The 54,802-nt window shown below is 66.1% G+C and carries 54 protein-coding genes and 1 pseudogene (1 of these 55 cut by a window edge); 15 read left to right on the top strand and 40 right to left on the bottom strand.

Annotation, left to right across the window (positions count from 1 at the left end; genetic code table 11):
* A partial coding sequence (locus ASE28_RS05505; protein WP_157421881.1) for an alcohol dehydrogenase catalytic domain-containing protein occupies positions 1–362 on the bottom strand: 362 nt, incomplete at its 3' end.
* Between the two features lie 54 nt (positions 363–416).
* Positions 417–1,547 carry an alkene reductase gene (locus ASE28_RS05510; protein ID WP_057265315.1) on the bottom strand — a complete coding sequence of 377 codons (1,131 nt, stop codon included), beginning with the start codon at positions 1,545–1,547 and terminating at the stop codon, positions 417–419.
* A 167-nt stretch (positions 1,548–1,714) separates the two neighbouring features.
* Here ASE28_RS05510 and ASE28_RS05515 point away from each other — a divergent pair, with 167 nt between their 5' ends.
* A complete protein-coding gene (locus tag ASE28_RS05515; RefSeq protein ID WP_057265317.1) occupies positions 1,715–2,647 on the top strand; it encodes a LysR family transcriptional regulator in 933 nt (310 codons plus the stop codon).
* A gap of 46 nt (positions 2,648–2,693) precedes the next feature.
* Here the strand turns inward: ASE28_RS05515 and ASE28_RS33490 are convergent, their stop codons facing one another.
* From ASE28_RS33490 to ASE28_RS05550, 7 genes are all read right to left on the bottom strand, one after another.
* Positions 2,694–3,542 (bottom strand): hypothetical protein, encoded by an 849-nt coding sequence (locus ASE28_RS33490; protein WP_369818121.1) that lies wholly within the window; start codon positions 3,540–3,542, stop codon positions 2,694–2,696.
* 141 nt (positions 3,543–3,683) lie between these two features.
* Positions 3,684–5,003 (bottom strand): PAS domain-containing methyl-accepting chemotaxis protein, encoded by a 1,320-nt coding sequence (locus ASE28_RS33420; protein WP_304439359.1) that lies wholly within the window; start codon positions 5,001–5,003, stop codon positions 3,684–3,686.
* 216 nt (positions 5,004–5,219) lie between these two features.
* The gene (locus ASE28_RS05530; RefSeq protein WP_057265322.1) at positions 5,220–7,484 is read right to left on the bottom strand and encodes an EAL domain-containing protein; all 2,265 of its coding nucleotides are present in this window, start codon (positions 7,482–7,484) and stop codon (positions 5,220–5,222) included.
* Positions 7,481–9,724 (bottom strand): ATP-binding protein, encoded by a 2,244-nt coding sequence (locus tag ASE28_RS05535; RefSeq protein WP_057265324.1) that lies wholly within the window; start codon positions 9,722–9,724, stop codon positions 7,481–7,483. The genes ASE28_RS05530 and ASE28_RS05535 overlap by 4 nt, the downstream gene beginning before the upstream one ends.
* A 149-nt stretch (positions 9,725–9,873) precedes the next feature.
* A complete protein-coding gene (locus ASE28_RS05540) occupies positions 9,874–10,641 on the bottom strand; it encodes a hypothetical protein (RefSeq protein WP_057265326.1) in 768 nt (255 codons plus the stop codon).
* 28 nt (positions 10,642–10,669) lie between these two features.
* Positions 10,670–10,900 (bottom strand): hypothetical protein, encoded by a 231-nt coding sequence (locus ASE28_RS05545; protein WP_057265328.1) that lies wholly within the window; start codon positions 10,898–10,900, stop codon positions 10,670–10,672.
* Between the two features lie 14 nt (positions 10,901–10,914).
* Positions 10,915–11,118: a hypothetical protein gene (locus tag ASE28_RS05550; protein WP_157421883.1), complete on the bottom strand. Its 204-nt coding sequence runs from the start codon at positions 11,116–11,118 to the stop codon at positions 10,915–10,917.
* 129 nt (positions 11,119–11,247) lie between these two features.
* Here ASE28_RS05550 and ASE28_RS05555 point away from each other — a divergent pair, with 129 nt between their 5' ends.
* Both ASE28_RS05555 and ASE28_RS31175 read left to right on the top strand, forming a co-directional pair.
* Entirely contained in the window at positions 11,248–12,183 is a 936-nt protein-coding gene (locus ASE28_RS05555) for a hypothetical protein (protein ID WP_157421884.1), read from the top strand.
* Between the two features lie 121 nt (positions 12,184–12,304).
* A complete protein-coding gene (locus tag ASE28_RS31175; protein ID WP_200963907.1) occupies positions 12,305–13,108 on the top strand; it encodes a hypothetical protein in 804 nt (267 codons plus the stop codon).
* Between the two features lie 464 nt (positions 13,109–13,572).
* On the opposite strand, the pseudogene ASE28_RS05560 reads toward ASE28_RS31175, so the two are convergent.
* Positions 13,573–14,432: pseudogene (locus tag ASE28_RS05560) on the bottom strand (LysR family transcriptional regulator).
* Between the two features lie 41 nt (positions 14,433–14,473).
* Positions 14,474–15,091, bottom strand: a complete 618-nt coding sequence (locus tag ASE28_RS05565) for a hypothetical protein (RefSeq protein WP_057265334.1) — start codon at positions 15,089–15,091, stop codon at positions 14,474–14,476.
* A gap of 253 nt (positions 15,092–15,344) precedes the next feature.
* On the opposite strand from ASE28_RS05565, the gene ASE28_RS05570 reads away from it, so the two are divergent.
* Positions 15,345–16,169 (top strand): EAL domain-containing protein, encoded by an 825-nt coding sequence (locus ASE28_RS05570; protein WP_057265336.1) that lies wholly within the window; start codon positions 15,345–15,347, stop codon positions 16,167–16,169.
* Positions 16,170–16,222: 53 nt separating this feature from the next.
* On the opposite strand, the gene gor is transcribed toward ASE28_RS05570, so the two are convergent.
* Both gor and ASE28_RS05580 read right to left on the bottom strand, forming a co-directional pair.
* Complete coding sequence (gene gor, locus ASE28_RS05575; protein ID WP_057265338.1) at positions 16,223–17,617, bottom strand: glutathione-disulfide reductase; 1,395 nt, start codon at positions 17,615–17,617, stop codon at positions 16,223–16,225.
* A gap of 157 nt (positions 17,618–17,774) precedes the next feature.
* Positions 17,775–18,536, bottom strand: coding sequence for a CPBP family intramembrane glutamic endopeptidase (locus ASE28_RS05580; protein WP_057265340.1), 762 nt, complete (start codon positions 18,534–18,536; stop codon positions 17,775–17,777).
* A 130-nt stretch (positions 18,537–18,666) separates the two neighbouring features.
* Here ASE28_RS05580 and ASE28_RS05585 point away from each other — a divergent pair, with 130 nt between their 5' ends.
* Positions 18,667–19,122, top strand: a complete 456-nt coding sequence (locus tag ASE28_RS05585; RefSeq protein ID WP_057265342.1) for a hypothetical protein — start codon at positions 18,667–18,669, stop codon at positions 19,120–19,122.
* A 6-nt stretch (positions 19,123–19,128) separates the two neighbouring features.
* Here ASE28_RS05585 and ASE28_RS05590 read toward each other — a convergent pair whose 3' ends face one another.
* Positions 19,129–19,887, bottom strand: a complete 759-nt coding sequence (locus ASE28_RS05590) for a type II CAAX prenyl endopeptidase Rce1 family protein (protein ID WP_057265344.1) — start codon at positions 19,885–19,887, stop codon at positions 19,129–19,131.
* Between the two features lie 151 nt (positions 19,888–20,038).
* Between ASE28_RS05590 and ASE28_RS05595 the strand changes: the two genes are divergently transcribed.
* Positions 20,039–20,536: a hypothetical protein gene (locus ASE28_RS05595; protein ID WP_057265346.1), complete on the top strand. Its 498-nt coding sequence runs from the start codon at positions 20,039–20,041 to the stop codon at positions 20,534–20,536.
* On the opposite strand, the gene ASE28_RS05600 is transcribed toward ASE28_RS05595, so the two are convergent.
* From ASE28_RS05600 to ASE28_RS05625, 6 genes are all read right to left on the bottom strand, one after another.
* Entirely contained in the window at positions 20,487–21,179 is a 693-nt protein-coding gene (locus ASE28_RS05600) for a response regulator transcription factor (protein ID WP_057265348.1), read from the bottom strand. The two genes, ASE28_RS05595 and ASE28_RS05600, sit on opposite strands and share 50 nt — an antisense overlap.
* On the bottom strand, positions 21,176–22,876 hold the full coding sequence (locus ASE28_RS05605; protein ID WP_057265350.1) for a cell wall metabolism sensor histidine kinase WalK: 1,701 nt from the start codon (positions 22,874–22,876) through the stop codon (positions 21,176–21,178). The genes ASE28_RS05600 and ASE28_RS05605 overlap by 4 nt, the downstream gene beginning before the upstream one ends.
* A 109-nt stretch (positions 22,877–22,985) precedes the next feature.
* On the bottom strand, positions 22,986–23,549 hold the full coding sequence (locus ASE28_RS05610) for a hypothetical protein (RefSeq protein WP_057265352.1): 564 nt from the start codon (positions 23,547–23,549) through the stop codon (positions 22,986–22,988).
* Positions 23,550–23,738: 189 nt separating this feature from the next.
* Complete coding sequence (locus tag ASE28_RS05615; RefSeq protein ID WP_057265354.1) at positions 23,739–24,827, bottom strand: sensor domain-containing diguanylate cyclase; 1,089 nt, start codon at positions 24,825–24,827, stop codon at positions 23,739–23,741.
* A gap of 43 nt (positions 24,828–24,870) precedes the next feature.
* On the bottom strand, positions 24,871–25,371 hold the full coding sequence (locus tag ASE28_RS05620) for a hypothetical protein (RefSeq protein WP_057265356.1): 501 nt from the start codon (positions 25,369–25,371) through the stop codon (positions 24,871–24,873).
* A 98-nt stretch (positions 25,372–25,469) separates the two neighbouring features.
* Positions 25,470–26,933, bottom strand: coding sequence for an MFS transporter (locus tag ASE28_RS05625; protein WP_057265358.1), 1,464 nt, complete (start codon positions 26,931–26,933; stop codon positions 25,470–25,472).
* Between the two features lie 121 nt (positions 26,934–27,054).
* On the opposite strand from ASE28_RS05625, the gene ASE28_RS05630 reads away from it, so the two are divergent.
* On the top strand, positions 27,055–27,945 hold the full coding sequence (locus ASE28_RS05630) for a LysR family transcriptional regulator (RefSeq protein WP_057265360.1): 891 nt from the start codon (positions 27,055–27,057) through the stop codon (positions 27,943–27,945).
* Between the two features lie 19 nt (positions 27,946–27,964).
* Here ASE28_RS05630 and ASE28_RS05635 read toward each other — a convergent pair whose 3' ends face one another.
* Positions 27,965–29,077 (bottom strand): aldo/keto reductase, encoded by a 1,113-nt coding sequence (locus ASE28_RS05635; RefSeq protein WP_057265362.1) that lies wholly within the window; start codon positions 29,075–29,077, stop codon positions 27,965–27,967.
* A gap of 77 nt (positions 29,078–29,154) precedes the next feature.
* Between ASE28_RS05635 and ASE28_RS05640 the strand changes: the two genes are divergently transcribed.
* Positions 29,155–29,793, top strand: a complete 639-nt coding sequence (locus tag ASE28_RS05640) for a TetR/AcrR family transcriptional regulator (RefSeq protein WP_057265364.1) — start codon at positions 29,155–29,157, stop codon at positions 29,791–29,793.
* Positions 29,794–30,105: 312 nt separating this feature from the next.
* On the opposite strand, the gene ASE28_RS05645 is transcribed toward ASE28_RS05640, so the two are convergent.
* From ASE28_RS05645 to ASE28_RS05690, 10 genes are all read right to left on the bottom strand, one after another.
* Positions 30,106–30,489, bottom strand: a complete 384-nt coding sequence (locus ASE28_RS05645) for a RidA family protein (protein WP_057265366.1) — start codon at positions 30,487–30,489, stop codon at positions 30,106–30,108.
* A gap of 62 nt (positions 30,490–30,551) precedes the next feature.
* Positions 30,552–31,034 carry a GreA/GreB family elongation factor gene (locus ASE28_RS05650; RefSeq protein ID WP_057265369.1) on the bottom strand — a complete coding sequence of 161 codons (483 nt, stop codon included), beginning with the start codon at positions 31,032–31,034 and terminating at the stop codon, positions 30,552–30,554.
* Positions 31,035–31,703: 669 nt separating this feature from the next.
* Positions 31,704–33,263, bottom strand: a complete 1,560-nt coding sequence (locus ASE28_RS05660) for a cryptochrome/photolyase family protein (RefSeq protein ID WP_057265374.1) — start codon at positions 33,261–33,263, stop codon at positions 31,704–31,706.
* On the bottom strand, positions 33,260–34,612 hold the full coding sequence (locus ASE28_RS05665; protein ID WP_057265375.1) for a DASH family cryptochrome: 1,353 nt from the start codon (positions 34,610–34,612) through the stop codon (positions 33,260–33,262). The genes ASE28_RS05660 and ASE28_RS05665 overlap by 4 nt, the downstream gene beginning before the upstream one ends.
* Positions 34,609–34,782 (bottom strand): DUF2256 domain-containing protein, encoded by a 174-nt coding sequence (locus ASE28_RS33495; RefSeq protein WP_082607929.1) that lies wholly within the window; start codon positions 34,780–34,782, stop codon positions 34,609–34,611. Before ASE28_RS33495 ends, ASE28_RS05665 begins: the two co-directional genes overlap by 4 nt.
* A gap of 28 nt (positions 34,783–34,810) precedes the next feature.
* Complete coding sequence (locus ASE28_RS05670) at positions 34,811–35,833, bottom strand: NAD(P)/FAD-dependent oxidoreductase (protein ID WP_057265378.1); 1,023 nt, start codon at positions 35,831–35,833, stop codon at positions 34,811–34,813.
* The gene (locus ASE28_RS05675) at positions 35,830–36,411 is read right to left on the bottom strand and encodes a lipocalin family protein (RefSeq protein WP_057265380.1); all 582 of its coding nucleotides are present in this window, start codon (positions 36,409–36,411) and stop codon (positions 35,830–35,832) included. Before ASE28_RS05675 ends, ASE28_RS05670 begins: the two co-directional genes overlap by 4 nt.
* Before the next feature lie 85 nt (positions 36,412–36,496).
* Complete coding sequence (locus tag ASE28_RS05680) at positions 36,497–37,435, bottom strand: fasciclin domain-containing protein (RefSeq protein ID WP_057265382.1); 939 nt, start codon at positions 37,433–37,435, stop codon at positions 36,497–36,499.
* 119 nt (positions 37,436–37,554) lie between these two features.
* The gene (locus tag ASE28_RS05685; protein WP_057265383.1) at positions 37,555–38,010 is read right to left on the bottom strand and encodes a fasciclin domain-containing protein; all 456 of its coding nucleotides are present in this window, start codon (positions 38,008–38,010) and stop codon (positions 37,555–37,557) included.
* Positions 38,011–38,145: 135 nt separating this feature from the next.
* Positions 38,146–39,039 carry an NAD(P)/FAD-dependent oxidoreductase gene (locus ASE28_RS05690; protein ID WP_057265386.1) on the bottom strand — a complete coding sequence of 298 codons (894 nt, stop codon included), beginning with the start codon at positions 39,037–39,039 and terminating at the stop codon, positions 38,146–38,148.
* Between the two features lie 225 nt (positions 39,040–39,264).
* Here ASE28_RS05690 and ASE28_RS05695 point away from each other — a divergent pair, with 225 nt between their 5' ends.
* A complete protein-coding gene (locus ASE28_RS05695) occupies positions 39,265–39,723 on the top strand; it encodes an Rrf2 family transcriptional regulator (RefSeq protein WP_057265388.1) in 459 nt (152 codons plus the stop codon).
* A gap of 137 nt (positions 39,724–39,860) precedes the next feature.
* Here the strand turns inward: ASE28_RS05695 and ASE28_RS05700 are convergent, their stop codons facing one another.
* Positions 39,861–40,523, bottom strand: a complete 663-nt coding sequence (locus ASE28_RS05700) for a hypothetical protein (RefSeq protein WP_235516047.1) — start codon at positions 40,521–40,523, stop codon at positions 39,861–39,863.
* 124 nt (positions 40,524–40,647) lie between these two features.
* Between ASE28_RS05700 and ASE28_RS05705 the strand changes: the two genes are divergently transcribed.
* The 3 genes from ASE28_RS05705 (at position 40,648) to ASE28_RS31885 (ending at position 44,300) form a co-directional block, all read left to right on the top strand.
* Complete coding sequence (locus ASE28_RS05705) at positions 40,648–41,781, top strand: hypothetical protein (protein ID WP_235516048.1); 1,134 nt, start codon at positions 40,648–40,650, stop codon at positions 41,779–41,781.
* 257 nt (positions 41,782–42,038) lie between these two features.
* The gene (locus ASE28_RS05710; protein ID WP_057265395.1) at positions 42,039–42,407 is read left to right on the top strand and encodes a DUF1428 domain-containing protein; all 369 of its coding nucleotides are present in this window, start codon (positions 42,039–42,041) and stop codon (positions 42,405–42,407) included.
* Between the two features lie 1,365 nt (positions 42,408–43,772).
* A complete protein-coding gene (locus ASE28_RS31885; protein WP_157412638.1) occupies positions 43,773–44,300 on the top strand; it encodes a hypothetical protein in 528 nt (175 codons plus the stop codon).
* Between the two features lie 157 nt (positions 44,301–44,457).
* Here the strand turns inward: ASE28_RS31885 and ASE28_RS05715 are convergent, their stop codons facing one another.
* The 5 genes from ASE28_RS05715 to ASE28_RS05735 form a co-directional block, all read right to left on the bottom strand.
* The gene (locus ASE28_RS05715) at positions 44,458–46,140 is read right to left on the bottom strand and encodes a hypothetical protein (RefSeq protein WP_057265397.1); all 1,683 of its coding nucleotides are present in this window, start codon (positions 46,138–46,140) and stop codon (positions 44,458–44,460) included.
* 368 nt (positions 46,141–46,508) lie between these two features.
* On the bottom strand, positions 46,509–47,309 hold the full coding sequence (locus tag ASE28_RS05720) for an amino acid ABC transporter permease (protein WP_057265399.1): 801 nt from the start codon (positions 47,307–47,309) through the stop codon (positions 46,509–46,511).
* On the bottom strand, positions 47,306–47,968 hold the full coding sequence (locus tag ASE28_RS05725) for an amino acid ABC transporter permease (protein ID WP_057265401.1): 663 nt from the start codon (positions 47,966–47,968) through the stop codon (positions 47,306–47,308). Before ASE28_RS05725 ends, ASE28_RS05720 begins: the two co-directional genes overlap by 4 nt.
* A gap of 3 nt (positions 47,969–47,971) precedes the next feature.
* Positions 47,972–48,874, bottom strand: a complete 903-nt coding sequence (locus ASE28_RS05730) for a glutamate ABC transporter substrate-binding protein (protein ID WP_057265403.1) — start codon at positions 48,872–48,874, stop codon at positions 47,972–47,974.
* Positions 48,875–49,311: 437 nt separating this feature from the next.
* Positions 49,312–50,217: a LysR family transcriptional regulator gene (locus tag ASE28_RS05735; RefSeq protein ID WP_057265405.1), complete on the bottom strand. Its 906-nt coding sequence runs from the start codon at positions 50,215–50,217 to the stop codon at positions 49,312–49,314.
* Positions 50,218–50,332: 115 nt separating this feature from the next.
* Here ASE28_RS05735 and ASE28_RS05740 point away from each other — a divergent pair, with 115 nt between their 5' ends.
* Positions 50,333–50,725: a RidA family protein gene (locus ASE28_RS05740; protein ID WP_057204482.1), complete on the top strand. Its 393-nt coding sequence runs from the start codon at positions 50,333–50,335 to the stop codon at positions 50,723–50,725.
* Positions 50,726–50,818: 93 nt separating this feature from the next.
* Here ASE28_RS05740 and ASE28_RS05745 read toward each other — a convergent pair whose 3' ends face one another.
* Positions 50,819–51,463, bottom strand: a complete 645-nt coding sequence (locus tag ASE28_RS05745; protein WP_057265407.1) for an NADPH-dependent F420 reductase — start codon at positions 51,461–51,463, stop codon at positions 50,819–50,821.
* A 160-nt stretch (positions 51,464–51,623) separates the two neighbouring features.
* On the bottom strand, positions 51,624–52,070 hold the full coding sequence (locus tag ASE28_RS05750; protein ID WP_057265409.1) for an Rrf2 family transcriptional regulator: 447 nt from the start codon (positions 52,068–52,070) through the stop codon (positions 51,624–51,626).
* A gap of 445 nt (positions 52,071–52,515) precedes the next feature.
* Here ASE28_RS05750 and ASE28_RS05755 point away from each other — a divergent pair, with 445 nt between their 5' ends.
* Both ASE28_RS05755 and ASE28_RS05760 read left to right on the top strand, forming a co-directional pair.
* Positions 52,516–53,484, top strand: a complete 969-nt coding sequence (locus ASE28_RS05755; RefSeq protein ID WP_057265411.1) for a porin — start codon at positions 52,516–52,518, stop codon at positions 53,482–53,484.
* 180 nt (positions 53,485–53,664) lie between these two features.
* Entirely contained in the window at positions 53,665–54,207 is a 543-nt protein-coding gene (locus ASE28_RS05760) for a M48 family metallopeptidase (protein ID WP_057204475.1), read from the top strand.
* A 139-nt stretch (positions 54,208–54,346) separates the two neighbouring features.
* Here ASE28_RS05760 and ASE28_RS05765 read toward each other — a convergent pair whose 3' ends face one another.
* Positions 54,347–54,802, bottom strand: partial view of a LysR family transcriptional regulator gene (locus ASE28_RS05765; RefSeq protein ID WP_057204473.1) — the final stretch only. It continues 477 nt past the right edge of the window; 456 of the gene's 933 nt are visible here — the last part of the coding sequence; its start codon lies beyond the right edge, outside the window — the gene reads right to left on this strand; the stop codon is at positions 54,347–54,349.

The following is a 54,802-nucleotide window of genomic DNA, read 5'->3' on the forward strand; positions in this document are numbered from 1 at the left end:
AGCGTCTTGGGCGCATGGCCCACGATGCGCTCGTCCACCAGGTGCAGCTCGGCATTCGTGCCGGGGCGGGCGATGGAGCCGGCGTACCACACGCGGTCGCCGGGCTGGAACAGGGTGACCTCGGGGCCCACGGCCTTCACGATGCCGCTGGCGTCCCAGCCCAGCACCTTGTAGTCCTGCCCTTCGACCGGGGCGCTGCGCGAGCTGCTGCCGCGCACCTTGGTGTCCACGGGATTCACGGAGACGGCCTTGACCTCCACCAACAGGTCGTGGCCGGTGGCCACGGGTTCGGGCAGGGTGATGTCGAGCAGCGCATCGGGGTGGCTGATGGGCTGGGATTGCTGGTAACCAACGGCTTTCATGGGAAGGATCCTTTCAGGAGATAGCGTAAGCAAAAAAGAAGACAGTTGAACGGGTCAGGCGATTTCCAGGTCGGCGGCAGTTGCCTCGTACGCCGCGTAGTCGCTGTAGCCCGATGCATCGCCGCCGAACAGCGCCTTGGCATCGAACGCGGCCAGGGGCAGGCCACCCGCCAAGCGCCGGGGCAGGTCGGGGTTGGCGATGAAGGGTCGGCCAAACGCCACCAGGTCGGCAAAGCCATCGCTCAGCACCTGGCTGGCGCGTGCAGCGTCGTAGCCGCCGGCCACAATCACGCGGCCCTGGTAGGCTTGGCGCAGCACGGTGCGAAAGGCGTCGGGGATCTGCGGCGCATCGGCCCAGTCGGCCTCCACCAGGTGCAGGTAGGCCAGGCCCGTGGCGTCGAGCTGGCGCGCCAGGTGCAGGATGGTGGGGATGATCTCGGGGCAGTCCATGCCGCGCTGGGTGATGAAGGGCGCCAGCCGCATGCCGGTGCGCTCGGCCCCGGCCTCGCTGGCCACGGCGGTGGCGACTTCCAGCGCAAAGCGCGTGCGCCCTTCCAAGGTGGCGCCGGTGTAGGCATCGGTGCGCTGGTTCGAGGTGGTGCGCAGGAACTGGTCGATCAGGTAGCCATTGGCGCCATGGATCTCCACGCCATCGAAGTCGGCGCGCATGGCATTGGCCGCCGCGCGGCGGAAGTCGCCCACCACGGCCTGGATGTCCGCCGTCGTCAGCGCACGCGGCACGGGGCTGTCGACCATGCGACCCACGCCATCATCGCCCGCCACCCACACCTGGGCCTGCGGCGCAATGGCCGAGGGCGCCACGGGCAAGCCGTCGGCATGAAAGCTGGCGTGCGACATGCGCCCCACATGCCACAGCTGCAGCACCATGCGCCCGCCCTCGGCATGCACCGCATCGGTCACGCGGCGCCAACCGTCCACCTGCGCGTCGCTGTAGATGCCGGGCGTGAAGCTGTAGCCCTGGCCCTGGGTCGAGATCTGCGTGGCCTCGCTCACGATCAGGCCGGCGCTGGCGCGCTGGGCGTAGTACTGCGCCATCAGCGCATTGGGCACATCGCCTGGCTGGCTGCTGCGGGCGCGCGTCATGGGCGCCATCACGATGCGGCTGGGCAGCGCCAGCGGGCCCAGTTGCAGGGGGCGGAACAGGGGGGATGCAGTGGCGGTCATGGGCTTGGACTCCGATGGCTGGTGAGGGTGGGACGGCGGCAGTGCCGTTTGCATGCCGCAATGGTCTTCCTTTGCAGCCAATTGAAAAACCACCCACGCATTGAAGCCACCTTCAATAAAATATTGAAAATACAGCCAAGGCCCAAGCAATTACCCTGCCCCACACCATGAAAGCCCTGCAAGACCTCGACATCTTCGTGCGCACCGTGGACAACGGCAGTCTCTCGGCTACCGCCCGCGCGCTCGACCTCACGCCCGCCGCCACCAGCGCAGCCTTGAAGCGCCTGGAGGCTGAGCTGGGCGTGCAGCTCTTCGTGCGCTCCACGCGCAGTCTGCGGCTCACGCAACAGGGCGAATTGTTTCTGGAGCAGTGCCGCCCTGCCCTCGCAGCGCTGCAGCAAGCCGGCCAGCAACTGGCGGCTGGCGAGCAGGCGCTGCGCGGGGTGCTGCAGCTGTCGGCCCCGTCGGACCTGGGGCGCAACGTGCTGCTGCCCTGGCTGCACGAGTTCCAGGAGCAGCACCCGCAGGTAGACATCCGCCTGCAGCTGTCAGACCGCGTGGCCAATGTCTACAGCGACCCGGTGGACGCGGCCTTTCGCTACGGCAAGCCGCCGGACTCGGGCCTGGTCGCCCTGCCCCTGGCACCCGGCGTGCGCCGCGTGCTGTGCGCGTCACCCGCCTACATCGCCCAACACGGCGCACCCGCCACCCCGCACGAACTCACCGGGCACGACTGCCTGTGCTTCATGCTCGGCGACGAGGTGCACGACCGCTGGCGCTTCACCCCCGGTGACGGGGCCCCCGAGGTGACCGTGCGGGTGCGCAGCGTCAACGTGTCGAACGACGGCGACGCCGTGCGCCGCTGGGCCCTGCTGGGCAAGGGCATTGCCTACAAGGCCGGGCTCGATGTGGCGGCGGACCTGGCCGCAGGGCGGCTGCAGGCGCTCTGCCCGGAGTGGGCCACGGAGCCCACGCCGCTGTTCCTGGTGGTGCCCAGCCGCCGGCAGCTGACGCCGCTGGTGCGACTGCTCAGGGACTTCGTGGCGGGCAAGACGGCGGGGTTTGCCGCGCCGCTGCACCAGCAGCAGCCTCAGCGCTGAGGTGCATGGCCAGGCCTTGAATAAAGACCGAGGGCCTGCCCAGGCTTCAGACCTTCAGCGAGCGCTCGATATCGGTCAGCTTGTAGCGTGCCAGTGCCAGGTTTCCCTTGTTGCGGTCCAGCACGAGGTACAAGAACAGGCCCTCGGCGTTTGGGACCAGGCGGATCAGGTGGTACTGGTCGGCCAGCGTGATCAGAATGTCCTCGATGCCACGGCGTATGCCCAGTGTCTCCATGGTCTGGAGTTTGGCCTTGACCACTTGAGTGTTGCCGGCGGCCGCCAAGTCCAGGTTCATGCCACCGCCGGCCTGCGCCAGGCACATGCCGCTGCGGTGGTCCACCAATGCCACTGCCAGCGCGCCGTCGATGGTCATGGCAGCGTCCATGGACGTCTTTAGATTCGAGCTCATGTCTTCTGCACTTCTTTCTTCGTTGAAATAATCACTGACCTTCTGCACCTTGCCGAGCTGCTCCATCAGCACGAACCACAGTGTTTGCGGGTCGCTGTTGGGCAGCTGGTACTTGTGCACGCCGGCACGCTGCTGCGTGCGCAGAAACTTGGCGATCTCCATCTCCTCCATCACCGCATTGGGCAAGAGGAAGAACCACACCGCCGGTGCCGTGCGCACCGTCTCGTGCGCCAGCACGGCGGGCAGCATGGCAAAGATGCCCGGCCCCACCAGGATGGCCACGGCTTCCGGCCGGGGCGGCAGGCTGGCCAGGTCAGCTGCGCCAGCTGGCCGGTACCAGCTGATCAGCGGGGCCCCTGCCATGCCGCCCAGCGGCATCTTTTCCCAGGCGCCGGGGCCCGTGGTGCCTGACACACCCAGTTGGGCCAGAGCATGGCCGCCTATGCGGGAAGTGAGGTCCAGAACAGCGATTTCAGGTGCGTGCATCAACGGTGGTTTCCTGGAGTGGGTTTCGGGGTCTGCCCACGCGCAAAGGCGCAACAGGACACAGCCGTGCCTGCCTGCCTGGCAGGCGAGGTATCGGGGTAAGGTTGGCGGGTTGCCAGGAGTGTTGGCAAAAAGGCGCGGTCAGCCGCTGACGACGCTGCTCTCCAGCCGCGCAATGGCCTGGTGCACACGGCCCAGATTGGCCCGCTGCACGCGGGACGCCTGGGTGATGCCATCCATCGCCCCGCTGGCGGCATGGGCCGCCTGTTTCATCTGCAGCATCATGCGGCCCGACTCCTGCACGCGGTCAGAGCCGCGCTGCACGCTGTCGGACGAAGACCCGATCACGGTCTTGATCTCCTTGGCCGCTTCGGAACTGCGGTGCGCCAGGCTTCGCACCTCATTGGCCACCACGGCAAAGCCACGCCCGTGCTCGCCCGCGCGGGCCGCCTCCACGGCGGCGTTCAGCGCCAGCAGATTGGTCTGGAAGGCGATGCCCTCGATCAGGCCCACCATCTCGCCGATGCGGCCAGAGTTGGCCCGTATGCCCTGCATGGCGTCTATGGCGCCCTGGACCGAATGCTCGCCCTCGCTGGCCATGGCCACCACCACGCCCGACTGCTGCTGGGCCTCGTCAGCACGCGCCGCGCTCTCCTGCACCAGCTGCTGCAACTGCTCGAAAGCGGCCTGCACCAGCCGCGTGGCCTCAAACCGGGCGGTGATATCGGTCGCGTACTTCACCACCTTGAACGGCTGCCCTTTCTGGTCGAACACCGGGTTGTAGTTCGCCTCGATCCAGACATCCTTGCCCGACCTGTCCAGCCGCCGAAACTGGCCACGGTGGTATTGCCCCTGCGCCAGGCTCTTCCAGAACAGTGCGTATTCGGGACTGCGCGCCTCTGCGGGATCAACGAACATGGAATGGTGCTGGCCCGCCAGTTCCTCTTCGCTGGCATAGCCCATGGTGGTCAGGAAATTGTGGTTGGCACGCAGCACCCTGCCATCGAGCGTGAACTCGATCACCGCCTGGGCACGGCTCACGGCCGCCAGCTGGCTTTGGGCCTCGGCCTCGCTGCGCACCTGGTCGGTGATGTCCATGGCGTATTTCACGATCTTGCGCACCCGGCCCCGGTGGTCCAGCACCGGGCTGTAATTGGCCTGCAGCCACACCGCTTCTCCGGTGTGCTTGATACGCTTGCAGCGCCCGACAAAGGCCTTGCCGGCGTTCAAATGCTCCCAGAACGCACGGTACTGGGCTTCATCGTGCTCCTGCATGTCAAGGAACATGCGGTGGTGCATGCCCACCAGTTCATCACGGCGGTACTCCATCAACCGCACGAAATGGGTGTTGGCATAGAGGATCCTGCCTGCAGCATCGAACTCGATCACGGCCTGGTTGCGGTAAAGGGCCTTCAGCTGGCGGCCTACCGTCGCAAGGTACCAACGCTTCAAAACAGACATCATCCCCACCTGCAGCCTTTCAGACATTCCAGCGCAGCGACAGGCTGAGCAAGCCACCATCAAGGGTTTACCCTAGGCGTGGTTTATTGTATGCATACGTATCAAAAGATTACGCACGGTTCAATTTGTTTAACAATCCGTAGGGGAATAGCACCGGTCCAATGCATTGGTCCCAGGCAAGCTGTACATCCACCGCCTCTTGCCAGAAGCACGGGCTCACCAGGGCGTGCCTGCCAGCGCTCCGAAGACGCTGGGCGTGTGCTCGCGGTCGCGCATCCAGCCCGGCACGTCCGCCGCCGGCATGGGTGAGGCTATGTGAAACCCCTGCACCAGGTCGCAGCCCTGCCCGGTCAGCACCTGCAGTTGCTCGGGCGTTTCCACGCCTTCGGCCACCACCTCCATGCCCAGCCCGTGCGCAAGCTGTATCACCGCCTGCACCACATGGCGCGCCTGTTCGCTGCTGGCCAGGTCGGTGACGAAGCTGCGGTCGATCTTGAGCTGCTGTGCGGGAATGTGGCGCAGGTGCGCCAGTGACGAGTAGCCGGTGCCGAAGTCGTCGATGGACAGCCGCACCCCCAGGGCCGCGATGCGTTCGAGCGTGGCGCGCTCCTGCACCGAGTGCTCCATCATGGTCGATTCGGTGATCTCGCACACCAGTTGCGAGGGGCGCAGCCGGTGCGCCCCCAGCGCCTGGCCGATGCGTTCCACCAAATCGGGCTGGCGCAACTGGTGGGGTGACAGGTTGATGGCAATGTGGCACCGCAGCCCCTGCGCCTGCCAATGCGCCAGCTGCGCGCAGGCCGTGTCGATCACCCAGTTGCCAATGGCGCCGATGAGGCCATAGCGCTCGGCCAGCGGGATGAAGATCTCGGGGCTGACCTGCCCGAACTTCTCGTGCTCCCAGCGCAGCAGGGCCTCCAGGCCATGCACCTGGCCCTGGGTGCAGTCCACCTTGGGCTGGTAGTGCAGCGCCAGGTCGCCGCGCTCCAGCGACTCGCGCAGCGCCTGGCGCATCAGCACCTCTTCGGTGCCCTCGTCGGACATGGACTTTTCGTACAGCACGCAACTGCCGCCGCCGGCACGCTTGGCCTCGTACATCGCCGCATCGGCGCAGGCCAGCAAACGGTCGCCCGAGGGCTCCTGACCGGGGTGCAGCACCACGCCGATGGAGCACGACAGCGAGACCCTGTGCCGGCCCACCGGGTACGGGCGCCGCAGCACTTCGATGATGCGGCCGCCCACGCGCATGGCGTCCTCGTCGGCCGTGGGCGATTCGATCAGCGCCACGAACTCGTCCCCACCCAGCCGGGCCAGCAGGTCGGCGCCCCGCACCACGGACTGCAGGCGCCGCGCCACCTCCTTGAGCACCCCATCGCCCGCAGCGTGGCCGAAGGTGTCGTTGATGGGCTTGAAGCCGTCGAGGTCGATGAACATCACGCCCAGCGCGCAGGGCAGCCCTGCGTCCGTGGCCGCGCCCTGCGCGGCAATGCGTTGCACGGCCTGGTCCAGCCGCTCGTGGAACATGGCGCGGTTGGGCAGGCCGGTGAGCGGGTCCTCAAACGCCTGGCGCTGCAGTTGGTCGTTGGCGCACCGCAGGTCGGCATTGGCCTGGCGCAGCGAGTCGGCCAGGTCGGAGATGCGGCGCTCGGCGTGCTTGCGCGCGGTGACGTCGCGCGACAGGGCGATGAAGGTGGGCCCCTCCTGCCCGCCTTGTCCTTCTTGCCCCTCTTGCAGGCCATCGGCCGGCTTGCGCGCCACCGACAGCTCGAACCAGCGCTCTCCGGCGGGCAGGTGCAGGCGGTAGGTGCGCGGGCTGGCATGCCCCAGGGTGTGCGCCTCGGCGGCGGCGGCCATGGCCAGCTCGCGCAGCTTGGGCGAGAGGGCCTCGTTGACCGTGCGGCCCAACAGTGCGCGGTAGTGCGTGGCCAGTTCTTCGTTGGCGGGCACATTGCACTGGATGAAGCGGCCCTGGGCATCGAGCTCGAACAGCAGGTCGGGCAGCGCATCGAGGATGGCCGCGTTGCGCGCCTGCGCAAGCTGCAGGTCGCGCTGGATGCCGAAGTTCTTGAGCAGGTGCCGCAGCCGGTGGCCCAGGATGGACCAGTTCACGGGCTTGGAGATGAAGTCCGTCGCGCCGGCCGCATATGCGTTCTCGACGGACGCCACATCGTCATTGCCCGTGACCAGCACGATGGGCACGAATGGGCCAGCCTCGCCGCGCAATATGCTGCACAGCTCGTAGCCGTTGAGGCCCGGCATCTCCACGTCCAGCAGCACCAGCGAGCAGGCCGATTGGCGGAACGCGATCAGCGCAGAGGCCCCGTCCTCGGCCAGCACGGGCTCGAAGCCGAGCTTGCGCACGGCGGCCCGCAGCATGGCGCGCATGCCGGGGTCGTCGTCGGCGATCAGCACGCGGGTGGCGGCCACCAGCGCCGATTCAGGCGGCTGCCCATCCAGCAAGGCCAGCGCCTCCTTGCTCATGGGTGCGCCTCCAGCACAGCCTGCAGGCCGGCCACAGTGCGGCTGTGGGCAGCGTGCATGCGCGCCAGCCCCTGGCGCACCGCCGGGGCGTCGCCCGCGAGCGCATGGCGCTCCACGCTGCGCAGGCCCTCGGCCAGCTCCAGCGCGCCGGCATGGGCGGCCGAGGACTTGAGGCCGTGGGCGATGCGCGCTGCATCGGCCAGCCGGCCATCGGCCAGCGCCTGCTCCATGCCCGCCAGGCCTTGCGCGGCGGCATCGAGGAAGCCCGTCACCACCTCGCGCAGCAGCCCCGTGCCGCCGTGCTCGTCCAGGTACAGCAGGGTCTCGACCGCGCGCGCGTCGATGGCCGCGTGGTCATCGAACGGCGCCACGGTAGCTTCCGGCATGCCCACAGGCAGGACACTCCGGGCCTGCAGCCAGGGCGCAAGGGCTGCGGCCAGGGTGCCCATGCCGTAGGGCTTGGCGATGAAGCCGTCCATCCCGCTGGCCCGGCACCGGGCCGCGTCGTCGGCACCGGCGTTGGCCGTGAGGGCGATGATGGGCAGGCTGGCCCCGCGTCCATCCGGCAGGCCGCGTATCGCCCGGGTGGCGGCATAGCCATCCACCACGGGCATCTGGCAGTCCATGAGCACGGCGTCGAAATCGTGCTGGCGCACCTGCTCGATGGCCTGCGCGCCGTCGTGCGCCTCGCGCCAGGCCAGGCCCAGCTTGCGCAGCATGCCCGCCGCCACGGCGCGGTTGACCGGGTGGTCCTCCACCAGCAGCACCGTACCTTGCAGCCGGGGAACAGCGTCCACAGCCGCCCCTGCAGCACCTTCCTCGCGGTCGATACGGGCTGGCACCGGGCCGGCCAAGGGCAGCTCCAGTTGCACCGCAAAGCGCGACCCGGCCCCCGGCTGGCTCTGCACCGCAATATCACCCCCCATGGCCCGCGCCAGGTCGCGGCAGATCGCCAGGCCCAGACCTGTGCCGCCGAATCGGCGTGTGGTCGACCCGTCGGCCTGGGCAAAGCGCTCGAAGATGCGTTCCCGCGCCTCGGCCGGTATCCCAATGCCCGAGTCCTGCACCACGATGTCCACCTGGGCGCGCCCGGCCACCTGCGCTGGCGCCACCCACACCTGCACACCCACCCTGCCCTGCTCCGTGAACTTGATCGCGTTGCCGATGAGGTTGGCCACGATCTGCCGCAGGCGCAGCGGGTCGCCCACCAGCTGGCACTCGGGCATCTGCCACTTCACCTGCGCCTGCAGGTCCAGGCCCTTGGCCAGCGCGGGCTGCACGAACATGGCCTGCGCCTCATCGATCTCGCGCCGCAGGTCGAAGTCGACCCGCTCCAGCCGCAGTTGCCCGGCCTCGATCTTGGAGACATCCAGCACGTCGTCGATCAGCGCCAGCAGGTGCCGGCCCGAGGCCTGCACCGCACCGGCCCACCCGCGCTGCTCGCTGCTCAGGCCGCTGCCGAGCAGCAGCTCGTTCATGCCCAGCACGCCATTGAGCGGCGTGCGGATCTCGTGGCTGATGGTGGCCAGAAACTCGCTCTTGACCAGGGCCAGTTGCTCGGCCGCCAGGCGCGCGCGCTCCAGCGCCCACTGGGCCGCATAGTCCTTGCGCACGATGAACTCGCGCCACCAGCCCACCCCCACCGCCAGCAAAAACAGCGTGAGCACGTGGTAGGACCAGTAGGCCGCCTCGGCCGCCGACTGGCCGGGGTGCCACCACAGCGTGGCACAGAAGACCGCGAGGATGGACAGGCCCGCCATCAGCGCCCAGCGGAACTGCAGGCCCAGCACGATGAAGCAGTAGAACTCCAGGAAGGTGAAGTTCAGGATGCCGACCCACGAGGTCAGCCCCTCGCCCCCGGCCGCATCAATGCGCAGCAATATCCAGAACAGGCACAGCGACAGCGCAACGATGAAGCCGGCCAGCACCGGCTGCCAATGCCGGCGCGTCTGCGGCAAAAAGGTGTACGCCAGGCCCAGCAGCAAAATGGGCACGGCCACCTGCAGCCGCAGCGCGTTGCCCGCCACCGTGGGGTAGGCCAGCCAGTCGACCAGGAAGTCGCCCAGCACCAGCAGCACGCCCAACACCAGCGCGCCCTGGGCGTAGCGGTGGTAGAACGACAGGTAGTGCTCGCCAAACGCATGCTCGACCTGCGCCGATTCAAAGCGCAGCAGCACCCTCAGCCGCAGGGTGGGCGCGGCGTCCTCAAAGGTGCGGGGGGGCCCGCTGGCGGTGCCCATGGCGGGAATTGAATCGGTGGAGTCGGGTGGTTTGGGGATATCCTATAACGAATTGTTACTTTCGCGCAGCGGAGATTGGTGATGGCCCCGCAGGTCACTCGACGCCGCACGCTGGCGTGGGGGTAGCTACCACCACATCAGGCCATGGGCTATGCAGGCCCCGCCTGCGGCAAGGTGAAGCTGAGCGCGATCCGCTCCCGCCCCGGAACCACCGTCCTCATCGCACCAGGGATGTCGATGTAAGGGCGGCCCCTCAACAGCCGGTCCGGCTGCATGAAGCCCGCAAACACCTCGATGGTGATGCCCCCGCTGTCTTCCACCGCAACGTCCTGCGGGCGGATGCCATCGAAGTCGGGCCAGGCGTAGCCCAGCAACTGCTCGGTGGCAGCCTTGCGCGCGCCCGCCTTGCCGCGCACCACCAGCCGAGCCAGGTCGAGCGACCCATCCCACTCCAGCCACAGCGCCAATGAGCCGCCGTCGTGCTTCACCGTGGCCAGTTTCACTGCATGGTAAAAACCCTCGGCCGCCAAAGCCTGCAAGGCCGGCAGGTAGGCACTGCGGTCCACGCCGCAGGCATCCAGCACTATCTGCAAGCCAGCCAAAAACGCGGCATGGGCCGCCAGCGCGCGCTCGGGGGCAGGCAACAGGGCAATGGCATTCCAGTCGGCCGCGACCTCCACCTCGGTGCAGCCATCGAACACCTCGCCGGTCCAGGCGGCGGGATGTTCCACCCCGTAGATATTGACCTTGGCGATGTCCCTGCCCGTGCGCAGCCCAAGCTTGCGCAGCGTCTTGTGCAACTGGTACTCGATGGGCCCGAGCAGCCACAGCTCGGGCAAGAACCCGGGCACACCGCTGCTGCGCGAGTGCCGCGCCAGGTCGCGCAGGGCCCGGCCCGGCGTTGCCGGGGGTGTCATGGCATCGCCCTGCCCTTCGCCACCTCGATCAATTGGGCCGCTTCATGATGACCTGGCGCAGCTCTTCGTACTCGCTGCGCGTCACGGCCTGGGCGTCGTAGGCCTTCACCAGGTCATCGAGCTCGCGGCCCTTGGAGAACTTGACTCCCTCCTGCACGGTCACGCGCGAAGTGCTGCTGCTGACGCAGCCGGCCAGCGACGCCAGGCATGCGCAGACGATGGTGATGGTGGCAATCCGATGGTTGTTGTGCTTGTTCATGGCGCTGATCTCACTCACTTCACGCTGTCGATCAGCCGGCGGCGCTGGCTGTCGTACTCACGGCTGCTCAATGCGCCGTTGTTGAAGGCGCTCTTCAGGTCGATCAACTGCTGGCCGATGGTGGCCTCCACCGGCGCGCGCACGACGTCGGTTGAACTGCATGCCGGCAGGGCCAGCACGGCCGCCACTGCCAGGAACGCCATGGTTGGGAATTTCATGCACCCTCCTCCTTTGATTTCAGACGCTGAATCCTAGCCCACTTCCAGGAGGCAGAAGGCATGGAAGTGACTTTGGCGCCCCCTCTCCTTTTCGTCTGCGCCCTTGCTTTCATCTATGCTCACATCGCCATGCACCTCATCACACCAACCCCTCTGCAGGACCTGCTGCTCGACCCCGCGACTCACCCGCGTGGCCAGCCGCACCTGAGCGCCGCCAGCGGCCTGGTGCGGTCCGGTGCATGGCTCTACCTGGTGGCGGACGATGAGCACCACCTGGGCCTGCTGCCTGCCGGCGCAGCCGTGCTGCAGCACTTGCCACAGGCACCGCTGGTGCAGTTGCACCGCATCCTGCCAGGCGACCTGCCAGCCGAGCCGAAGGCTCGCAAAAAGCGCAAGCCCGATCTGGAAGCGCTGGCCCTGCTGCCCGCGTCGCCCGCACACCCGAGCGGGGCGCTGCTGGCCCTCGGGTCCGGGTCCAAGCCCAATCGGCAGCGGGGCGTTGTCATCGCGCTCGATGCCACCGGGCGTCCCGATGGTGCTGCGCAGGTGGTGGACCTGTCTGCGCTCTACGCGCCCCTGCGCTCGGAGTTTGCGGACTTGAATATCGAAGGCGCATTCATCGGAAATGACTGTCTGCACCTGCTACAGCGCGGCAACAAGGGCGATGCGCGCAATGCCTGCATCAGCTACCCACTGGCCCCATTGCTGGCTTGGCTCGCTGGCACGCGCACGGAGCCACCGGCGCCGCTGCGCACCACCCAGTTCGACCTGGGCACGGTGGATGGCGTGCCACTGGGCTTTACCGACGGCGCGGCCCTGCCCAATGGCGAGGGCTGGCTGTTCAGCGCCGTGGCCGAGAACACCGACGACAGCTATGCGGACGGCGAATGCGTGGCATCGGCCATCGGCTGGGTGGGTGCGGATGGGGTGCTGGAACGCATGGCGCCGCTGCAGGGGGCGCCCAAGGTCGAAGGTATTGCGCTGGCGGGTGATCGGCTGCTGATGGTCACGGATGCGGACGATCCGGAGCGTGCGTCGCGGTTGCTGTTGATCGCGCTCGCTTGAACTGGGGCGGCCTCGCTGCCCCAGCCAACAATGCACACCTCAATGCTTGGCTGGTGTCACTCAGCGTCCGACCCGATGGGCGGCGGCACCGCGAGCCACGAATTTTGGTCCAGTGTTCGCCATGCACATCCTCGTTCACAACCGGGGTGATATGGGTTGGGTACAAGGCATCCCGTCCATCCTTGCGCGGGCCGGAGATCGAGTAGCGATCACCTGTTCATGCAGCCCCGGCATCGTACCAATGACGGAATTTCGCAAAAGCGACTACATTATAAAAATCAACGAGCAGCCCAATCATAAAATGACTTTGCAACCGAAATTCGCGACTGATGCTCTCGATAGACTTGCAGAACGTGTTGACTATGAAGAATGGTTTCTTGAGGCGATACATTCTATCGCGGAGCAAGATTTATTTCCATCGTGGCCTGATGCAGTAATTTACCCTATAAACCAACCAAAGCCCATATACTACACCTTTGGTCGCGGCAATGTTATTCTCGGCGACTGGCGACCTGGATTCTTGGCAGCCGGAGCACCTTTAATTTTTATTTGCACATTCAAGATACTGGATATGCTTATAGAATGGATCCTAAATGAGAATGGACTTCCATCATCTTTTCGATTTCAAGAAAAACTGAAAAATCTAAAGAACTCTCCCAAATTCCCGCCAGTTATAGAATGTCGTCCATGGCTGCAAGAAAGACTCATCGGTTTATATGCCGAACTTGAACCACTTCGCGGAACAGTAATTCATGATAAACATTTCACGTCGACAGGCGGTGGAATTGAGGTATCCAGTTCAAAGAAGGGTGCAGTTGGACCACCCCTCAGCGTTTGCGCCGATAGCCTGAGAAAGCTTGGTTTAACAATTGTGAGCATCCTGAAGTATGTCAAAGGCACTTGGCTGATTGACGATTTTCGCTAAAAGTTACTCCGTCACCACCTAGATGAACTCTCCATCATTCACAAGCTTCCTTCACTTGGGCAAAAACATCCTTTTCATACTCAAGTGCGCTTTTACACCCATGAATCAAATTTATCTTCCGTTGATCCGAAGAATATCACGAAAAACCTTTGCGAAAGGTATACAGATCATGATTGCTCATTCGATCTACGCGTACTGGTCGTAGAAAATCACAAAATAATGGACGCTTACTTCTTTCCATGGCAAATTCTCACGAGCCAGAATTCATTTTGGCAACAAGAAATTGACATAAAAAACTTCAAAACAGAAATACCAAATGATATAAAATCAGAGCACTTAGGCTGAAGCGCCATCTAATGAAAAATCGATTAAAACATTAGTTATATAATATTTTTAGAGCATGAATTGCTAAATATTTGACAACTACAGTTCATCGTCCGAGGGGAGAAGTATCAGCGTTTTAGTCATGCAAATGCCCCCTTGAACGCCGCCCCCAACACCCTCACAGCCTTTCTCCCCCGTCCACCCCGCACCCGCGAATGCAACACCACCGGCAGCTGCGGCAACGTCGGCAGCCCAGCCGCGCGCCTACCTGCACCGCCCCCAGCGGCACCATGCGCGGCGCGAGGGCGGCTATGCCCAGCCCCGCAATCACAGCCGCAGACACAGCCGCCACCCCGCCCCCCCCCACAAACGCCTCGCGCCAGGGCACACCAGCCTCGTCGAGCAACTGGCTGGCCATCACCCGCACGCCGCAAGGCTCAGCCAGCGTGACGATGGGCAGTGGCTCGCCCGCGCAATGCTGCCAGGTGGGCGCAGCAAACCAGCCAAAGGGCTCTTCGGCCAGCACCTGCCCATCGCTGCGGTCGGCGTGAAAGCGCACGATGGCCACATCGAGTTCGCGCCGGTCATAGGCCTGCAGCAGGCCGCCAGAGGAGCCGATGCGGATCTCGATCACCAGGCCCGGGTCGTGTGCGTTCATGCGGGCGATGAGGGCGGGCAGGTCGGGCCCGGCCACGTGGTCGCTGATGCCGATGGCAATGCGCTCGCGGTCGCGTTGCTCGGCAAAGGTGGCCAGGGTGCGCTGGTGTACGGCGAGCAGTTCGCGTGCGGGTGCCAGAAAGGCCGCGCCGCGTGCCGACAGCTCCACATGGCGCGGGGTGCGTTCGATAAGGCGGCAGCCGAGGCGGTCTTCCAGGCGCTTGAGTTTCAGGCTCACTGCGGCCTGGGTGGTCTGCATGACCTCGGCCGCGCGGGTAAAATGCCCAGCATCGCCAATTTCAGCAGTCGATCGCCACGATGCACACCTGGCACTATCTGACAGTGCCCACGTCCGCGGCCCCCCGAACGTTGGCCAGCAGTGGGTCAGTAGGTTGCCACCAGCTTGGCCGCCAATGCCTTGGCACCCGCTCGCCAAGAGGCTTCTCTGGCAGCAGCGTTGGTTCTGATCACATCTGCGGCCAATGGCTCCACCGGGCCGCCCAGAACCGACAGATAGTCTCTTGCAGTCCAGAGCACGCGCCCCCCGCTGTCCTTCAGCTCCAAACGCATGCGCAATGTGGGCACCAGGTTGGAGCTGAATCCGTTGGGGATGCTGAAGCCATAACCTTCCACCAATATGTGCAACGTCGCGCTCCCTGCGTCCCGGGTGTCCCTCAGCGGGAACTTGCCCGACTGGCGCAACTGGGCGAGCGTCTCTTCGTAAGCGATCTGATCGATGGTGGCCCCAGAGGAGACCTCTTTCTGGAACGCGTCGCGCGTGGCATCCCTGCTGGACTGCGTTGCCAAGGCGCCCACGACGCCAAACACCATGTGCGTTGCGCCGCCGGGCCCCATGTACGTCATCTTTTCAGGTACCGCCACCTCTCGGCTTACTACCACGGACTTGATGGCCGCCCGGTCGGCGCCTGATATCTGCGCGGTGGTTGCGCACCCAGATAGAAATACCGCCATTGCAGCCATTGCCATAATCCTTGCGAACATCGATCATTCCTTGAAAAGTAAGCCGTTCGAAACCTGCCGAGGCGTGCGAGCATAGCGGTGAAACGTGACTGCAGCGACGCTTCAATGGCATGTGCACCGGCACACCTCACGCAGGCATCTTCCCCGGCACAGGTGTGGGTGGGCGCGGCTACCGCGTTGCGTGGAAAGACTACCCAGCATCCAGCAAGGCTGACACGCACTATCGGCAAGCCCTGACAGGCGCCGACCGCCAGGTTGCTGACACAATGTTGGTATGTATACGCAGCATCTGCCCCACGCCAACCCGGCCTTCCCCATGGGCTTCATGCCCCTGGCGGGCACACGGCAGGATTGCGAAGACTGCGCGCGGGGCGAGCGCCTGGGCTTTCAGTTCGAGTATGCGTACCAGCCCATTGTGGACTTACACACCCGCACGGTGTTTGCGCACGAGGCGCTGGTGCGCGGGCCCGCAGGCGAAGGCGCGTTCAGCGTGCTGTCGCAGGTGACCGAGGCCAACCGCTACCGGTTCGATCAGGCCTGCCGGGTCAAGGCCCTCAAGGGGGCGAGCGAGCTGGGCATGGCGGTGCCGGTGTCCATCAACTTCTTGCCCAACGCCATCTACAAGCCCGAGCTGTGCATACGCACCACCTTGGAGGCGGCTCGGGTGCATGGCTTCCTGGTGGAAAACATCATCTTCGAGGTGACCGAGGGCGAGCGCATCAAGGACGGCCCCTGGTTTGCAGAGATCCTGCGCGAGTACCGGCGCCTGGGGTTCAGGACAGCCATCGACGACTTTGGCGCCGGGTACGCGGGCATGAAGCTGCTGGCGGATTTTCAGCCGGACCTGATCAAGATCGACATGGACATCATCCGCAACGTGGACACCAACCGGGCACGCCAGGTCATCGTGCGCAACCTGGTGCGGCTGTGCGAAGACATGGGTATCGACGTGGTAGCCGAGGGCATCGAAACCCCGGCGGAGCGGGATTTTCTGCACGACACCGGCATACGGTTGATGCAGGGCTACCTGTTTGCGCGGCCAGCGTTCCGGGCGATGGCACAAGTCGATGCGGCGGGGTTCGGCGCCGCGCCGGGCTGACGACGGGCGCCTGCGGCTGGCCGTGTTGACCCCCTGCCCTGCCTGCTGCGGGGTCAGGCGCGCTGGCCGTTCTTGATGCGGTAGCTCGGCTGGTACATCGTCACCAGCTCTTCCGACGCCGTGGGATGCACGGCCATGGTGCGGTCGAAATCGTCCTTGGTGACGCCGGCCTTGAGCGAGATGCCCAAGAGTTGCACCATCTCGCCCGCGTCGTGGCCGAGGATGTGGGCGCCCAGCACCTTGCGGCTGCCGGCATCGACGACGAGCTTCATGATCATCTTTTCGGCACGGCCCGAGAGCGTGGCCTTCATGGGGCGGAACTCGGCGCGGTAGACCTCGACCTCGGCGTAGCGTTGGGCGGCATCCTCTTCCGACAGGCCCACGGTGCCGATCTCGGGCTGCGAGAACACGGCGGTGGCGATCAGGTCGTGGTCCGGTACGGTGGGCTTGCCCCGGTACTCGGTCTCGATGAAGCACATGGCTTCGTGGATCGCCACCGGGGTGAGCTGCACGCGGTTGGTCACGTCGCCCAGCGCCCAGATGCTGGGCACGTTGGTGCGCGAGTACGGGTCGACGATGATGGCGCCGCGCTCGTCCATGGCAACACCGGCCGCCTCCAGCCCCAGGCCCCGGGTGTTGGGGTCGCGGCCCAGCGCCAGCATGACGGTGTCGACGGCGATGGTCTCGCCGTTCTTCGTCGTGGCGATGAGGCCGCCGCCGTCACCCTCCACCTTGGCCACGTTCTCGATCACATCGGTGAGCAGGATGCGGATGCCCTTGTCCACCATGGCCTTGTGCAGGCCCTGGCGCATGTCGTGGTCAAAGCGCGAGAGGATTTCCTTGCCGCGGTAGATCAGCGTCACATCCACGCCCAGGCCGTGGAAGATGTTGGCGAACTCGACCGCAATGTAGCCGCCGCCAGCGATCAGGATGGAGCGCGGCAGCTGCGGCAGGTCGAAGGCCTCGTTGGACGAGATGCACAGCTCATGCCCTGGCAGCGCGGCATGCGGGTTGGGCGCACCGCCCGTGGCGATGACGATGCGTTCGGCGGTGACGGTCTTGCCGCTGGCCACCAGGCGCACGGTGTGGGCGTCGACCAGCTCTGCGCGGCTGTCAATGATCTCGGCGCCGTTGGTGTCCAGGCCACGGCGGTACAGGCCTTCGAGCCGGGCGATCTCCTTGTCCTTGGCGGCGATGAGCGCCTTCCAGTCGAAGGTGGGCGTGGCGACCTGCCAGCCGTAGCCCGCAGCATCCTCGAAGTGTTCGTGGAACTGCGAGGCATAGACGAACAGCTTCTTGGGCACGCAGCCGCGGATGACGCAGGTGCCGCCAAACCGGTACTCCTCGGCCACGGCCACCCGCTTGCCGAGCGAGGCGGCCACACGGCCGGCCCGCACGCCGCCGGAGCCGCCGCCAATCACAAACAGGTCATAGTCATAGCCGCTCATCGCATTGTTTTCCTTGTCATTGTGTCTTGCAGCCCGGTGCGCGCGCATGCATTGCGCTGCAGGCAATCAGCAGGTCGCATGGGATGGTAAGGCAACGCTGAACAAGAGAGCGCTGCAGGGCCAAAATCGGCCGCACGTCGCGTACCGAGATGGCGGCTCAGGCGCCGACCGCACGACCCAGCACCATGCCCCCGACAAAAAGCAGCCAGTCATTGGCGATGTGGGCCATGGCCGACACCGTGAGGTTCTTGGTGCGCAGGTACGCCAGTGACAGCACCAGCCGCGCCGAGCCAATCACCAGCAGGCACTGCGCCACGTTCCAGCCATAGGTGGGCAGGTGCAGGGCGCCGAAGATCAGCGCCGACACCAGCCAGGCCCCCACGATAGCCTGGCCTCGGCCCAGGCCCAGCGGGCCCGACAACCAGGCGAGCACGGCGAGGAAGGGCAGCACGGTGATGATTTCCTCGCCGATGAGCTGGGGTATGGTGCGCGCAAAAAAGGCCATGCGCTCGCCTGTGTCCATGCGCCCGAGCGCACCGAACGCGGGGTTGGAAGCCTCCTCGCCGAACAGACGGTTGACCAGCAGGGCCACCGACAAGGTCACGGCGATATTGAGCAGCGCCACGCCCAGGGCCAGGCCCAGGTCGCGCCAGCCCACGCGCCGGAACAGCACCTGCCAGTGCGGCCCGGCCACGGCCCGCAGCGCCAGCAAGGGCACCAGCGGGAACAGGATGGCCGGCACCACCGCGCCCCAAGCCCCCCAGGCTGCAGGCATGGGCAGGTACAGCGCGGCAAAGCCCAGCGCCGCGCCCAGCAGTAGCACGCACCAGCGGCCCGCACCCAGGGCGAGCGGCCGGCCGTTGTAGAAGGGGAAGTCGGCGCCGCCAGGCGTGGCTGCGGGGGTCTGCGCAAGGGTCATGAGGATATGTGCAGGGGGGCGGTAAAGCACATTAGAAGGCATTTCGGTGGGCTGACACTTCACACTGGCCTCACAGCCGTGGGCAACACTTGGCAGGCACATGCCCGTGCGCCCGTTGTACCCGCCTCCAATGAACTTCGTACCCCACCCGCTGCGCCGGTTAGCCCAACCCTTCGTCTTCGCCGGAGCCATCGGCCTGGGCATCTGGCTGTGGCTGAAGCTCGGCGACTTCTCACTGGCCCGTTGCCCGCCCGACCTGGTCTGGTACGGCGGCGCCAGCGGCGACAAGAAATGCAGTTGGCCCCTGGTGGTCTACCTGGCCAAGGACATCGTTGGCGCGGCCCTCACGGGCGCCCTGCCCGTGCTGCTGTGCGCCGCTGTGGCGCCCGCGAACAAGGCGGCTACCGCACGCATCGCCGCCATCGGTACCAGCGCCCTGGCGGTGCTGTACATGCTGGTCAGCACGCACAGCCTGCGGCCTGCCGGTCTGGTCATCGCCGTGGGCCTGACCAGCGCCGCCTCGCCCTGGCTAGCGGCCTTGCTCGTGGCGCGTGCGGTGCGGCCATCGCGCAGGGCGCGGTGCTGACCCTGCTCAGCCGATCACGGCCCCGAGCAGCACCACAAAGCCCAGCAGCAACCAGTCATTGAGGATGTGCGCCAGGGCAGCGACCGACAGGTTCCTGGTGCGCAGGTACGCGAGCCACAGCACCGCGCGCGAGGTGCTGATGATGATCAGGCTCTGCGCCACGTTCCAGCCGTAAGTGGGCAGGTGCAGGGCACCGAACAGCACCGACGCCAACACCCAAGCGCCTACGATGGCCCGGCGCCGTGGCCAGCCCAGCGGGCCGGCCAGCCAGGTGAGCAGCGCCAGGAACGGCAGCACGGTGAGGATCTCTTCGCCGATGAGGTGCGGCACAGTGCTGGCCATGAAGACCAGCCTTTCTTTAGTGCCCATGCCGGCCAGCGCCTTGATCACGGGATTGGGCACGGCGCCGAAGAAGTGCGCGACGATGAGGGCGACGGCCACCGTCACGCCGATGCTGAGGAACACCAGGCCCACGGCCAGCCCCAGGTCGCGCCAGCCCATGCGCCTGAACAGCACCTGCCACTGCGGCCCCGCCACCGCCCTGAGTGCCAGCAGCGGCAACAGCGGGAACACGAGGGCCGGGACCGCAGCAGCCCACCCGCCGGACACGCGCCACACCACCATGGCGGGGATGTACAGCGCACCATAGGCCGCCGCCAAGGCCAGCAGGATGAAGCACCACTGGCGCGCACCCAGCGCCACGGGCCGGCCGTTGTAGAAGGGGAAGTCGGCGCCGGGGGGCGCAGTGGTGTGGTCAGGTGTCATGCAAGCCAGGTGGGGTGGTCGGCGAGCCAGGGCGGCCTTGCAGTGGCCGCCAGTGGCGTGTGCTTTGGAGAGCATAGCGCGGACCAGCACTTCATACAGGCCTCACAGAACGGGGCAACACTGGCGCACCGTTTGTTCTCTACAAGAAGCTATGCACTACCTGAAAACCGGGCTTCGCTGGTGCGCCCTGCCCTTCGTGTTCGTTGGCGCGATCCTGGTCGGCTGCTGGATGTGGTGGGTCTTCGCGCACACCACCGTGGCGGCTTGCCCGCCGCCGCTGGCAGGCTACGGCAGTGACCCTGTCAGCGTGAAATGCGGCCTGCTGCTGGCCGCACGCCTGGTGCTGGACATTGGCGGGGCATCGATGCCGGGCCTGATGGCGGTGTTTCTCTGCGCGCTGGTAGCCCCCGCACAGAGACCCGCCGCAGCATGCGCGGCGGCCATCGGGGTCTGCGCGCTGGGGCTGCTGTATTTTCTGGGGACGGTCTCCGTGCGCAGCCCGATCAGGCTGTTGGCCCGGGCCGACCTGGTGGCGCTGGCCGCATCGCCCTGGCTGACGGTCTGGCTCGTTGTCCACCTGAGCCGGAAGCCGCAGGGCCCTAATCGGCCGTGGCGTCCAGCCGGTAGCCAAAGCCCCGCACGGTCTTGATCAGGGCCAGCGCGTGGCCCTCGTCGATCTTGCTGCGCAGGCGGCGCACGTACACGTCGACCACGTTGGTCAGGGGGTCCTCGTTGGTGCCCCAGACGTTGGAGAGGATGCGTTCGCGGCTGTACACGCGGCCCGGCGCGCTCATCAGCAGCTCCAGAAAGGCCAGCTCGCGGGCGGTAAGCGCGATGGGCTGGCCGGCGCGGCTGGCCTGCATGCGCTCCAGGTCCAGCACCAGGTCGGCCACCTGCAGGGTGCTGGCGCGCGGGCGCTGCTCGCGGCCCCGGCGCAGCAGGGCCTCGATGCGGGCCAGCAGTTCCTCAAAGGCAAAGGGCTTGGTCAGGTAGTCGTCCGCACCCAGGCGCAGGCCGTTGACCTTGTCTTCGGTGTTGCTCAGCGCGCTGAGCATCAGCATGGGCATGTGGCGGCCTTCGGCGCGCAGGGTCTGGCACAGCTCCAGTCCGCTCAGGCCGGGCAGCATCAGGTCCAGCAGCAACAACACGCCGGGCTCGGCGCCGCGCGCCAGGGTCAGGCCTTCGGGCCCGGTGCGGGCCAGCTCCACGCGGTAGCCCTCGGCCTTGAGGCCGCGCACCAGAAAGTCGGCCACGCGCGCATCGTCTTCCACCACCAGGATCTGGTTGTTCATGCCAACGCCCTCGGCTGCACGCCTGCGGCCTGCGCGGCGCCGGGTGGTGAGGCCGCCACCAGCGGCAGCACGATGCGCACCACCGTGCCCTGCTGCGGCACGCTGGCAATATCGACGCGGCCCTGGTGCGCCTGCACGATGGCCTGGGCGATGGACAGGCCGATGCCCGTGCCGTCGGCACGGTGGGCGCGCGCCCGGCGCCCGCGCACAAAGCGCTCGAACACGCGGGGCAAATCGTCCGCGTCGATGCCGATGCCCTCGTCGCGCACCACTACCGCAACCTCAACCACCCCACTCGTCCCGGCCATGCCCTGCAGGCCGATGCGCACGGTGGTGCCGCGCGCCGAATAGCGCACCGCGTTGTCGAGCACGATCACCAGCGCCTGGCGCAGGCGGTCGGCGTCGGCCAGCACGGTGAGCAGCCCGGCGGGCAGTGCGCCGCTGCCATCGCCCCCCTCTTCGCGGTCGTCCAGCAGTTGCACCTGCACGCCCTGTGCAGCTCCCAGGGCGGCGCCCTGCTCTGCGGCGTCGCCCAGCAGGGCGCGCAGGTCCACCGGTGCCGGGTGCATCATCAGTTGGTCGGCCTCGGCCTTGGCGATGAGCAGCAGGTCGTGGATGACGCGGGTGAGCTGGTCCACCCCGCCCACGATGCGTGCCAGGGTCTGGCGGTATTCGTCGGCCGGCTTGTCGCCGCCGCGCAGCGCGATCTCGGCCTCGCCGCGGATGGAGGTGGCCGGGGTGCGCAGCTCGTGGCCCAGGTCGGCAAACAGCTGGCGGCGGCGCTGGTCCAGGCGCTGCAGGGTGTCGTGCGCGGCGCCTAGCTCCTGGGTGCGGGCCTGCACGGCGTCTTCGAGCCCGCGGCGCGCGGCGTCGGCGCGCGCGCGGTGCTGCTGCAGCTCGGCCGCCATGGCGTTGAAGTGCTGGGCCACGCGGTCGAATTCGTCGTTGGAGCCGGTGGCCACGCGGTGGTCCAGCGCGCCGGCCTGCAGGGCCTGCGTGCCTTCGAGCAGCCGGTCCAGCGGGCGCTGCAGGCGCCCCTTGAGGTGCAGCGCCAGCACCACGGCCACCACCAGCGTGATGAGGGCCATGCCGATGGCCTGCGCACGCAGCACATCAAGCCCGCGCTCGGTGGCCGCGCGCGCCACGGGCACGGCCGCGCGCTGGTGCGCAATGGCGCCGTTGATCAGCTCGCGCAGGTCGCGCCCGCGCGCCATGTCGAACACCTGGGTGAGCTCGCCCCACAGGGCGGGAAAGTCGGCGCCCTGCTCCAGCGGCACCAGCTGCGCCAGCCGTGCCTCCACCGCCTGGATGTTGTCGCGCAACAGCTCGGTCACACCCACGAGCTGGGGCACCTCGGCGGGCATGCTGACGCCCTCGCGGCGCACCAGCTCGGTCCACAGCGCCAGGTCGCGCCGCACCAGGTCGTCGAGGTTGGCGGCGCTGGCAACCATGCTGGCCACCAGGCGCTCGCGCTGCTCGGGCTGGGCATCGGTGTTCATCAGGCGCTGCATGGCCCACACGCGCAGGCGCTGCTTGTTGGCCGACAGGTCCAGCAGCTCGGCCTGGATGTCGCTGGCCAGCCGGCTGTGCTGGGCGTAGTCGTTGACGCGGTTGGCGCCCCAGTACACAAAGGCGGCCTGGATGCAGACCAGGGCCACCAGGGCGGCCAAGGCCAGGGAGAGTCGTGCGCGGTACATGGGGGCGAAAGGCCTGGTCGGGAGGCTCGGATTATGAAGCCTGGCAGGCGCACCGCCGGTGCGCCTGCCAGGCCGGGCGCGGGGCGGGGGTACCCGGCCCCGCCACCCCTCAGTTGCCGGTGAACGGCAGCGACGAGTGGTGCACTACGATGCGCAGCTTTCCCGCATCGTCCTTGACGAAGGCCCAGGTCTTGTCCACCGTGGTCACCTTGCCGGCCTTGTCGGTGAACATCACGTTGCCCATGGTGTTGGCCGAGTCACCGGTGATGAACACGGCGGCATTGGCAATCTCGCATTGGGTCCAGCCCTTGAGGGCGAAACCCGTGTCCTTGGGGTAGGCCGGGTTGCCGCCCACGAAGTAGGCCAGCGCGCCCTCGCGGGTGGTGCGGAAGGTCTGGGGCGTGGTGGTCAGGGTCGGCTTGAACAGCACGGCGCCCATCTGGTAGCCGTAGGCGGCGTCGATCACCTTCTCGGCCAGCGCCTTGGCCGCCACCGGGCCGCTGGCGGTGTTGGTGGTGCTGATGTCGACCAGCGCCTTGCACCAGGCCTGCTGGGCCGCCAGCAACTCGCTTTCGGAGATGGCGTGGTTGACGACCGGGCCTTTGGCGGCGGCAGGGAGGGCGGCAGCGCCCACCAGGAGGCTGGCGACGGCGATGCAGATGGATGTTTTCATGGTTTTCTCTGGTTGAAATGGTTGGTTCCCCCCAGCTGCCGGATGGCTGCCTGGGAGACCTACAGTTCACCAAAGCGGTATGGACGCGGCCTGAATGCCAGATGACAAGGCCGTGAGCAGAAGATGAACGCGGGATGAACGGCGCGGGCTGCATGGGGCCGCCGTCCGCCTCCCCGGTGACGACTGGCCTTACGCCTGCTGCACCCTATTGCGCCCCGCCTGCTTGGCCGCATACAGCGCGGCATCGGCGCGCCCATAGATGCGCTCTGCATCCTCGCCATCCACCAGCGTGGCAACGCCCACGCTGATGGTCACGGGCATCTCGTCCCATGGGCCGTTTTCCACCGCCTGGCGCATGCGCTCGCCGACCTCGTGGGCGCCGGCCTCGCCAGTACTGGGCAGGATGACGGCGAACTCTTCGCCGCCCACGCGGGCCACCACGTCCACCGTGCGGGCGCAGGCCTTCATGTGGCCGGCAATGGCCTGCAGCACGCGGTCGCCGCCGTCGTGGCCCAGGGTGTCGTTGACGCGCTTGAAGTGGTCCACGTCGAGCATGAGCAGGCTCAGCGGCGCGCCGCGGCGCTGCACGATGGCCAGCTCCTGCGCCATGTGGCTGTCGAAGGCGCGGCGGTTGCGCAGGCCGGTCAGGGGGTCGGTGGTGGCCAGCTCTTCGAGCTTCATGTTCAGCTCGTCCACGCGCTGGATCTGCTCCACCAGCTGCTGGTTGACGGCATCGGCGTGCTGCAGGGCCATGCGCAGGCGGATCTCGCGCAGGGCGGAGTGGGCGAACTCGGTGAGCACGTCCAGGTCCTGCTCGGTCCAGTGCCGGGGGGCAAAGTCGATGGCGCAGAAGGTGCCCAGGGTGTCGCCCTCTTCCGTGAGCAGCGGCACGCCGGCATAGGCGCGCACGCCCATGGCCTTGACACTGGGCACGTCGCGGAACACCGGCAGCAGCGTGGCGTCTTCGATCACCAGGGGCACCTTGGTCACGGCCACATAGTGGCAGAAGGTGCGGCCCATGCGCACGCGGCTGCTGCCGGGTGCCTCTGCAACGGGGCTGACCAGGCTCTTGTGGTAATCGCGCCTCTGGTCCAGCAGCGAGACGAAGACCACCGGCGCCCCCGTGAGCCGCGAGGCCAGGCGGGTGAGGCGGTCGAAGTTCTCCTCGGGCGGGCTGTCGAGCAGGCCGGTGCGCCGCACCGCAGCCAGGCGCCGGGGGTCGGCCAGCGCGGTGAGGATGCTGGCGTCGTCCGGCGGAGGGGAAAGCGCAAGGTCCATGGCGTGCTCTACAAATGAGTGAGTGGCTGGCAGTTGACCTGCATTATTGGCCCACGGAGGGCGTGGCCGCAACGGGAAGACCCTCTGCATAGACGGCGGCCGGTATGCCCAGGAAGCTCGGACCACCGAGCGTGGCCCCCTCCAGCGAGCCGCCCTGGTTGAGCGCATCGTTCACCGTGTTGAGCAAGGCGCTGCGGTCGGTGACCGTCTGGAACACAAGGCGCGGCCCGGTGTGGAACATGGCCTGGGCCGCCAGCACAGCGGCGATGAAGACGGGTTCGCGTGCGAAGGGAAGGCTCACCCATTCGCCTGCAGCATCTTGCACTGCGAATTCGGTAGGCAGTTGCATTGTCTCGGCGCTTTTGATGTGAGAGACCAGCACCAGCCCGAACCCTTCGGGCACCACGTCTATCAGCCGGCGCGCAAGCATGGCGTTTTCGCCCGCCAGGGCCAGCACCTGCGCCTCGATCTCGCCCGTGGACAGTTCAGGCTTGCCCAGGATGGCAATGGTCGATTGAACCAGGGCGGTGATGCGGTCGGTCATGGGGACGGGGGAATCGGCGGCTTGGTGGCAAGCAGCACGGATTGGCTGCACGCAAAAGCATACTGCAAGCCTGCAGGGCCGGCGCCCGCGCGTTGGCTCTACGCAGAGCGCGCAGAGGCTGCCTGGTGCAATCCGCCCGAAACCACCGCAATTCCCAGCGCCACCCCCACCAACACCGCCGCAGCCCCGAACGTGGCCTGCATACCCGCCGCCAACGCAGCGGGCTGCGCAGTGGCGATGCCCTGGCTGCCGGTACCCCACGTGAACACCGCACCCATGGCCGATGCACCGGTGACCAGGCCCAGGTTGCGCGACAGGTTGAGCAGGCCCGAAGTGACGCCGCGCTGCTGCGGCTGCAGCGCCGTGGCCGCCATCACCGCCGTGTTGTTGGCGGCCTGGAACAGTGCGTAGCCAGCGGTGATGACGGCCAGCGCTGCCACATAGCCGAGCACGCCCGAAGCCGGCCACACCGCCGGCATCAGCGCCAGCGCAGCCGAGCCCGCCGCCATGGCGATGAGCCCGGCCACGGTGGTGCGCTGGGTGCCCAGGCGGTCCACCATGCGGCCGGCGGGCACGCCGGCCAGGGCCGACACCAGCGGCCCGCACGACATGGCCAGGCCCACCTGCGCCGCACCCAGCCCCAGCGCGCCCGACAGGTAGAACGGGCCCACCACCAGCGTGGCCATGACCACGGTGGTGACCAGCGCGCCCATGGCAAAGCCGGCGCCCAGTGCAGGGCCCTTGAACAGCGCCAGGGGCACCAGCGGCGCGGCGCCACCTGCGCGGCCCGCTGCCCGGTGCTCCACCCCCACGAACAGGGCCAGGCCTGCGCCAGCGCACACCAGCAGCGCTGCATTCAACGTGCCGAAGCTGCCATGCCCCAGCGTCATGGCCAGCGCATAGGCGGCCAGTGTGGCCGCAAGCAGCACCGTGCCGGCGATGTCGAAGCGCGGGCGCTGTGTGGCGGCCCGCTCGCGGTCCGCCGGCAGGTAGCGGCGTGCCAGCCACATCGCGGCCCCGCCCAGCGGCAGGTTGATGAAGAACAGCGCTGGCCAGCCCCAGCCCGCGATCAGCACCCCGCCCAGTGTGGGCCCCAGCGCCGTGCCCACGGCCGACATGGTGCCCAGCAGGCCCATGGCGCTGCCGGTGCGCGCCTTGGGCACCGCGTCGGCCACCAGGGCCATGGCCAGCGCCATCATCACGGCGGCACCCAGGCCCTGCACGGCGCGCGCGGCGATCAGCAGCCAGAGCGACGGCGCCAGGCCGCACAGCAGCGATGCCCCGGTGAACAAGGCAATGCCCGCCAGCAGCAAGCGCCTGCGGCCCAGCAGGTCGCCCAGGCGCCCCACGCTGACCACCACAGTGGTGATGGCCAGCAGGTAGGCCAGCACCACCCACTGCACCTGCTGAAAGCTGGCGCCAAAGGCCTGCGCCAGCGTGGGCAGACCCACGTTGGCGATGCTGGTGCCCAGCGAGGACAGCAGCATGGACAGCGACAAGCTGGCCAGCACACCGCGTTGCGCGGTGGGGGACGGGGTGCTTGGGGGGATGGTTTGGGTCATGGTGCGGCTGCAGAATTCAGAGGGATGCACCGAGCGTAGGCGCCCATCAGAGATAGCGGAAGGCGCAGCATTTGCATTCAATCAGTGCACCAGACGCCATGCCATCTGGTATGTTCGGTGCGTGCCCCGCCCTGACCTGAACCTGCTCGTCACCCTGGATGTGCTGCTGACCGAAGGCAATGTGGCGCGCGCCGCCAGGCGCCTGCACCTGAGCCCCTCGGCCATGAGCCGGGCGCTGGCGCGCCTGCGCGAGACCACGGGCGACCCACTGCTGGTGCGCGCCGGCCGCGGCCTGGTGCCCACGCCCCGGGCGCTGGAGCTGCGCGAGCGCGTGGGCCAGCTGGTGCACGACACCGAGGCCGTGCTGCGCCCTGCCCAGGCGCCCGACCTGGCGCAGCTCACACGCACCTTCACCCTGCGCACCAGCGATGGCTTTGCCGAGACCTTCGGCCCCGCGCTGATCACCCGCGTGGCGGCCGAGGCGCCGGGCGTGCGCCTGCGCTTTGTGCAAAAGCCCGACAAGGACAGCACCCCGCTGCGCGATGGTGAGGTGGACCTGGAGACCGGCGTGCTCGGCCCCGCCATGGGCCCCGAGGTGCGGGTGCAGGCGCTGCTGCGCGACCGCTTCGTGGGCGTGGTGCGCGCGGGGCACCCGCTGAGCAAAGGCAAGGTGACGACGAAGCGCTACGTGGCCGGCCGGCACATCGCCGTGTCACGCCGCGGGCTGGAGCAAGGGCCCATCGAGCAGGTGATGGGCCCGCTGGGCCTGGCACGCGATATCGCCACCATCGTGAGCGGCTTTGCCACCGCGCTGGCGCTGGCCCGCGCCACCGATTTGATCGCTACCGTGCCCGAGCGCCACACCGCAGGCCTGCGCGCAGGCCTGCACAGCTTTGCCCTGCCCGTGCCGGTGCCCGAGATCACCGTGTCACTGCTGTGGCACCCGCGCCTGCATGCCGACCCGGCGCACCGCTGGCTGCGGGGGCTGGTGCTGCAGGTGTGCGCAGCGTAGCAAGCTGGCGCGCTGCGGCTCAGGCACGCCAGGGCGCGACCGCATCCCCGCCCGACACCAGCTGCTGGCGCGCGGCCGGGGTGAACAGGTTGTAGAGCATGCGCGGCGGCGATGCGCTCACCTCGTCGAGCGCCGCGCGGTGCTCTGGGGACAGCACCACATCCAGCGCAGCAATGTTGTCGGCCACCTGCTCCACCCTGCTCACACCCATGAGGGTAGAGGTGATGCCGGGCCGCCCGGTGACCCAGGCCAGAGCCACGCGCGCGGGGGTCTGCCCGGCTTCGGCGGCCACGCGGCGCAGCACATCGACGATGGCCCAATTGCGCTCGGTGAAGAGGGAATCGCCGAACGGGTTGGCGCCGTCCAGCCGCTTGTCGCCGGCCGGGCGCTCTTGGCCGGCTGCGGCCACTTCGCGCGGCAGGCCGCCTGCGCGGGGTGCGCCGGCCTCCACCGTAGACCGGTCGTACTTGCCTGCCAGAAAGCCGAAGGCCAGCGGGCTCCAGGGCACGATGCCCATGCCGAATTCGCCGGCCAGGGGCACATGCTCGTCTTCGATGTCGCGGTTGGCCAGCGAGTAGAAATACTGCAGGCCGATGGGCCGGGGCAGGCCCCGCACGGCGGCCAGCGTGGCCAGTTGAGCGGCGTACCAGGCTGGCGCGTTGGAGACGCCCCAGTAGCGCACCTTGCCGCTGCGCACCAGGGCGGCCATGGTCTCCAGCAGTTCCTCGGCCGGAGTGGCAGAGTCCCACACATGCACCCAGTACAGGTCCACATGGTCGGTCTGCAGGCGGCGCAGCGAGGCGTGCAGTGCGGCATGCACATGCTTGGCGCCGTTGCCCCCGGCATGCGGCCCCTGCCCTGCCGAGAAGCCCGCCTTGGTGGCGATGACGATGCGCTCGCGCAGGCCGCGCTCGGCGATGAAGCCGCCCAGCATCTCCTCGCTGGCGCCGCTGGAGTACACGTCTGCCGTGTCCACGAAGTTGCCGCCGGCCTCCACATAGGCGTTGAACACAGCGCGCGAAGCGTCTTCGCCCGAGCCCCAGCGGGGCGCGCCAAAGGTCATGGTGCCCAGCGCCAGGGGGCTGACGGCCAGGCCCGAGCGGCCCAGCGTGCGGTAGTCGGTGAGAGACATGGATTAATTTCCTAGTGATTGATAGGAAAATATAGCAGCCCTTGCCAAACGGGGCAATCGATTTCATAGTGCACGCTATGAAAACCAAGGAACCCGCTGCCCACCGCCGCAAAGGCCGCCCCCTGTCGTTCGACCGGGACGTGGCGCTGAACCAGGCCATGCTGCTGTTCTGGCAGCACGGCTACGAGGCCACCTCACTCAACGACCTGACCACCGCGCTGGGGGTCACGCCGTCCAGCATCTACACGGTGTTTGGCGACAAGAAGGGGCTGTTTCTGGCGGCCGTGGGGCACTATGTGTCCGGCGGCCCGGTCACCTCGCAGACCATCATCGACGGCGCGGCCTCGGCGCGCGACGCCGCCTGGGGCCTGCTGCAGGCGGCGGCCATCGGCTCCAGCGGGGCGGACACGCCCGCCGGCTGCCTGCTGGCCAGCTCGGCCATCAGTTGCTCGGACGCAGCCAGCGAGGTCAAGGAAACCCTGGCCGGCCTGCGCCGCGGCATCGAGGCCATGCTGGAGCAGCGCATCGCCCAGGCCATCGCCAGCGGCGAGCTGCCGCCCAGCGCCGACGCCGATGCCCTGGCCGGGCATGTGATGGCGGTGATACAGGGCATATCGACCCTGGCACGCGACGGCGCGCCGCGCGAGAAGCTGCTGCGCGTGGCCACCACGGCAATGCAGGCGTGGCCGGCTCGCGCGGGGGCTGAGGCGCGGTAAATTCAGCCCGCTTTGCTCCGGGTGGGTGAGACAAAATGTCCAGCGCTATGTACCTTCAGGCTTGCTACGATCACTGCAATTAGTATCCAGTGATAGCGAGGAAAAGATGGATTGGGTCCCTGTAGTCTTCATTGTGTTCAAGGTTCTCGTGTTCGGCACGGGCATGTTTTTCGCCATCAAATGGCATTACGACCAAGACAAGAAGAAGAAAAACGAAACCGGCGAACAGTGAGCGTCAGGCCCGTGTTCTGTCCCGCCAAGAGATGCCGATCCCATCGATGCAAGGGCCAGGCGCCATGTGATGCGATGCCCTCAGGCCTTGATCACGGTGGCGTCGATCTCAACCAGTTGTCCCACGTACCCTAGTGCGGCAACACCGAGCAGTGTCGCTGGCGGAACCTGGCCACCAAACCAGCCTGCGACCGCTGACCATGCCGCAGAGAGACTTGCTTGGTCTCCGATCACGTACACGACCAATTGTCGAATGTCCTTGGCTTGAAATTCGTGTACTGCGAGGAGCCGCTCCAGGTTGCGCAAGCACTGCAAGGCTTGTGCGCCCGGGTCCTGTGGGCCTACCAAGTGGCCATGGGAATCGAGAGGCACCTGGCCAGCCACAAACAGACGATCGCCGAGGCGATCCGCGTAGCGGTATTGCGGCGTGGCGCAGAGCCCTGCATTGAGTTCGGCTTCATTCATCGGGTTTGGTCAAGTGGCCTGCGGCGAACAAAAATTCTTCTGGCGTTGTTGGTTAGCCGCTCTCAATAGACCCGCAGCACCTCGAACTGCTGTCGGGTTGGAGCCAACTGTATCGACACCTCATCACCCTCGCATTTGCCCAGCATGGCCCTGCCCAAAGGGGCTTCGCTGCTGATGACCTGAACGGGCTGCGCGCCGCTGAGCAGCTTCATGCTGCCCCCATCCGGGCCGAGAAAGAGCTGTTGCTGCCTGTCGTCGGAATCGACCAGGCAGACCATCGCGCCGAGCTGTATGCCTTGGCTGGCGTCGTAGGGGCGCGGGCGCCATTGGCGCCAATTGGCCATCGCCTGGCGGATGGCTTCGGCACGCCGGGCCTGGCCGGTGGCCAGGTAGGCGGCTTCGAGTCCCAGTGTGTCGTATTTGTTTTCGGCGATGTTTTCTTCGTGGGTCGCCGTTTCATGGGCCGCCCGCATTGCCTGTTCGGCTTGCAGCAGGTCTTGGGCGAGCCGTTGCAGCACCTGCTGCTGCAGCAAGAATTTATCCATGGTGAAAAGTAGGCATCTTTAACAAGCGGATGGCAGGTCTTGATTGTGAAGGGCTTCACCCGCGTTCGACGCTTCGCTCTGCATCTGCACGCGCCTGCTGTTACTGGAGCTCAGCTCCTTGGCGGCAGCGGCCGCGCGTTGGGCGGCTTCTACAGCAGTCGTCTTGTGCGACCCATTCTTGTAGATGGCGGCACCCATCGCCAGCACAAGCGCTGCCAGGACAACCACCAGCACGGCGCTCCTGGACGCCAAGCTCCGCTTACGCCCTGGCCTCAACTCCTGGATTCGAGCGAAGAACGCGGCCGTACACCGATGGAGCAAGCCACAAGGATACGGGCCCCAGGACGGCGAGCGATACCGCCACTGCGCCCAGGTACGAGTCTGTGAGGGTGCCTAGCAGCAGCACAATGGCCAATTCAACTGCGATACAGATGCATGCAGTCTGAAGTGCGGCAAGGATTTTCTCTCGTCTGGCAATGGTCGTCATCGTGCGGTCCTCAATGGTCCAGTATTGCAAACTTGCGGGAGGGGCATGGACACTCGACAGCGCCTGGCCACGATATCCCAGCGCCTCAGTCTAGGCCGAGGGCCGGTGCAATTCAAGAGCGCTGTGCATTCCGTCGGTAAGCAGGCCAGCGCCTGACCAAAACACGCATGGCACGCTGTGCTTTACAGCGCGTCCAGGTCCGCGCGCAGATGGCTGGCATGCCCACGCAATGCCTCCAGCTGTGGGCCCTGCATTTTCTGCAGCTGGCGGTACACCATGCCCAGGCGGAAGTTGCTGCCCAGCGTGGCTTCGTTGCGGGCAAAGAAGTCCCAGTACAGGGCGTTGTAGGGGCAGGCGCGCTCGCCCACCTTCAGCTTCTTGTCGTAGTGGCAGCCCTTGCAGTAGTCGCCCATGCGGTCGATGTAGGCGGCACTGCTGACATAGGGTTTGGTGGCCAGCAGGCCGCCGTCAGCGAACTGGCTCATGCCCAGGGTGTTGGGCAGCTCCACCCACTCGAAGGCATCGATGTAGACCCCCAGGTACCAGCGGTGCACGGCGGCAGGGTCCAGCCCGGCCAGCAGGGCAAAGTTGCCGATGACCATGAGCCGCTGGATGTGGTGGGCGTAGGCACCGTCGAGCGATTGCCCCACGGCATGCTGCAGGCAGCGCATGCGGGTATCACCGCTCCAGAACCACTGCGGCAGCGGCGCGGTGTGGCCCAGGGCGTTGCGCTCGTCGTAGCCAGGCATGTGGGCCCAGTAGATGCCGCGCACGTATTCGCGCCAGCCCAGGATCTGGCGGATGAAGCCCTCTACCGCCGCCAGCGGCGCGGTGCCGGCCTGCCATGCGGCCTGGGCGCGCTGCACCACCTCGCGCGGCTGCAGCATCTTGGTGTTGAGGGCAAACGACAGCAGGGAGTGGAACAGGTGCGGGCTGCGCGTGCTCATGGCGTCTTCGTACTCGCCAAAGTGCGGCAGGGTGGTGGCGATGAAGTGGTCGAGCCCGGCCAGGGCCTCGGCCCGGTTCAGCGGCCAGCGCAGCTGCCCGGCCTGCGGGTTGCCAAAGCTCTGCACCCCGGCGGCCACGATGGTGGCCCACAGGGCGCTGTGGTCGTGCACAGGCCGCGCATCGGGCGGGGTGGCCGGGGTGCCGGGCCAAGGCTTGCGGTTGTCGTGGTCGTAGTTCCACTGGCCGCCCTCGGGCTCGCCGGCCTCGTCGATCAGCACGCCGTGCTGGTGGCGCATGCGGCGGTAGAAGTGCTCCATGAGCCACTGCTTGCGGCCTGCAAACACCTCGGCCACCTCGCTGCGGGTGGTGTAGAAATGTTCGCTGCCCACGGCCTGTGTGGCAAAGGGCTGCTCTGCGCACCAGTGTCGCAACTGTTCGTCGAGCCGCCATTCGTCGGGGTGCTGGTACTCAAACCGCTGCGCGCCGTAGTGCGCCATGAGGGCGGCCAGGTTGCCGGGCACGGACTGGCGGTTGCTGGCGTCGTCGATGGCCACGTAGCGCACGCGGTGCCCGGCGCTGCGCAGGTGCCGCGCCAGGTCGCGCATGGCGGCAAAGATGGCCAGGATCTTCTGCGCATGGTGCAGCACGTAGTCGGTCTCTTGCCGCACCTCCATCAGCACATAGACCACGCCGGCATCGGGTGTTGCAAACCAGCTGTGCCCGGGGTTGAGCTGGTCGCCCAGCACCAGACGCAGGGTGTGGGCCGGCGCGGGCTCGCGGCCAGGGCGTGTCATGCCGTGCCCCACAGGCGGCGGTAGCTGCCGTCGGCGTCGTGGTCTTGCGTCTGCTTGGCGGGGTTGAAGCGGCGCCCGCCACGCGGGTCGGTGCCGCGTCCGGCGATGTAGAGCCAGTTGCCCTGGTTGCTGTACGGGTCGTAGTCCACCAGTTGCGATTCGAACCACGCGGCGCCCGCGCGCCAGTCGCCCTGCAGCTCGTGGATGAGGTAGCTGGCGGCCACCTGGCGCAGGCGGTTGCTGAGGTAGCCGGTGGCGGCCAGCTCGCGCAGGGCAGCGTCCACCAGCGGCTGGCCCGTATCGCCAGCGCACCAGCGCGCAAAGCCAGGTGCGTTGTGGGGCGCCAGCGGCTGGGCCGAGAGGCCGCGCGCACGGTACAGGGTGCGCCCGTGCTGCAGGTGCAGCAGCCGAAAATAGTCGCGCCACAGCAGCTCGAACCAGAGCCAATAGGTGCCCTCGTTGGCGCCATGCGTGGACTCGAACCGGCGCAGCGCGGCCATGGCATGCCGGGCCGAGAGCGCGCCCGTGGCCAGCCAGGGCGAGAACTTGCTGGAGTAACCCAACCCCGTGAGCCCGTTGCGGGTGGCCTTGTAGGTGTGGGCTTGCCCACTGGCCAGGTACTGCTGCACATGGGCCAGCGCGGCGGTTTCGCCCCCATCGCAGGCGGGGGTGCCGTAGGGGAAGGAAGAGCGCACGTCACAGCCGGCACCCTCGCCCACCTCGTCACGGTGCCCGCCCTGCCCTTGCGCCGCACCCACGGCGCCGGCCGTGTGCAGCACCTCTTGCCACACCGCATCGGTCAGCGCTGCGGGCGGTGGCAACAAGGCCGCAGGCGCCGGCAGCGGCTGCGGTGGCTGGATGCCGGCCTGCTCCACCGCCTGCCGAAAGGTGGTGAACACGCCAGCCAGGTCGCCCACGGGCCAGGGCAGATCGCATGGCTGCAGCAGGCTGCTGTGCCACACGGTCTGCACCTGCAGGCCGGCTGCACGCAGGGCGGCCACCTCGGCCTGCTCATGGGGGGCTGCAATCTCTTCACACACCACGGTGGTGGCGCCCATGGCGCTGGCCAGCGCGGGCAGCACGGCGGCGGGCAGGCCCTGGCACTGCAGCAAGGGGTTGCCCAGCCGGGCCATGCCGGTCGCCAGGTCGCGCAGTGCGGCGCCCTCGAAGGCACGCCGGTGCAGGCCCCTGCGGGCAAAGCCCCAGGGCGTGGTCTCGCCGGCGGGGGGCTGGCAGTGCACGGGCACCAGGTGGGTGGTGCCGCTGCCCAGGGCAGCGGCCAGCGCGCCCTGGTCGTGCAGGCGCAGGTCGCGGCGAAACCAGAAGAGCACGGTGCGGTGCGCGGTCATGGTGTGCCCCCGGCGCGCACGTGCCCGGTAGCCTTGCGCTCGTTGCGGCACCGGTCAGAGCAGTATTTGACCTCGTCCCACACCTTCTCCCACTTCTTGCGCCAGGTGAAGGGCAGGCCGCAGTGCAGGCAGGTTTTCTGCGGCAGGTCGTGCTTCTTGCGCATGCGCATGGCGGCCTTGATGGAGGGGGTCTATGGTTCAGGCGGGCTGCAGCATCTGGTGCGCCAGCGCGCGGCCGCTGAGCCATGCGCCTTCGACCTTGCCGCCGTGCAGCCAGTCGCCGCAAACACCCAGGCCCAGGGCGCTGCTCCACCAGCAGCCCTGGTGCAGCGCGGGCTCGGTGTCGGCATAGCGCCAGCGGTGGGCCGTGGCGGCCACGGGCGGCAGCCCGCCCAGTGCGGCAAACGCGGCCAGCAGGGCGGCGGTGACCGACTCGGCGCTGTCTTCGATGTGCGCCTCGCTCCACTCGGGGCTGGCGTGCAGCAGCCAGGTCTCAGGCCCGGTGCGGCCGGGCTTGCTGCTGTCGCGGGCCACCCAGCGCAGCGGGCCGGCGTTGATGAAGGCGCCGTCCCAGGGCAAGGCCACGGGTGCGGCGTAGCGCAGCATCACCGCCCAACTGCCGCGCATGCGGGCGCTGGCGGCCAGGGCAGCGCCATCGGGCGCCACCGGTGCGAGCAAGGCCGCAGCTTGCGGCGCCGGCATGGCCAGCACCACGCGGTCGTACCGCGCCGCATGCAGACCCTGCTCTGCCGAGGTGATGGCCCAGCCCTCGCCAGTGTGCTGCAGCCGCTGCACCGTGGTCTGCCACTGCGTGGCCGCGTGATGACCAAGGCCCTGCACCAGCCAGGCGGCCGGCGCGGTCATGCGCGGTGTGCCCACAAAGCGCTCCAGCGGGGTGTGCGGCGTGGTCCAGGCCGTGCCATCAACGCTGGCCAGGCGCGCAGGCCATGGCGCAGCCACGCCGGCTGACTGCCAGCGCGCCACCTCGGCGCGAAAAGCCGGGTCGCGTGCGGTGAAATACTGGGCGCCATGGTCGCACTGCCAGGCACCAGTGCCCTCGTCTTCGGCCCGCCGCGTGGCCATGCGGCCCGAGGGGCCCCGGCTCTTGTCCAGCAGTTGAACGGCATGGCCGGCCTGCAGCAGTGCCTGCGCGCACGACAGGCCGGCCAGGCCGGCGCCGACCACGGCAAACTGCAGGCGGGTGTGTGCGGCTGCGCTCATGGCTGCGGGTCGGTGCGTTGCTGGGTCACCCAGATCAGCGCCTGGGTGTCGATGCCCAGCGCGCTGGCGCGGGCGATGAGCTGCTCGCGCACACCCGGCGCCAGCTGCTTGCTGCGCGACAGGATCCAGCAGTAGCTGCGGTCGGGCCCCACCACCAGGGCCCAGCCGTAGTCGGCGTCGAGCGCGGCGACGTGGTAGCCGCCGTAGAACGGCCCGAAGAACGACACCTTGAGCGAGGCGGTCTGCGCATCGCCCGTGAACAGTGCCTTGCCCACGGCCTGGCGCCATTCGCCGCCCTGGCTGCCCTTGGTGGTGTCAAAGCCCCGGTTGAGCACGCGCACGCTGCCATCCGCCTGGCGCTGGTACGTGGCGCTCACGTCCGTCATGCCGCGCTCGAAGGAATGGTCGAGCCGCGCCACCTCGTACCAGCGGCCCTCGTAGCGCGCCAGGTCGAACGGCGTGACGGGGGTGATGCCGGGCGGCGGGGCGGTGGATGAGCAGGCGGCCAGGGCCAGTGCCATGGAGGCAAGCCAGGCCAGTGCGGCGCGGCGAAGCCAGGGGGATGCGGTGGTGGACATGGGCGATGAACTCAAAAAATCCGTTGCAGCCCCCAGAAGCCCGGCGGCGTGGTTTCTGGGGTACTGCGCAGAGGGTGCGGCCAGCCTACTTGGGCAAAAGCACCCGGTCCACCGTATGCACCACGCCATTGCTGGCAAACACATCGGTGCCGGTGATGCGGCTGGTGCGAAGGCTCTGGTCGGTGATCACGAGGCTGGGGTTGACCGTGAAGCTCTGGCCCTGCACGGTGGCGATGGCGGTGTTGACGGGCACCTCGGCCTTCAGCACCCGCGCCGGCACCACGTGGTAGGTGAGCACGCGGGTCAGCAAGGCGGTGTCGGCCAGCAGCGCCTCCTTGGTCAGGCCCAGCTCGGCCAGCAGCGCCGCAAAGGCGGCATTGGTGGGCGCGAACACGGTGAACGGGCCGGGGCCTTTCAGCGTGGCCACCAGGCCGGCGGCGGCCACGGCCTCGACGAGGATGCTGAAGTCGGGCACCGCCATGGCGGTGGCCACGATGTCCTTGTCTGCCGGCAGCAGCACGCGGTCCACCAGGTGCACCACGCCGTTGCTGGCCTGGATGTCGGTGCTGGTGATGGTGGTGACGCGGTTGCGGCCATCGGTGATCTTGAGGCCGTTGGCAGACTCGATCTTGAAGAAGCCGCCGGAGACCGGGGTGATGGCCTTGCCCAGAGGTACGTCTGCGCGCACCACCCGGCTACCGAGCACGTGGTAGGTGAGCACAGCGGTGAGCAGGGGCTTGTTGGCCAGCAGCGCCTCTTTGGTCAGGCCCAGCTCGGCCAGCAGCGCGGCGAAGGCCGCGTTGGTGGGGGCAAACACGGTGAGGCTGCCCGTGCTCAGCGTGGGCGCCAGCCCGGCGGCCACCACGGCCTCGACAAGGATGCTCAGCTCCGGGGTGTTCTGCGCCAGTTCGACGATGTTGCGCTGGGGTTCGTCGTCGCTGCCCCCACAGGCCTGGAGCACGGTGGTGCTGGCCCCCAGGGCGGCGGCCAGAAGGACGGTGCGGCGGTTGAATGCAGTGTTCATGGGAATCTCTCCTCGCTGTCAGACAGTGGATGAAAAGAGAGGGGGCCTGCCGGACAGGCCCCCTTGAATCTGCGCCACCCGGCAGCTTTGCACGGGCAGGCGCGCAAACCGTGGGCCGCTTACTTGGGCATCAGCACCGTGTCGATGGCATGGATCACGCCGTTGCTGGCGGCGACGTCGGTGGCGATGACCTTGGACTGGTCGACCATCACGCCCATGTTGGTGGACACGGTGATCTCCTGGCCTTGCACGGTCTTGACCTTGCCGGCCTTGACGTCCTTGGCCATGACCTTGCCGGGCACCACGTGGTAGGTGAGCACCTTGGTGAGCGCCGCCTTGTCCTTGAGCAGGCCGTCGAGCGTGGCCTTGGGGATCTTGGCAAACGCTTCATCGGTGGGCGCGAACACGGTGAACGGGCCGGGGCCCTTGAGCGTGTCCACCAGGCCGGCGGCCTGCACGGCTGCCACCAGGGTCTTGAAGTTACCGGCCTTCACGGCGGTGTCAACGATGTCTTGCGCCATTGCGCTAAAGGTGGCGCCTGCGGTAAGGGCCAGGGCAACCAGGGTCTTCTTCATGATTTCATTCCTCAATATGGGGATGCACTCACACGCCAAGATGGGCGCGGGCCGATTGTATGACCGTTTGGTTTTAATTTCTACCAATTAGTTTTATTAAAACCAATTGGTTTCATCCGGTCACATGACGCGCTTTCAATGCGCGCCAAAGATCAGCGATTGGTGCGTGGCCGCGCCCGCCAGCGTGCCGTCGCCCACCACCAGCGGCAGCGAGCCGCCCTGGCGCGCCGCGTCGCCGCAGGCATACACGCCGGGCACGGTGGTGGCCTTCATGGCGTCGGTCTTGATGGTGCGGCCCAGGGGCCCGTCTTCAAACTCGCAGCCCAGGGCCTGGGCAATGGGGCTGGCCACCTCCACGCGGGTCAGGGTGAACAGGCCGTCTTGCGCAATCACGCGGCCGTCACGCATCACGATGTCCATGGCGCCTTCGATGCGGTCGATGAGCCCGCGCTCCAGCACCACGCCGCGTGCCTGCAGCTGCGCCAGCTGGTCCGCATCGGGCTCGAAGGCACCGTTCAGGAAGAAGGTGGCCTGGCCCCAGTCGGGCAGCATCAACGCGACATGCATGGAAAACGGCGACACGCCCAGGGCGCCGATGCGGCCCTGGTTCAGCTCGTAGCCATGGCAGTACGGGCAGTGAAAGACGTGGCGGCCCCAGCGCTCGGCCAGCCCGGGCACCTCGGGCAGGTGGTCGATGACGCCGGTGGCCAGCACCAGGCGGCGGGCATCGATGGCATCAGGCAAGCCATTCACCTCGACGCGAAAGCCCTGCCCTGCCCGCTCGGCAGCCGTGACCTTGCCCTCGCGCCATTCGACCGTCGGGTAGGCCATGAGCTGCGCGCGCCCCTGGGCTGCGATGTCGGCTGCAGGCGTGCCATCTTGCGTGAGAAAGCCGTGCGAGTGCTCGGCAAAGCGGTTGCGGCGCTGGCCGGCGTCCACCACCAACACACGCCGGCGCGCCCGCGCCAGTTGGGTTGCGGCAGCCAGGCCGGCATAGCTGCCGCCGATCACGATGGCGTCGTAGTGCATGTGGGGTTCCTTTTGATTCACGATACTTTTGAAGTTTCATGATAACGCGCCACCCAATTTCATGCAACTTACAATGATTCAAGAATCACACCCCAGCGGCTCACAACACTCAGCGAAGCGGTTCTAGCTAGGCGCTGTGTCGCAGGCAGTACGAGCAGTACGACAAGACGCAGCAACGACGCCAGAAGAGTGTTTTGAGGCGCTCCATCCAAGGACCAAAACCTCATGCGCAGTGATAGCCGCTTGTCCCGAATGCTCCACGTGCTGTTGCACATGGCGCGGCACGATGCGCCCTTCACCTCCGAGCAGATCGCCGCCATGCTGCAGACCAACCCCGTGGTGGTGCGCCGCACGATGGCGGGCCTGCGCGATGCGGGCTATGTGCGGTCAGAAAAGGGCCATGGCGGTGGCTGGACGATTGCCTGCGACCTGGCGAAGGTGACGCTGCTCGACATCCACAACGCCGTGGGCGGGCCGCACCTGTTTGCCATCGGCAACGGCAGCGACAACCCCGAATGCGCGGTGGAGCGCGTGGTCAACGCCGCCCTGGACGACGCCCTGCGCCAGGCCGAGGCGCTGCTGATCGCGCGGCTGGGCTCGATTGCGCTGGCCGACCTGGCAAAACAGTTCGATGCGGAGTGCGTGGCCAAGGGGTGGGCGGTTCATGGGCCCGCAGGGCATTGACCCGCGTCCATTGGAACCGGAGATACGACTCCGCCAGGGCAAGCCCGTACATTTGGAGGTTTGCGTGCAATACGCCAAGCGGCGCTTGAACGGCCGCTCATGGCTGGGGCAGGCTCTCCCCAGCAGCGAGGCAATCCTCAGAAAGAATAGCGCTCTGTCAACCAGCTTTTCTTGCTGTTCTTGTAGGCACTGAAGAGAAACAGCGCTGCAATCACGCCGCCGACCAACAGCGTGCCCTTGGGGCCCAATGTGCTGGCGATGGAGTACAGCAGCTTTTCCTTGCCGGCATGCTTGCCTGAGGCCTCGACCGATGCATTGCCCATCGACGACACGACGAAGTAGAACAACCCGGTGAGCACCAGCGTGGCAATGGCAAGGAAGATGGATTTTCCCGACCGCTGCAAGAGCCCTGGCCGCAGCTGTTCGGCCTTGCCGCTCTGGCCCATCAGCGCCTGAACGCTGGCCACGATGCGCTTTTGGGCGGCCTCCGACAGGGCATGCACGCCGATGTCGTCGCCCAGGCCCTTCGCGGTAATCACCGTGGTGAACCGTGCATCCTTGGCCGCATGCACCGAAGCCACCTTGTCCTTCTCGATCAACCTGCCGTGCTCGCCCAATTGGGCTTTTTCCTTCTTGCCGAGCGTTGCCAGAGCACGTGGCTCAAGATCTTTTTGCGTGCTGAAAACCACCGCGCGATCCGACACACCCACCACCCCACCGTTGACTTCAATCATTTTTTCCTCCCTGTTGATATTGTTGAGGCTTGAACCATTCAGCAAGGGTTCAAACCGGTTGAGCACTGCAACTGCAGGCGAAAGTCTAGCGCCTGCGGACATGCTGGCACTGGACAAAGTGTCCAGTGCCAGGACCTTGCAGGCGCTTAGGATGCGCATGCACTTAAAAAGTCTCTGCAAGGAATTGAGAATGGGTATCGCGTTTCGCCAGACTGACATCAACATCAAGATTGCCAAGAAACATGCGAAGGAGATTTCCAAGCTCCTGCTGGACAAGGGCTGGATTGCTGAGGACATGCCATTCGATGCCGCGCTGGCGGCGATAGGCTGGCAGGGCAAGGGCCAGAGAAACGTGCTGGAAATCGACGAGATCGATGTCGACAAGATCACCGAGCGGGTATCCCAACGCTTGGAGGCGCTGGCGCCCTTTGTGCGCGATGGGAGCTTTGTCCGCTTCGAGTCCGAGGAGAGCAGCAAGGACTACGCGCTCTGTGTTTTCGAAGGGGGCAAGGCCCATGGATACGGGTGGCTGGGCGCGCCAGCAAAATCATCGACCGCCGCCGCCGTCGGAACCGTGCCGAGCGGTGCCTGGAACGAGTACATCCATGACGAATCCCCCTCGCAGGAGAAGCTGACAGACTACCGCTACTGGGCAGTGGCGGCTTGGAACATGGCGCAGAACATCGGGTTCATTGCCCAGAGTTCCAAGCGCTTCGGTGCCAAGGACGCAGACCAGGCCTACTGGATCATGCGGGCGTGCGAAGAGGCGCGAACGGCCCTTCAAGGGGAGCGCTACCTGATCGTCCAGGACATCCAGATGTACGGAAAAGAGGTGGGCAAAATCCCCCAGACCCTTGCGGACCATGCGCAGGAAGTCAAGCTGCGCTGGCTCAAAGGGCCCCGCAAGAAGCTGGCCGAGCTGCCTTTCGCCATCGAGGCGGATGAGCTCACAGCCCTGCTCCCCTACCGCGAGACGTTTGCGCCCGGGCGGGATATTCTGATTGATGGGCAGGAGGGTGCATTCCAGCCCGAAGTGCTGTCCTTCTTCGAGCACCTGCGCAAGGCATCGTGGTACCGGCAGGTCGGCAGCCTGGAAAAGGACGGCAGTGCCTACCGCGAGGTGATCACGGATTTCAAAGGAATGATGTCCGACGTGACGGAATCCGCCGATTTGAAGGAGAGCCTGCTCTTTCTGCACCGGATGACCTCCGTCAAGGATGGGAGCGATGCCATCACCCCTGGTGTGGACAGAGAAGACGTTCCGGACCGCGCCCCGGGGATCCACAAGGCGATGGCAAGAATCAGCCAACTGACCGCAGCGTAGGCCAACCGGCTGTCACCCCCGTGGGGCCGTGCTCTGGGTGGCGATGGGGTTGCTCGCGGGGACATGGGCACCTTGCCGAGAACGCAACGCGGCGGCCGACGCAACAGGCGTCCTGCAGTGGCATCGCTCCAGTCACTGGTAAAAAAACGTGTCTTTCCAGGCGCCCCATGTCGATTGGGCGTACTGTCGTTCGTCGTGTGATGACGGGGTGCCCACGGGCGGGCGCGCCGCATGGTCAACCCAACAGGAGTCAAGACATGTCTTACATCGACGGTTTCGTGATCGCAGTACCCACCGCCAACAAGCAAAAATTCATCGAGCACGCGCGCAAGCTCGACCCGATCTTCATCGAGCTGGGCGCCATCCGGGTGATCGAGGGCTGGGGCGATGACGTCCCCGACGGCAAAGTCACCGATTTCCGCCGCGCGGTCCAGGCCACGGCCGAGGAAACGGTGGCGTTTTCGTGGGTCGAATGGCCGGACAAGGCCACACGCGACGCAGGCATGAAGAAGATGATGGAAGACCCGCGCATGGACCCGTCCGCCCCCGGCAACCCGCCCATGCCCTTCGACGGCAAACGCATGATCTTCGGCGGCTTCGAACAGGTGGTCGAAGTGAAGGCTTGAGCAGTCCCCAACGTCGCGCAGCGCGCACGCTCCCCGGTGCAACTCGCGGGCTGGCAGTGGCAGGGTCCGGTCGCAGCTCGAACACTGCCAGCCTGCCACGCTGCGCATGTGGTCGAGGGCTTCAGGTGTCGCTGATAAAGTTGCAAGTGCGTATTTCGGTCGCTGCTGGACAGTGGGGACGAACTGAGCTGGACAGCTGGAACGGCGGGAGCTGGACACTCAGTTCGGCGCTCGTGGTCATTTCCAAATCGGGGACGTGAGCATCTGTGCAGCTTTGTCCAGTCGCCTTCTTGGGTGATACAGGGCGCTGGAGCCACCAGCTAGACTTCCGCTATCGGCCGAGGCTGTGTGAAAACGTCGATGGCTGACTTTTGCGGGGGTACTTCAACCATTGCTCGCATCGAGATCGAGCGTTGTAGGCCGTTCTGAGCGGTCGATTTCTGAGAAGACCAGCAGCACCAGGGCATATGGCGCGTTTTTACACAGCCTCGGCCAAGAGTGGACGTTGGAGTCCGGCACTTAGACAAAATGCACCCTTCTTCGATGATCAATCAGCTGCTCGAGGCTGTCTGGATATGTCCGCCAAGGAAGACACATCCTGCTTGGGTAGACCAAACAACAGCGGCTATTGCAACTGACCTTGTCAGATTGACTATCGCCGAATCCCCGACGGTCCAAGTTTCACCATGCGAGGTTTCAATACCAGGTGCCTACCCAGCCCTGGGCATCAAACTGCAGGAAGTGTCGAGTTCGACAAGGATGCCAGCGGGCTGGCCGGAAAACTGGAGGGCGTCCGAGCAAATCGACGCGGTTCGGAAGTATTTACCCGCAGTGATTGCAGAAGTTCGCGTTTGGGACGCCTTGGGCGAAGGCCCTGATTCAGCTATCCAACTTGTCTTCGTAACTGGCCTGGCACTCACTGTAAGGCATCAGTATCCCCCGATGACCTTGGGCGTGGACATAAGTCGTCGAGGCCATCTGTAGGATGCTGCTAAGGTTCACACGGGAAAGCTGTGCCGCTGCTGCGGCGGCATACGGCCGAGGCTGTGTGAAAACGTCGATGGCTGACTTTTGCGGGGGTATTTCAACCATTGCTCGCATCGAGATCGTGCCTTGTAGGCCGTTCTGAGCGGTCGATTTCTGAGAAGACCAGCAGCACCAGGGCGTATGGCGCGTTTTTACACAGCCTCTGCCATAAGCGAACATGTAACGACTGCCTCTTTTCACAGGATTTTTAATGAGGTTAGAGCTTGAAGAGCATGGCAGAAAGCTCAGCAATTTCAACGGTTTACAGCCGAAACGCAAGCCGGCGCTGGGCGCAAGCGCGGCGATAGATAGCGGCGTGAGCCCCATAAGAATTTAGCCATGCAAGCGCGCCGCCTTCGTAATCTATCAAGCATTCGCCAAACCGAGTTGCGGAGTCAGTACCCCTGGCTCAAAACAGTAGTCTGGAACGAAGAGAACCGCTTTGGCATCCCGAGAGGGGTGGCGATCACCGTCTTCGATCATTGGCTTACGCGCGACGAAGCCAATAGACTTTTGGAAAATGTCCCACGAGAGGAGCAGCAAATTCGGAACGCATGTCACGCTGCGTTCTGTGCTTTGCTTGTTGCCGAAACACCTGTCCTGTCCTTTACTTTTCGCAGGCGCGCGCATGACCGCACCACATTTCGCGAGTTCATCTCCCCAGAGGCGCTATCAAATTACTGCACGCCGAATGGTGGCCAAACTCTTAGACACCGTCATTTTCAAGTCGTCCTACCCGAGCTGGACTGCGCATTTTTGGAAAGCTGGGATGACACGCATCACTTCTATTTCAACAATCCCGCGTGCATTGAACCCGTTCGTGAATGGGCCGAGAGATGTGGCCTGTATCTACTTGAGCATCGCTAACCAGTCGCTCGAGCCGACTCAGGTCGGCAGGCCGTCGCTCGCGGCTCAGCTTCACCATTGAACGACTGCTTTGCGGAATCTTGAACTTCCGCTGTGGGCCCAAAGCGGACTTTCGACCAGATTCAACCCAATGCAATTGGACATGGTCAAGTCAAACTCATCGTGCGGAGGCGACGGTCCGCTCCATGCTGGCGATCAAGACCGCATCGACCTCGTCCGGATCCTGCGCCTGCCGTTGCCGGAGGCGTTCAAGCACCGTGCCTGTTGCGGCATGGTCTCGCCACGCTTCGATGGTCCAGTCGCCACGCAGATGGACTACCCAGTTTGTCTCGTTCTTCATGGCGTCGAGCAACTCGCCTTCGGTATCCGGGTTGGCTCCGTGGCTCAACAGCAGCTCGACAAGTGGCAGGCAGATCGAACGCATCTCCGTGCCTCGACCGCACAGGAGCAACGCGACGGCACCGAGAAGAGGGCCGCGCCAATGCAGGCTCTTGTAGCTACCCGCCGCGCCTCTGCCTTTGCTCGACAGCTTTTCCACGCACAGGCGCACCGTCATGTTTGCGTCCAGGCCTCGGGCAAGCAGCCCGCCAATGAAGTTGGCGACCAGGTTGGCATCGCGCTGCGGGACAAAACGGCGCTCGTCGCTTAGCGTGGCATCGGTTATCCAGGCCAGATTATCGGTATCGAAAAGGCCCTTTAGCACCTCGTCCTGAAACGCATCTGGCTCCATCCAGAATGCAGCGCTTGCACCGCTTGCGAGAAGTTCGTTGGCCAGGGTCAGCGGTCTGCATCCCATCGTGGGGTGACGAAACAAGTTGCGCAGCAAGGAGATGGGGCGGTGATCCCACAGCGGTGTGTCCAGGTCCACCCCCGCGGCGACCAGCTCGGCAATGGTGTCGGCGTCGCGTTCCTGAAAGTACATTCGCTCGAGGCGGCGTTGATCACTCATGGTCGGCGGCGGTACGGAGCGCGCCCCCAATGCCTCCAACACGGCCAGTACGCCTGGCCGGTTGTCGAATAGAAATCTGCTGTTGAAGAGCAGACTCCCCTCCAGTTGGCCCTTGTGGGCCCAGCGGATCTGCGCGTTGACGTCAACGCCCTCGCGCGACGCCAGCAAGGCCAATAGCTCAGGATACTCGCAGAGCACAAGCAGCACATTTGCGGAACGCCACAGCGCCGAGGGATCGGCCTGCGGCGCCTCGACGAGCGTGCGCAGCAGTGCGGGTGCCGCCTTGCCGCCGTGGCGCTGAATCGCCCCAGCGATCTCGTCGACCCAAGCAAGGCAAGCGATCACGTCAGCTCCGGCGTTCAACAAGGCCGACACCGCCTTGCCAAGGCTGGCCTTGGCCGCATGTACCAGTAGCGGCGCGCCATCGACGAGCGCGTCCTTAGGTGCGCCCCCCTTGATGGCCTTGGCGAAGGCTGCTTCCTTGCCCTCGAGCAGCAACTCCAGCAGCTGCTCATCCTCGGTCAGCGTCGGCGCCGGGAAGGCCTTGGCCGCAACCTTCTTGCCGCCCTGGTAGTGCAGCGTTCGCGTTTCGCCGACCTGCCCGTACCAGATGCGTACCCGGATGTGCGTCGCGCCAGCGTCGTGCAATGCCTGGATGTGCGCTTTCTCCAGTTCGTCGCCGGATGAGCCGTCGACCACGAAGCGCAGTGTCTCGCCGCGCAGCGACGCACTGGTCAAGAAGGGCTTCTCCCAGTCGTAGAAGCAAACCTGCAGTGGCGCGGGCCACTGGTCAGCAAACTTGCCGACGGCGATCTGAAGGTGATCGTGCAGCGTGGAAAGCTTGAGAGCGTCTGCACCTACGCAAGTAAAAGTCAGGATGTTGGAAGACATGAGGGTGGTGTAGAAAAGCGAAAAGGCGTCTGAGGCGCCATTGTGTCCAGGCGCGGTGCCCGCTGGCTTGACAAATTGTCCACAGACCCATATTCGGTCTTTCCGACCTTCAATCGACGCTGCAAATTCGGTTTTTGGCTTGGCTATCGCAAAAACGCAATGGCCGCTCTTGGCCGATGGCAGCCATCGTATCAGCGGCAGTCTCGGGCCCATTGCCGTCCTCGCCCAGCGAGTCTGAACGAAGGCTGTTCACCGGATACGGCCAGTCGCCCCATGTCTGACTACAGCCCGCGTCGGCCATGACCCGACCCACTTCTCTTTTCTTGCCAGAGCGCCGCGTCGCCGCCCGGTGAGCAGCCTGGCGACGGTCAATGCATCGGCTGCCCGAGCCGCTTGCTGGCCCTGGAGATTGCGTAGTTCACCAGGCAGTAGAGCGCCGCGACAACGAGGTACACGGGCACCAGTGAGTTGTAGTTGGCGATGAGCACCTTGGCGTTCTGCATCAGCTCGCCATAGGTGACGACATAGCCGAACGTGGTGTCCTTGACCACGATGACCAGCTGCGCGACCAGCGCCGGCACGATGTAGCGAAGGGCCTGGGGGAAGACGATGTGCAAAAAGACCTGGGCTTCGGTCAGCCCCAGGCTTCGCGCGGCATCGGTCTGGCCGCGGGGAACGGCGAGCACGCCTGCGCGATAGACCTCGGCCACCACCGCGGCGGTGCTCAGGCCGACGGGCAGGGTCAGCATCCAGTAGGTGGAGAGCTTGATGCCCACCGATGGCAGCGCCAAAAAACACACGTAGATGAGCAGCAGCGTGGGCGTGCCGCGTAGGAACTCGATCACCGCGATGCTCGGCCAGCGTACGAGCCGGGGCTTGGCCAGCCGCCCCAGCAGCAGCACCAGCCCCAACGCCAGCGCGATGGCGGCCGCCATCGCCGCCGATGCCAGCGTGCCGAGCAGGCCTTTGCCCAGGAAGGCCCAGGTCGTCGGCCGGGCGAAGAATTCCCACAGGCGCGGCTCGAGCTGCCCTGCCGAGTGGAAGCGGAACACGACGGCTGCAGCCATCAGCACCAGCACGGCGGCTGCGACCACGCTCACCACGCGCGTCAGCTTGCGGGCCTGCGGGCTGGGCGCGGCGAAAAGGATGTCTTCCAGGGCGCGGCTCATCGCAGGATCCGCACTTTCTTTTCCAGCGTGGCACCGGCCCAGGCGATGAGCAAGCCGCTGGCCACGTACATCGCGGCGGCCACCGCGAATGCGGCCATGCCGGCGGCGGAGTCGGTGGCGATCTTGGACACGAGCGCGGTGAGCTCACGGCCCGGCAGCGGCACCTGCGACGCCAGCGAGGTCGACAGCATCAGCGCAATGAGCAGCGAGGTCATGGGCTGCACCACGGCGCGCAGCGCCTGAGGCAAGACCACCGCAGTGATGACGCGCATCGGGCGCATGCCCAGGCTGAGTGCAGCCTCCGCCTGGCCACCGGCGACGGTGTTGATGCCCGTGCGGACGTAGTCCGCCGTGAATGCAGAACAGACCAGGGTCAGGGTGAGGACCACGCTCGCCTCATAGTCGATGAGGACGTTGAGATCGGGCAGTGCGAACACGATGAAGATCAGCAGCGCCACGCTGGGAATGTTGCGAAAGATCTCGACGTAGACCGTCATGGCCAGGCGCAGCGGCCCAACGGGAAGGAGCCGGAGCACCGCCACCACCATGCCCAGCGCGAAGCCGGCCACGAAGGACAGCGCGGTGAGCTTCCACGTGAGCAAAAGGGCCTGCCCGAAAGCAGGCCCGTAGTCAGCCAGGAGCCGAGAAACCCCGTCCATTGTTTACGGGAGGGCGGGCGGCTTGGGCACGTCGGTGCTGCCGGTGCGCTGGCCGATGGACACGGTCCACAGCTTGGCCCAGGTGCCGTCGGCTTCGATCTTCTTCAAGAAGGCATTGATGAAGGCTACGCCATCCGAGCCCTTGGGCAGGCCGATGCCGTAGGGATCTTGCGCACCGAAGGGGGCGCCCGCCAGCTTCGCGTCGCCGGTGCCCAGGCTCAGGGCGTTGAGCAGCAGCGTGTGGTCGGTCACATAGGCATCCACGCGCCCCTGGCGCAGTGCGTCCAGGGCCTCCTGGTGCGTCTGGAACTCTTGCACCGTGGCCTTGGGCGCGACCTGCGCCAGGATGGCAGGCCCGGTGGAGCCGGCCTGCGTGGCGGTCTTCTTGCCGGCCAGGTCGTTGTACGACTGGATCGCCTTGTTGTTCGACTTGACCAGCACCCCGGCCTGCGAGGTGTAGTAGGGCCCTGCGAACGCAATTTTCTCGGCGCGTGCGGGGGTGATGGAATACGTGGCGAACACCATGTCCACCTGGTCGTTGATGAGCACCTGCTCGCGCGTGGACGAGTTCACCTGGGTGAACTGGTACTTGGCCCCATCGCCCAGGATGTAGCGCGTGACGAGCTGGGCCAGGCCCGCGTCGAAACCGCGAATCTTGCCGTCCTTCTCGTTCAGCAGCGAGAAGAGATTGGAGGTCTGGGTACCGCCCAGGCGCAGCGTGCCGGCCTGCTTCACCTTGGTGGCCCAGGTGCTCGATGCGATGGTCGCCGCATCGGCCACGGGGCCCTGCGCTACCAGCGCGTCAAACGCCGCCGCGTTGATGGGTGTGCCCTGTGCAAGAACAGACCCGCCGGTGGCGAGCACCAGTGCGACAACGGAGAACTTCAGAGTGGATGTGATCGACATGCGGCCTTCTTCTTGGAGGTGTGTGACGTTGTGCAATGTATAGCAATTGTGCAATGCGCCGGTTGCCCATCCCGGTGCCTATGGGTCAGTGGCAACTCGCGAACATTTTGGCGTCGAGTCCGGGTGTCTGAGGTCCGTTTGGACCTGTCGTTCACGGCTTGGCTTTAAACGACAGCTTATGGCCGAGGCTGTGTGAAAACGCGCGTCACGCCCCGGACTTGCCGGCCTGCCAAGAAATCGACCGCTCAGATCGGCCTGCAACGCACGATCTCGATGCGAGCAATGGTTGAAGTACCCCTGCAAAAGTCGTCTATCGACGCTTTCACTCAACCTCGGCTGATACCCGCCATCGTAGCAGCGGCTATAGCGCACCCAAAGCAGTTACCTGAGATTCATGGGTCTCAACAGGTAGCAGACGCACCGCTCTCACATGCCCCCTACCCGCCCCGCGGTGCATGCACCGCCATCAGCTCCACAACCCAGTCGATGAACACCCGCAGCTGCTTGCTCACATAGCGGTTGGGCGGGTAGGCCACATACAGGGGCATGGCATCGATGCGCCAGTCCGTGAACAGCGGCACCAGCGCACCGCTGGCCACGTGTTGCCTGGCCATGTAGTGGGGCAGCCACAGCGCGCCCAGGCCGGACAACCCTGCGGTGAGGTAGGTGTTGCCATCGTCGATGGCCAGCACGTAGCGCCCGCCGACCTTGGCCGTTTCGCGGCCCTTGCGCATGGCATAGGGCAGGTCCCCGTCCCACCGGTAGCGCACGATGCGGTGGCGCGGGTCGCGCAGTTCATCGGGGTGCACGGGCGTGCCCGCCTGCGCCAGGTAGGCCGGCGCGGCATACACACCCAGCTGCAGGTCGCCCACGTGGCGCGCGACCAGCCCTTGGTCCTTGATCTCGCCGCCGCGCACGACGCAATCGACGTTGTCGCCGATCAGGTCGACCTTGCGGTCGCTGGCGCCCATGTCGAGCTGGATGTCGGGGAACCGGGCATGGAAGGCGGGCAGCGCCGGCACCAGAAGGATGTTGGCCAGGGGGCTGGGTACGTCCACGCGCAGCAGGCCGCGCGGAGCGGTGGGGGCGCCGGGGAGATTGCCTTCGATGTCATCGAGCTCCGCCAGCAGGCGCACCACCCGCTCGTAGTAGACGGCGCCATCGGTGGTGACGTTGACCCGGCGGGTCGTGCGGTGCAGCAGCTTGAGCTGCAAGCGCGCCTCCAGCTGTTGCACCAGCTGGGTCACCGTGGTGCGGCTCCAGCCCAGGTTGTCGGCGGCCTTGGTGAAGCTGCCCGACTCGACCACCCGCACAAAAGCCCGCATGCCGTCAAACCTGTCCACAGGATTCTCCCAAAGATTATCCTTATTTTACAAACAGTGATGCAGGAGATAGTGGCTTTATCCAAACAATCGCCAGGGCTACAGTGACTGCACCCACCCACCCATGGAGCCCCCAATGAGCCAAAGCAAAGCCATTTTCCCCGCCGGTCGCCAGGATCTGTATGCCAACCACCGGTATTCGGCAGCCATCCAGTCCGGCGATCTGCTGTTCGTCTCTGGCCAGGTCGGCAGCCGCAGCGACGGCTCGCCCGAGCCCGACTTCGAAGCCCAGGTGCGCCTGGCCTTCGCCAACCTGCAGGCGACGCTGAAGGCAGGCGGCTGCAGCCTCGGCGACATCGTGGATGTGACCACCTTCCATACCGATCCGCAGAACCAGTTCGAGACGGTGCTGGCCGTGAAGAACGATGTCTTCCCCAGCGCGCCCTACCCCAACTGGACGGCGCTCGGGGTCACCTGGCTGGCAGGGTTCGACTTTGAGATCAAGGTCATCGCCCGGATCCCCGGCTGACGGGGCTGTGCGGGCTGCGGCTGGCAGAAATCGCCATGCCAAAGCTGCACAGGGCCTTGAGCAAAACCGCAGCCCGGCGTGCGCCGTGACAGCCTAGATCCTCACGAGGTTGTGCATCGACAGTGCGCCAAAAGGCAGCGAGGCGAGCGGCCCACCGACGTCGAGCGCGCCCAGGTCGATCGGGAAGAAGCCGGTGGCTTCGATGATGCCGCGCACCTCGGCCTTTGCTGCGGCATCGTCGCCCGAGTAGAACAACACACGCTTGCCCCCTGCCACCGCAGGCTGCTGCAGCACGTTGACGTCCAGGTGGTTGAACGCCTTGACGACCCGGGCCCCTGCTGCAAACTGCTGGATGATCTGGCTGGAGTGCTTTCCTCCCAGGTCCACGGCCTTGATGCCATAGGCGGCAAGGGGATTGCTTGGGTCTTTGGCGTCCGGCGATGCCGGGTCGATGAATTCCACCGGGTTGGTGCCATCGATCACGATACGGCCGTTCCAGGCCGGCAAGCCGCCCAGCACTTTCTGCGCGTCGGTCCAGCGCACTGCAACCATCACGATGTCTGCGCTTGCAGCCTCTTGCACGGTGCCTGCCTTGATGGAGGGCCCGATCTCTGCGACCAGCGCTGCCAGCGATTCAGGCCCGCGGCTGTTGGCGATGGTGGCCGAGATGCCGTTTTTGGCGAGAGCGCGGGCGAAGTTGGAGCCCAGGGCGCCGGAGCCGATGATGCCGATAGTCATTTGATTTCCTTTGAAGGTATGCAGGGGGATGAAAAACCGGAGCTGCCCGCCCCTCGCAATCTGGGCAACTCCCTTCGTGGAAACCAGGAAATCCTGGTTTTTAATGAATGTGTGTCACCGTCACTATGACATTTTTGAACAAAAAATAGGCCGTCCGAAGTCACCAGACGAGAGGGATGGAGAACTTGCCGAGCCGGGCCACTTCGCCAGCGACATCTGCAACGGTGGTCTTGGCGAGCTCTTGCTCCAGGGCGCCGCGCGCCCGGGCCAGGGTGGGTTGCAGCGCCTGCAGAATATTGCCGCCCACCGCGCAGTTCTCGCACGGCGGCGTGCGATGGAGCGAAAAAAGCTCGGGGTCTTCGACGGCCTCGTACACATCCAGCAGCCGGATGTCTGCAGCAGCCTTGGCCAACATCGCCCCGCCGCCAGCGCCCAGTTGCGAACGGGTGAATCCGGCTTCGCCCAGCCGCGACAGCAGGCCCCGTATCACCACCGCGCTGGTGTTCACCGAGTACGCGAGATCTTCGGATCGCATGGGCGTGCCATCGCTGACGGCCAAGGCGGTCAGGACGTGCACTGCTACGGCGAAGCGGGTACTGGTGGGCATGGAGAAAATTGGATTCGTTTGTGCTTGTGTGTAAATGACTTTATTACACATATTCCTGATTGTCAATGGGCGAAAGGAAACAGCGGCACCGGGTGCGATGGCATTTCGGCAACCGCTGCGCCTGCGGCAGCCGCTTCGTGCGCTGCCGACGTGCAAAGCAGTGCCCGGGTTGGCGTCATTGCGGTGCAGGCCCGCACTCCCGCCCGCGGCCTGGTGCCATGTGCCACATTGCCTGTCACATGACAGTCACTGTGGGCCAGCGGTACTTACCCCTGTGGCGCCCCGTGGCGCAGGCCAATAGCATCCCTCTTCGTTGCAACCTGCAACGATCACAGCGTCCTCGGCATCAAACTTGCTGGTAGCGACGACCAGGAAATGCATACCCGCATTTTCTGGTTTGTGATTATTTGTCATCAAACACAATTTGATTGAGGGAACCTTGCCAATGAAAACGATGAATCGCTGCGCCATTGCAGCGCTGGCCCTGGTGGGCACGTCTGCTGCGTTTGCCCAGAGCAGCGTGACCCTGTACGGCCGGATCAACACCACGTTCGAGCGCCAGAAGGATGGCGACGTGTCCAAGACCGGTCTGTTCAACAACTCCTCCCGCTTCGGCTTCAAGGGGCAGGAAGACCTGGGCGGCGGCTTGAAGGCGGGCTTCCAGCTGGAAAGCGGCTTTGACTCCAGCACCGGTGTCATCGACTCCCGCGGTGTCTTCGCCCGCCAGAGCGAGGTGAACCTCTCCGGCGGCTTCGGCATGCTGCGCATGGGCAACTTCACCTCGGAGTCGTACTACGCCACCGCCGACTACATCAGCAACCACAACCACGACACCGGTTCGTCGGCAGATGCGCTGTATGCCTACCCGGCCCGCGACGTGAACAAGATCGCCTACCGCACCCCGAGCTTTGGTGGCGCCACGTTCGAGGCCGGCTGGGCCATGCACGAGAAGGTGAGCGGCACCGGCGGCAAGAACAGCGTCGACCTGGCCGCCAACTACGCCATCGGCGCACTGGGCCTGGGTGCCGGCTACTCCAAGCTCGATGACCAGAGCCAGTTTGCCGTGCGCGCTTCGTACTCGACCGGCCCGTTCGTGCTGGGCGCCTATGTGCAACGCGACAAGAACGCCTTTATCGCCAACGGCGGCAACCGCACCAACGTGCGCCTGTCGGCCGCCTACATCGTGGACGTGTCCGAGTTCCACCTGAACGTGGGCCGCGCAGGCGACTACTCCCGCGTGGACAACACGGCCGCCACCCAGTACACGCTGGGCTACAACTACCACCTGAGCAAGCGCACCAAGATCTACACCTACTACACCCGCATCAACAACAACCAGGCCGCCAACTACGGCGTGTCGGCCGCCGGCAACGATTTCAGCTCGTTTGCCATGGGGGTGCGCCACAACTTCTGATGGCGTCATGCCCGCTGCTGCCCTGACTGGTGGGAGGGCAGAGACACAGCAACTTGGCCCGCACTTCTTTGGGGAGTGCGGGCTTTTTTACGCCAGGGCGATGGCGATTAGCCTTGCGCTCAGCGGCAGGCAGGGGCATGCTGTGGTGCTACGGCACAACGTCACCCCGAGGAACACGCCATGACCACCCAGACCACACGCACGCTGCTGGCCCTGTCTGCCCTGCTGATCCAGGCGGGCGCCACTGCCTATGCGGCAGACATGCCGCCGACACCGCCGCCGCCGGCACCCACCCGCCCCGCCAGCCAGCCGCCTGCGCATACGCAAGCCCCGGCAGCAGACAAGCTGGCCCAGGCGCGCTACTTCACCCGCTCGCTGCAGTGGTCTGCGGCGTTCGAGGAGCTCAAGCGCATCAACGACACGGGCAGCGCCGACTGGCACAACCTGATGGGCTACACGCTGCGCCACAGCAAGAAGCCCGACCTGGTTGCAGCCGGCAAGCACTACGATGAAGCGCTGCGCATCGACCCGCGCCATCGCAACACGCTCGAATACTCCGGTGAGCTGTACCTGATGAAGGGCCAGCTCGGCAAGGCGCAGGCGCGCCTGGCCACCCTCGGGAGCGAGTGCGGCGCCAGTGGCTGCCAGCAATACGCACTGCTGCAGTCCGCGATCGAGAGCTATAAGGCGGCGGGCAACAAGTACGTGCCGTCGACCTGGTAAGAGCGGCTAACAAAACTCTTCTGGCGTCGTTGCCGCGTCTTGTCGTACTACGCGTACTGCCTGCAAGACATCTGATGTGTAGCGCCTAGCCAGAACCGCTTCGCTGAGTTTTGTTATCCGCTCCAAGTAGCCTGCATCGTCAGCACCGCCCCTCGGGCGTCTTCTCCAGCTCACCGAGCTTGTCCACCACCAGCGCGATGAAGGCCGACACGGCCAGTGGCAGGTGCCTGCGGCTGGGGTACAGCACGGTAAGGCCCTGGCCCTTGCGCTGGTACTGGGGCAGCACGGGCACCAGCAGGCCGGCCTGCAGGTCGAGCCGGGACATGCCGGTGGGCAGCAGCGCAATGCCCAGGCCGGCCACGGCGGCGCGGCGCAGGGCCTGGGCGGTGTTGGCACCAAAGCGGCCGCTGGCCTGTTGCACCTCGTGCACGGCGCCATCGGGCCCCACCAGGCGCCAGGAGCCGCTGCTGCCTGCGTGGCTGGCCATGATGGCGTCGTGCGCGGCCAGGTCGGCCAGCGTGGCGGGCATGCCGCGCGCGGCCAGGTAGACGGGGCTGGCCACCAGGCAGTCGCCCCGGGCCGCAAAGAGCTGGCG

It is taken from the genome of Acidovorax sp. Root219, assembly GCF_001428665.1.
Classification (GTDB): domain Bacteria; phylum Pseudomonadota; class Gammaproteobacteria; order Burkholderiales; family Burkholderiaceae_C; genus Acidovorax.

What these genes read in the sequence shown, in the direction of transcription:
- ASE28_RS05515 (WP_057265317.1), top strand. Translation starts at nt 1,715, where the DNA reads ATGAAAGCCCTGCAAGACCTCGACATCTTCGTGCGCACCGTGGACAAC.
- ASE28_RS05730 (WP_057265403.1), bottom strand. Translation starts at nt 48,874, where the DNA reads ATGTCGATCACATCCACTCTGAAGTTCTCCGTTGTCGCACTGGTGCTC.
- ASE28_RS05640 (WP_057265364.1), top strand. Translation starts at nt 29,155, where the DNA reads ATGAAAACCAAGGAACCCGCTGCCCACCGCCGCAAAGGCCGCCCCCTG.
- ASE28_RS05620 (WP_057265356.1), bottom strand. Translation starts at nt 25,371, where the DNA reads ATGACCGACCGCATCACCGCCCTGGTTCAATCGACCATTGCCATCCTG.
- ASE28_RS33490 (WP_369818121.1), bottom strand. Translation starts at nt 3,542, where the DNA reads ATGCACGCACCTGAAATCGCTGTTCTGGACCTCACTTCCCGCATAGGC.
- ASE28_RS05715 (WP_057265397.1), bottom strand. Translation starts at nt 46,140, where the DNA reads ATGTCTTCCAACATCCTGACTTTTACTTGCGTAGGTGCAGACGCTCTC.
- ASE28_RS05725 (WP_057265401.1), bottom strand. Translation starts at nt 47,968, where the DNA reads ATGGACGGGGTTTCTCGGCTCCTGGCTGACTACGGGCCTGCTTTCGGG.
- ASE28_RS05590 (WP_057265344.1), bottom strand. Translation starts at nt 19,887, where the DNA reads ATGACACCTGACCACACCACTGCGCCCCCCGGCGCCGACTTCCCCTTC.
- ASE28_RS05570 (WP_057265336.1), top strand. Translation starts at nt 15,345, where the DNA reads ATGTATACGCAGCATCTGCCCCACGCCAACCCGGCCTTCCCCATGGGC.
- ASE28_RS05665 (WP_057265375.1), bottom strand. Translation starts at nt 34,612, where the DNA reads ATGACCGCGCACCGCACCGTGCTCTTCTGGTTTCGCCGCGACCTGCGC.
- ASE28_RS05660 (WP_057265374.1), bottom strand. Translation starts at nt 33,263, where the DNA reads ATGACACGCCCTGGCCGCGAGCCCGCGCCGGCCCACACCCTGCGTCTG.
- ASE28_RS05555 (WP_157421884.1), top strand. Translation starts at nt 11,248, where the DNA reads ATGCACCTCATCACACCAACCCCTCTGCAGGACCTGCTGCTCGACCCC.
- ASE28_RS05610 (WP_057265352.1), bottom strand. Translation starts at nt 23,549, where the DNA reads ATGAAAACATCCATCTGCATCGCCGTCGCCAGCCTCCTGGTGGGCGCT.
- ASE28_RS05510 (WP_057265315.1), bottom strand. Translation starts at nt 1,547, where the DNA reads ATGACCGCCACTGCATCCCCCCTGTTCCGCCCCCTGCAACTGGGCCCG.
- ASE28_RS33420 (WP_304439359.1), bottom strand. Translation starts at nt 5,003, where the DNA reads ATGTCTGTTTTGAAGCGTTGGTACCTTGCGACGGTAGGCCGCCAGCTG.
- ASE28_RS05605 (WP_057265350.1), bottom strand. Translation starts at nt 22,876, where the DNA reads ATGTACCGCGCACGACTCTCCCTGGCCTTGGCCGCCCTGGTGGCCCTG.
- ASE28_RS05750 (WP_057265409.1), bottom strand. Translation starts at nt 52,070, where the DNA reads ATGCCCACCAGTACCCGCTTCGCCGTAGCAGTGCACGTCCTGACCGCC.
- gor (WP_057265338.1), bottom strand. Translation starts at nt 17,617, where the DNA reads ATGAGCGGCTATGACTATGACCTGTTTGTGATTGGCGGCGGCTCCGGC.
- ASE28_RS05705 (WP_235516048.1), top strand. Translation starts at nt 40,648, where the DNA reads ATGGGTATCGCGTTTCGCCAGACTGACATCAACATCAAGATTGCCAAG.
- ASE28_RS05710 (WP_057265395.1), top strand. Translation starts at nt 42,039, where the DNA reads ATGTCTTACATCGACGGTTTCGTGATCGCAGTACCCACCGCCAACAAG.
- ASE28_RS05545 (WP_057265328.1), bottom strand. Translation starts at nt 10,900, where the DNA reads ATGAACAAGCACAACAACCATCGGATTGCCACCATCACCATCGTCTGC.
- ASE28_RS05760 (WP_057204475.1), top strand. Translation starts at nt 53,665, where the DNA reads ATGACCACCCAGACCACACGCACGCTGCTGGCCCTGTCTGCCCTGCTG.
- ASE28_RS05745 (WP_057265407.1), bottom strand. Translation starts at nt 51,463, where the DNA reads ATGACTATCGGCATCATCGGCTCCGGCGCCCTGGGCTCCAACTTCGCC.
- ASE28_RS33495 (WP_082607929.1), bottom strand. Translation starts at nt 34,782, where the DNA reads ATGCGCATGCGCAAGAAGCACGACCTGCCGCAGAAAACCTGCCTGCAC.
- ASE28_RS05625 (WP_057265358.1), bottom strand. Translation starts at nt 26,933, where the DNA reads ATGACCCAAACCATCCCCCCAAGCACCCCGTCCCCCACCGCGCAACGC.
- ASE28_RS05600 (WP_057265348.1), bottom strand. Translation starts at nt 21,179, where the DNA reads ATGAACAACCAGATCCTGGTGGTGGAAGACGATGCGCGCGTGGCCGAC.
- ASE28_RS05550 (WP_157421883.1), bottom strand. Translation starts at nt 11,118, where the DNA reads ATGAAATTCCCAACCATGGCGTTCCTGGCAGTGGCGGCCGTGCTGGCC.
- ASE28_RS05595 (WP_057265346.1), top strand. Translation starts at nt 20,039, where the DNA reads ATGCACTACCTGAAAACCGGGCTTCGCTGGTGCGCCCTGCCCTTCGTG.
- ASE28_RS05540 (WP_057265326.1), bottom strand. Translation starts at nt 10,641, where the DNA reads ATGACACCCCCGGCAACGCCGGGCCGGGCCCTGCGCGACCTGGCGCGG.
- ASE28_RS05650 (WP_057265369.1), bottom strand. Translation starts at nt 31,034, where the DNA reads ATGGATAAATTCTTGCTGCAGCAGCAGGTGCTGCAACGGCTCGCCCAA.
- ASE28_RS05615 (WP_057265354.1), bottom strand. Translation starts at nt 24,827, where the DNA reads ATGGACCTTGCGCTTTCCCCTCCGCCGGACGACGCCAGCATCCTCACC.
- ASE28_RS31885 (WP_157412638.1), top strand. Translation starts at nt 43,773, where the DNA reads ATGCAAGCGCGCCGCCTTCGTAATCTATCAAGCATTCGCCAAACCGAG.
- ASE28_RS05530 (WP_057265322.1), bottom strand. Translation starts at nt 7,484, where the DNA reads ATGAGCAAGGAGGCGCTGGCCTTGCTGGATGGGCAGCCGCCTGAATCG.
- ASE28_RS05720 (WP_057265399.1), bottom strand. Translation starts at nt 47,309, where the DNA reads ATGAGCCGCGCCCTGGAAGACATCCTTTTCGCCGCGCCCAGCCCGCAG.
- ASE28_RS05755 (WP_057265411.1), top strand. Translation starts at nt 52,516, where the DNA reads ATGAAAACGATGAATCGCTGCGCCATTGCAGCGCTGGCCCTGGTGGGC.
- ASE28_RS05670 (WP_057265378.1), bottom strand. Translation starts at nt 35,833, where the DNA reads ATGAGCGCAGCCGCACACACCCGCCTGCAGTTTGCCGTGGTCGGCGCC.
- ASE28_RS05635 (WP_057265362.1), bottom strand. Translation starts at nt 29,077, where the DNA reads ATGTCTCTCACCGACTACCGCACGCTGGGCCGCTCGGGCCTGGCCGTC.
- ASE28_RS05565 (WP_057265334.1), bottom strand. Translation starts at nt 15,091, where the DNA reads ATGTTCGCAAGGATTATGGCAATGGCTGCAATGGCGGTATTTCTATCT.
- ASE28_RS31175 (WP_200963907.1), top strand. Translation starts at nt 12,305, where the DNA reads ATGCACATCCTCGTTCACAACCGGGGTGATATGGGTTGGGTACAAGGC.
- ASE28_RS05645 (WP_057265366.1), bottom strand. Translation starts at nt 30,489, where the DNA reads ATGAATGAAGCCGAACTCAATGCAGGGCTCTGCGCCACGCCGCAATAC.
- ASE28_RS05680 (WP_057265382.1), bottom strand. Translation starts at nt 37,435, where the DNA reads ATGAACACTGCATTCAACCGCCGCACCGTCCTTCTGGCCGCCGCCCTG.
- ASE28_RS05695 (WP_057265388.1), top strand. Translation starts at nt 39,265, where the DNA reads ATGCGCAGTGATAGCCGCTTGTCCCGAATGCTCCACGTGCTGTTGCAC.
- ASE28_RS05740 (WP_057204482.1), top strand. Translation starts at nt 50,333, where the DNA reads ATGAGCCAAAGCAAAGCCATTTTCCCCGCCGGTCGCCAGGATCTGTAT.
- ASE28_RS05675 (WP_057265380.1), bottom strand. Translation starts at nt 36,411, where the DNA reads ATGTCCACCACCGCATCCCCCTGGCTTCGCCGCGCCGCACTGGCCTGG.
- ASE28_RS05535 (WP_057265324.1), bottom strand. Translation starts at nt 9,724, where the DNA reads ATGGGCACCGCCAGCGGGCCCCCCCGCACCTTTGAGGACGCCGCGCCC.
- ASE28_RS05685 (WP_057265383.1), bottom strand. Translation starts at nt 38,010, where the DNA reads ATGAAGAAGACCCTGGTTGCCCTGGCCCTTACCGCAGGCGCCACCTTT.
- ASE28_RS05580 (WP_057265340.1), bottom strand. Translation starts at nt 18,536, where the DNA reads ATGACCCTTGCGCAGACCCCCGCAGCCACGCCTGGCGGCGCCGACTTC.
- ASE28_RS05690 (WP_057265386.1), bottom strand. Translation starts at nt 39,039, where the DNA reads ATGCACTACGACGCCATCGTGATCGGCGGCAGCTATGCCGGCCTGGCT.
- ASE28_RS05585 (WP_057265342.1), top strand. Translation starts at nt 18,667, where the DNA reads ATGAACTTCGTACCCCACCCGCTGCGCCGGTTAGCCCAACCCTTCGTC.